The sequence below is a fragment of the Acidobacteriota bacterium genome (genome assembly GCA_029861955.1).
Taxonomy (GTDB): domain Bacteria; phylum Acidobacteriota; class Polarisedimenticolia; order Polarisedimenticolales; family Polarisedimenticolaceae; genus JAOTYK01.
Window position 1 is genome coordinate 1 of record JAOTYK010000029.1, and the last position, 40498, is coordinate 40498.

Annotated in this window: 27 protein-coding genes and 1 tRNA gene; 8 read left to right on the forward strand and 20 right to left on the reverse strand. The window is 62.9% G+C overall.

The annotated features are described in order from the left end of the window. The 4 genes from OES25_13385 to OES25_13400 form a co-directional block, all read right to left on the reverse strand. A partial coding sequence (locus OES25_13385; protein MDH3628633.1) for a collagen-like protein occupies positions 1-574 on the reverse strand: 574 nt, incomplete at its 3' end. An 18-nt stretch (positions 575-592) separates the two neighbouring features. Continuing rightward, entirely contained in the window at positions 593-4837 is a 4245-nt protein-coding gene (locus tag OES25_13390; protein ID MDH3628634.1) for an aryl-sulfate sulfotransferase, read from the reverse strand. Positions 4838-5211: 374 nt separating this feature from the next. Then, positions 5212-7560 carry a cytochrome c family protein gene (locus tag OES25_13395; GenBank protein MDH3628635.1) on the reverse strand — a complete coding sequence of 783 codons (2349 nt, stop codon included), beginning with the start codon at positions 7558-7560 and terminating at the stop codon, positions 5212-5214. Positions 7561-7743: 183 nt separating this feature from the next. Continuing rightward, a complete protein-coding gene (locus OES25_13400; GenBank protein MDH3628636.1) occupies positions 7744-8241 on the reverse strand; it encodes a hypothetical protein in 498 nt (165 codons plus the stop codon). Between the two features lie 128 nt (positions 8242-8369). Here OES25_13400 and OES25_13405 point away from each other — a divergent pair. Further along, positions 8370-8446, forward strand: a tRNA-Asp gene (locus OES25_13405). A gap of 23 nt (positions 8447-8469) precedes the next feature. Here OES25_13405 and OES25_13410 read toward each other — a convergent pair. From OES25_13410 to OES25_13420, 3 genes are read right to left on the reverse strand one after another with little or no spacing between them, the layout of a single operon-like run. Beyond that, positions 8470-9033 (reverse strand): hypothetical protein, encoded by a 564-nt coding sequence (locus OES25_13410; GenBank protein MDH3628637.1) that lies wholly within the window; start codon positions 9031-9033, stop codon positions 8470-8472. Positions 9034-9048: 15 nt separating this feature from the next. Next, complete coding sequence (locus OES25_13415; protein MDH3628638.1) at positions 9049-9669, reverse strand: class I SAM-dependent methyltransferase; 621 nt, start codon at positions 9667-9669, stop codon at positions 9049-9051. After that, the gene (locus tag OES25_13420; GenBank protein ID MDH3628639.1) at positions 9666-10799 is read right to left on the reverse strand and encodes a glycosyltransferase family 2 protein; all 1134 of its coding nucleotides are present in this window, start codon (positions 10797-10799) and stop codon (positions 9666-9668) included. The genes OES25_13415 and OES25_13420 overlap by 4 nt, the downstream gene beginning before the upstream one ends. A 240-nt stretch (positions 10800-11039) precedes the next feature. Between OES25_13420 and OES25_13425 the strand changes: the two genes are divergently transcribed. From OES25_13425 to OES25_13435, 3 genes are read left to right on the forward strand one after another with little or no spacing between them, the layout of a single operon-like run. After that, a complete protein-coding gene (locus OES25_13425) occupies positions 11040-11405 on the forward strand; it encodes a hypothetical protein (GenBank protein ID MDH3628640.1) in 366 nt (121 codons plus the stop codon). Positions 11406-11408: 3 nt separating this feature from the next. Then, positions 11409-12389 (forward strand): hypothetical protein, encoded by a 981-nt coding sequence (locus tag OES25_13430; GenBank protein MDH3628641.1) that lies wholly within the window; start codon positions 11409-11411, stop codon positions 12387-12389. Between the two features lie 10 nt (positions 12390-12399). After that, on the forward strand, positions 12400-13077 hold the full coding sequence (locus tag OES25_13435) for a TetR family transcriptional regulator (protein MDH3628642.1): 678 nt from the start codon (positions 12400-12402) through the stop codon (positions 13075-13077). Here OES25_13435 and OES25_13440 read toward each other — a convergent pair. Next, positions 13074-13547 carry a PaaI family thioesterase gene (locus OES25_13440; protein ID MDH3628643.1) on the reverse strand — a complete coding sequence of 158 codons (474 nt, stop codon included), beginning with the start codon at positions 13545-13547 and terminating at the stop codon, positions 13074-13076. The two genes, OES25_13435 and OES25_13440, sit on opposite strands and share 4 nt — an antisense overlap. Positions 13548-13600: 53 nt before the next feature. On the opposite strand from OES25_13440, the gene OES25_13445 reads away from it, so the two are divergent. Together OES25_13445 and OES25_13450 are read left to right on the forward strand one after the other, a co-directional pair. Next, positions 13601-14200: a glutathione S-transferase family protein gene (locus OES25_13445; protein MDH3628644.1), complete on the forward strand. Its 600-nt coding sequence runs from the start codon at positions 13601-13603 to the stop codon at positions 14198-14200. Then, positions 14201-14887, forward strand: coding sequence for an alpha/beta hydrolase (locus OES25_13450; protein MDH3628645.1), 687 nt, complete (start codon positions 14201-14203; stop codon positions 14885-14887). It begins immediately after the preceding gene. Between the two features lie 8 nt (positions 14888-14895). On the opposite strand, the gene OES25_13455 is transcribed toward OES25_13450, so the two are convergent. From OES25_13455 to OES25_13480, 6 genes are read right to left on the reverse strand one after another with little or no spacing between them, the layout of a single operon-like run. After that, on the reverse strand, positions 14896-15609 hold the full coding sequence (locus OES25_13455) for an ABC transporter permease subunit (GenBank protein ID MDH3628646.1): 714 nt from the start codon (positions 15607-15609) through the stop codon (positions 14896-14898). Continuing rightward, a complete protein-coding gene (locus OES25_13460; GenBank protein MDH3628647.1) occupies positions 15606-20321 on the reverse strand; it encodes an efflux RND transporter permease subunit in 4716 nt (1571 codons plus the stop codon). The genes OES25_13455 and OES25_13460 overlap by 4 nt, the downstream gene beginning before the upstream one ends. A 17-nt stretch (positions 20322-20338) precedes the next feature. Further along, positions 20339-23401 carry an efflux RND transporter permease subunit gene (locus tag OES25_13465; protein ID MDH3628648.1) on the reverse strand — a complete coding sequence of 1021 codons (3063 nt, stop codon included), beginning with the start codon at positions 23399-23401 and terminating at the stop codon, positions 20339-20341. A gap of 3 nt (positions 23402-23404) precedes the next feature. Beyond that, positions 23405-24493 carry an efflux RND transporter periplasmic adaptor subunit gene (locus tag OES25_13470; protein MDH3628649.1) on the reverse strand — a complete coding sequence of 363 codons (1089 nt, stop codon included), beginning with the start codon at positions 24491-24493 and terminating at the stop codon, positions 23405-23407. Continuing rightward, a complete protein-coding gene (locus tag OES25_13475; GenBank protein MDH3628650.1) occupies positions 24490-27915 on the reverse strand; it encodes a hypothetical protein in 3426 nt (1141 codons plus the stop codon). Before OES25_13475 ends, OES25_13470 begins: the two co-directional genes overlap by 4 nt. Further along, entirely contained in the window at positions 27912-28874 is a 963-nt protein-coding gene (locus tag OES25_13480) for an ATP-binding cassette domain-containing protein (GenBank protein ID MDH3628651.1), read from the reverse strand. Before OES25_13480 ends, OES25_13475 begins: the two co-directional genes overlap by 4 nt. 228 nt (positions 28875-29102) lie before the next feature. Here OES25_13480 and ispH point away from each other — a divergent pair, with 228 nt between their 5' ends. After that, entirely contained in the window at positions 29103-30128 is a 1026-nt protein-coding gene (ispH, locus tag OES25_13485) for a 4-hydroxy-3-methylbut-2-enyl diphosphate reductase (protein MDH3628652.1), read from the forward strand. Here ispH and OES25_13490 read toward each other — a convergent pair. Then, the gene (locus tag OES25_13490; protein MDH3628653.1) at positions 30117-33047 is read right to left on the reverse strand and encodes a DEAD/DEAH box helicase; all 2931 of its coding nucleotides are present in this window, start codon (positions 33045-33047) and stop codon (positions 30117-30119) included. The two genes, ispH and OES25_13490, sit on opposite strands and share 12 nt — an antisense overlap. Before the next feature lie 52 nt (positions 33048-33099). Next, on the reverse strand, positions 33100-34803 hold the full coding sequence (locus OES25_13495) for a response regulator (protein MDH3628654.1): 1704 nt from the start codon (positions 34801-34803) through the stop codon (positions 33100-33102). A 108-nt stretch (positions 34804-34911) separates the two neighbouring features. Between OES25_13495 and OES25_13500 the strand changes: the two genes are divergently transcribed. Further along, positions 34912-35910, forward strand: coding sequence for a glycosyltransferase (locus tag OES25_13500; protein ID MDH3628655.1), 999 nt, complete (start codon positions 34912-34914; stop codon positions 35908-35910). Here OES25_13500 and OES25_13505 read toward each other — a convergent pair. Genes OES25_13505 through OES25_13520 form a run of 4 tightly spaced genes read right to left on the reverse strand, consistent with a single transcriptional unit; the run spans position 35894 to position 40472 of the window. After that, on the reverse strand, positions 35894-36370 hold the full coding sequence (locus tag OES25_13505; protein MDH3628656.1) for a GatB/YqeY domain-containing protein: 477 nt from the start codon (positions 36368-36370) through the stop codon (positions 35894-35896). The genes OES25_13500 and OES25_13505 overlap by 17 nt on opposite strands. A gap of 26 nt (positions 36371-36396) precedes the next feature. Beyond that, entirely contained in the window at positions 36397-37860 is a 1464-nt protein-coding gene (locus OES25_13510; GenBank protein ID MDH3628657.1) for a TrkH family potassium uptake protein, read from the reverse strand. Continuing rightward, on the reverse strand, positions 37857-39188 hold the full coding sequence (gene trkA / locus OES25_13515) for a Trk system potassium transporter TrkA (protein MDH3628658.1): 1332 nt from the start codon (positions 39186-39188) through the stop codon (positions 37857-37859). Before trkA ends, OES25_13510 begins: the two co-directional genes overlap by 4 nt. Positions 39189-39224: 36 nt before the next feature. Further along, the gene (locus tag OES25_13520; GenBank protein ID MDH3628659.1) at positions 39225-40472 is read right to left on the reverse strand and encodes an Nramp family divalent metal transporter; all 1248 of its coding nucleotides are present in this window, start codon (positions 40470-40472) and stop codon (positions 39225-39227) included. Positions 40473-40498: the final 26 nt, after the last annotated feature.

Consider the following 40498-nt stretch of genomic DNA (forward strand, 5'->3'; position numbering starts at 1 on the left):
CGATCGCGCCAGCAGCACCCGCGGCGCCGTCGTTTCCGTCAGCACCGGTCGGGCCAGTTGGACCGATCGCGCCGGCAGCACCAGCAGCTCCGTCGTTTCCATCAGCACCGGTCGGGCCAGTTGGACCGATCGCGCCGGCAGCACCAGCAGCACCGTCGTTTCCGTCAGCACCGGTCGGCCCGGTAGCGCCAGTGGCCCCCCCTGCCCCTGACGCCGATTCGAAGGTGAACGCGGTGCTCCCTACTTGCGTTCGCGGCGCGAGCGTTTCGCTATCGACTGTAATTTCGAGGAAACGAACGGACCCCTGGAAGTGCATGGCGGTGAATCCGGTAGACACCTCGTACACGCCCTCGCTCACGTCTACCATCAAGGGCCCGACGCTCGCGATCAACAAACCGCCGGTCTGGGCGTCGTAGAGGTCGATGGTCATGCTGACCTGGCCGTCGATCGGGGCACCCGCAGCATCCGTCAAGAAGCCCTGCAGCTTGAAGACATCAGGTACAGCCGCGCCAAGAGGACTCGCGAAAACCAATAACGCGATGACAATCATGGCTAAAATACGTCTCATCATCATTCCCTCGATCTCACGGGCTTACTCGATCACGCGATAGAACAGAATGTTCGGCGGACCTGCGTTCTCGTCGGTATCACTACAGAGGCTTGTCGTCCGATAAAGGTTCCCTGGATCGACCAGGGCGTTGGGCACGGTGTTCCGGTAGATCTCGAAAAGGGCGGAGTGCCCGGTCCACATCAGTTCGACGTCATACTCACCGCTGCCAACGTTGAAGGTCTTGTCCACCATCAAGAGCTGCTCGACTGTCGTCGGCCCCTTGAATGACCAGAAACCCAGACTGGCCGTCATCCCGTTGGGACAGACACCCGATGTTCCGGAAACCGGAGCGGACGTCACGCTCATGAGGTAACTGGCTGAAGTCATCCGATCGGCGACGCCCGCCACCATTATCCGTTTGAGCGTGGTGGGACCCGCCGTCGCGTCGCAAACGTCCCCACGGCCGTCGCCGTCGGTGTCCAACTGATCGAAGTTCGCGCTCGTGGGACAGTTGTCGAATTCCCCGACCGAGGGCGGATTGAATCCCGAGCCGACGCAGATCAGGTCCCCGTCGACATCATTGTCGGGATCGCTCGGACACGTGTCGCAACTATCACCCGCACCGTCCCCGTCACCGTCACCCTGGCCCGCGTTGTTAACGGTGGGACAGTTGTCGCAAGCGTCGCCCACACCGTCCGCATCCCCGTCACCCTGGCCCACGTTGGGCACGGTGAGGCAGTTGTCGCAGCCGTCGGGCACGCCATCGCTGTCACCATCGACGTTGTCATCAAAACCAGGACACGCGTCGCAGGCATTACCCGCACCGTCACCGTCGTCGTCCTTCTGGTTGTTGTTCGGAACGAATGGGCAGTTATCGACGTCGCCGCAGTGGTTGTCCCCATCGATGTTGTTGTCCGGGTCATTCGGGCAGGCGTCGCAAACATCACCCACACCGTCCCCGTCCCCGTCCTGCTGGTCGAAGTTGGCCACGGCGGGGCAGTTGTCCATGCCATCACAGATACCATCCCCGTCCGCATCACCGACCGGGCACTTGGTAATGGTGTAGGAATCGTCCACATTGCCGCTGCTGTTCACGAACTTCGCCTCCAGGCGGGAGCCGGTGACGTCCAGAACAACGGAGCCCAGTTCGTTGAGCGAGGTGAACATCAACGGGTGATTCAGCGGCCCGCCCGAGATCTTGCCCGAGCTACCCGCAACGGTGTGCACCATGCCATCGCCCGAGCCCGTATACGGGACGGTGCCGCGCGGGCTTTTCAGATAGGGCCCACCCGAGGCGTCCAGGATCACCCCGTCGCCCGGCACTAGCGTCGGCGTCGCATAAAACCCGTCGATCAAATGCGACCGCTCATAACTGTGCGAGTGTCCCGAAAACGTCAAATCCACGCCGTAGTCGTCCAGGATTGGAACCACATTTTCACGCATCTGCTGGAGGGAGGTTTCGGTATCCGAATCATGCGAGCCCTTGCTGTACGGGGGGTGGTGCCAGTAGGCGATGATCCAATCCTGACTCGTCGATGCCAGATCGGCCTCGAGCCAGGTCAACATCGGGCTCCCCACCGATCGATCACTGCTGAACGAGTCCAGCACCACGAAGTGGATGTTGCCGTAGTCGTAGGAGTAGTAGGCCTCGGTCCCCGAGGCGACCCCACCGGCCTCCGCGTTGTCCGGCAGCGTGAAGTTGTCGAAGTAGGGCCACGTCTGTGCGACGGGATCGAACACGTCGTGATTGCCTATCGCGGGCCAGAGCACCGACTTGCGAAGCATCTCGGGAAAGATGTCGAACAGTTTCGTCTGGTACTCGGCGTCCGTGCCGTCGTTGTACGCGTTGTCCCCGAGCATCAGCCAGAGATCCGTGTGCGTCGAACCTGTCCAGGTTTCGTACGCGTCGCGCACCGCCATCGCGTTGGCGTCACCCGTCCCCGAGTCCCCCAGGACCCAGACCCGCGTCGGCTTGGCCGTGCCTGTTGCCGGAGGGGTGACGAAGAAGTGATCCAGGTCGTCGCCGGCCAGCACCGCGGTGGTTGTGCCGATCGAGTAGTAGTACGTCGTATCCGCATTCAGCCCGCTGAGCGTCAGTTCGTGCTCGGTGTCGAGATTGAAGTCCTCTTCCAGGGACGTCAGGTTGCCCTGCTGGGTCCCGTAGAACACCCGACTGTCCGTGGGCAGGCCGGTCCTCCAGCGAACCACGACTTCGCCCGGCGTGCCCTGCTGAAGGTACGGGCCTCGAACGACGGCCAACTCCTTATTGATCGTCAACTGCGGCGAGAGCACCAGATCGGAGGAGCCACCTGAGACATCCCAGCCGGCGATCGCCAGTGTGTTAATCCCGTTTTGAAGTTGGGGAATCGCGGCTGTCAGATTCGTCCACTCATAGGTCGGATCCTGGGCGTTGCTAGACTCATGGCTCGTAGGCGCCGTATTCCAATCCAGCGGTACGACCGGCATACTCAAGGAGCGGAAAACCTCGACACCATTGATCCACGCGGCGTACCCGTCGTCATAATCGCATCCCAGGTGCAGGCTGGATACCAGGTTCGTGTCCACGACGTCGAACGTCGTGCGTGTGAAAACGGACCCGGTTCCGGGGGGCACCACCGTATCCAGCAGGTTCGTCGCCCCGGGTGGGGTCGTCTCGAAGCCGACGCCGTATGTGCCGACGGTCCATCCGAAGTCGTTGAACCCGGGTGCGACCCAGGACATGCCGATGCCCGGATCGGCCGTGTTGGCCAGATAGGTCATCCACGAACCGGCGTCGACGACAACGTCCTCCCCGCTCGCGAAGACCGGGTACAGGCCCGCGATCCTCTCGCCTCGATACGTCGAGATCCTTCCGCCAGTTGGATCGTGGGCCCACAGCTCGAAGACCTTGACCGGTGTCACGTCATCGGTGACCTCGATGATCCGGGTATGCCGTTCACCCAGACCTAGACCCATGGAGGCCGCGCCGTCCACGAAGGTGACCCCGCCGAAGACCAGTAGGCGATTGCCTGTCGTTTCCTGCCAATCGGCGTCGGAGATGAACGATGAAAACAGTCGTTCAGGACTGTTCTCGCCATACTCCCAAACTTGACTCACCTGCATGTTCTGCGTGTCGATGCTGTATTCGACGCCGCGGCTAAACGAATCTTCGTCGGTATCCGGGGTCGTCCCGTCGAATGGGCTCGCCCGGAAGTTGCCGTTGTCGAACAATAGGAGCGTATCGGATCCCGTCCACATCGGAGCGTGTTGATGGTACTGCCAGCGAAAACCCGGCCCCGTCGGCTGTAGCAGGTACGGTTGAAACGCGGGGGACCAGTTTTCGGGAGGCCCGAGGATCCACTCCAGGGCACCCGTTCTTCGCGAGAACTTGATGACGGCGTCCTGGTGTCGCATCGACACGATGATCGAATCGTCATCCGCTCTGTAGTTGACGGCGTTTGCGTGGGTCCAGTCTAAGCCGCCCCCGGTCTGGTCGAGCGATAAGTATCCGATCCGCGTGGCGTCGAGCATGTCCACGAGGGGCCATTCTTTCCGCAACGTTCCGTCGGGCAAGAACTCCACGACCGAGTCGTCCCGCAGTGTCGCGGGTGCCGTCGGAGCGAGGGGGTCTGTTTCACTCGTCGGGAAGTCAGAAACGTTCACCAGCTGTCGGTCCAGGCTGAGGTAAGTCCCGTGGGGGGTTCGGAGAAGATCGTGATGGAGACCGATGCCGGGAATGGCGAGTGCTTGGTAGTTCTGATTTGCCAGCAGGTCCATCTCGATCACGGAATCGAGGCCGCTGCGGTAGAGGATGTTCCCATTCGGTAGTTGCCGACCGGCAGAGATGCAAATCGTCGTGTACCAGACGACCGCACCCGCGCTGTTGACGATCGCTGTGTAATTGGGCCGGGGGTCAAGTTTTTCCCGACGCATGCAATCGATCAACGTGTACCCCGGTTCCATGTTGAGTGGATCGCTAACGACGGTCGTAAGCGTGGGGAAGTCGGCGGGGAGCAACGCGGTCGTGGCGAAGACGGTTCCGACATGGCCACCGGGAATGAGGTCGACATCCACCGTATAGGTTCGGTCCGCCTGCAGGCCGAGAACCGGCAGGTAGTGCTGCGTCACGGGATTCGGAAACTGGACGGTTCGGATCTCGGCGCCGTGGGTGATCGTCAACTGTGCCCCCACGGCCACGTCGGTCTCAAGTTCGACGACTCCCGCAAGCGGTGTCTGTTGATTTGGGTCCATGGTCAAGGTCGGTCCGGAGACGACCTGAACCGCATGAGCCGTGATAGAGCTCAGCACGATGGCGGCGAGAGTCAGCGTAATCCGAGACGCGCACCGGGACTTCCATCCCAGACGCAAACATCTCGCCAGCCCCCCCAAGCAAATCACAGCGATTCCTCACCATTATTAAGTCAGCAGTTCTGTCAGTCACTCGTGCCGCAGCAGCGACCCCAGAAGTCAGGGGCACACCTCGTTCGGAACTGGTTGTATACCGCTATTAAGGACACGGAGCGTGCATTTAGAAAAAAAGGCGGAATACTTACATTATTGGAGTTCCCGGAGTGTGGCCTAGCATTGGCCCAGGGAGAGCAAAGGGAGGCCTGTCGGAGGCCCGCCTCGCGAGCCTCTCCTGAAACGCGATCTTCAGATGCCGGTGAGGAAGGTCAAGAACCTTATTCGCAGAGTACCCCCCCGAGATCCTGCGCTCGGTCGCACACTGCGGTGCCGACATCTTCCGGTCGCTCAAGCATCACACCGTTGGTTCCGTAAGAGCCTTCCGTGGTTCCGTTGTTGCCAACAACCATGAAGAAGAAACTGCCAACCCCGGGATCGAACGACGCACTGCCACTCACGCCAACCGCACACGCCGCCCCGCTGTAGCCGTAGCTTGAGACGGCGGACAACGGCCCATAGTAGATCGTGTGGTCCGTCGCATCGCACGCCGGTGTGTAGCTGATGTCGACCGCCGTCAGGTTGCGGGTCGCCTGCAGCTGATTGCTCGCCTTCGACGCCTCACCGGGCGTACCCAGCACGGTCGACACGGAAACGTCCGTCATCGCCATCTCGAAGGGCGGCGCCATTCCGGTGTTCAGCCAGGCGTCCAGCATGTTCACGCCCTCGTTACCCAGGAATGGATCCAGCCCGTCGTTGCCCAGCCAGAGGAACTGGATGTACTCCCAGCTTGTCTGCTGGTAATACAGTCGCACCTCGGCACGGGTCGCCCCGGACGGGATAGTGAACGCGGACACGTCGTAGTGCAGGTACGTGCCGCCCGGCGCAGGATTCCCGTACTGGGTGTCAGGCACCGGTAGCGCGTTGCGCGTTAGCGCCTCATCCCGATCGAAGCCGTACGGCGGGATCCGCGTGTCGCTCTTCAATACGTTGTTGAGGGCGAAATGGAAGCTCTTGAAGATGCTGTCCGCGGGTGTGAGAGCCAGTTCCCCTAGTGTGTGCTCGGCAACATCGGTCAACGGGTCGTAGGTCAAGGCCATCCCGGTGTCGTAACCCAGGGAAACAAGCTCCGCCGCCCACTGTTGGTCGATACCGGGTTGGGCCTCGAACACCCGAGTGTCCGTGTCCAGCAGACTCTCGACGGCATGCGGTGTTCCACCCAGATCGTCTACGTTGCGGCCGATGGGACCGTACGCACCGTTTTCGGAGATCAACAGATCACCGGAGTCGAACCAGCGGACGTTCAACCACATGCGACGCCCCTCGGGGTAGCCGCTGATCAGCTTGTGGCCCGTCAGGTTGGTCGTCGTCACGACGACATCGTCTCCGCTCTGCGCCGCCGTCAACGAACCGGCGCTCCGCAGGTGCCCCTCGGCCCGCAACATGCCGGCGTTCATCGCAGCGATCTGGTCACTGTCAAGCGTCCCGAAGAGCAGCAGCCCCTCAGCCGCCTGATAGAGGATCGTCTCGGGCACCCAGTAGGCGCCGCCGGTCAGATCGTGACGGGGTAGGTCGTACCGCACGGGAGCCTGATTCTTGTCACAGCCCTTGCCGGTGGAAGGCGCCATGTGACAACTCTGGCAACTGTAGACCCGCTGCATGCCGTCCACGTAGTCCGGCCGATTGGGGTTGTTGGTCTCTGCCATCGCCCGTTGCCAGGCTACTTCAAGCGAGCCACCCACGTGCTTTAACTCGCTGGGCAGCGACGCGAACTGAGAGACGGGCATCGTGTCCAGCGCGCTGGCCACCCACTCGCTGTAGGTGCGCTCGACGACGCCGTAGGCATGCGGGTCATGATTGAAGGCGGCCTTGTCCGCGATCGGTCCGCCCAACACACCGCTGAACCCGCTGCTCAACGGAACCTGCGCCCCGTTGTTGTGGGCCAGGTCGCCGACGGCGGGGTTGCTGACATCGTGACAGGTTCCGCACATCCGGCCCTCGCGCATGAACGTCGACTGCAGGAACGCATGGTTGGCCACGGCATTGTCGTAGGGACCCACACGAGTTCCCCCACTGTTGATCACGTACTGACCGGAACCGTAGTAGCCGTCTCCGCTGATCGGATCAAACGCCTCGAACGGCGCGGTCTGTTCCTCGGTAGTTCCGGGGATATTCGTCGGCATGTCGGGGTCGACCATCAGATGGCAGTGCTCGCATTCGACGCCGCGTTCATCTTCCCCGGTCAGCGCGCTGCCGTTGGTCGGAGTGGAACGACCGGCAAACCAGCCGCCGGGTGTATGACAACGCAGGCAGAGATCGCCGACGCCCCCTCGATCCGCCACCGTCCCGTTGGGCAGGAAGTCCTGCTCTGCGATGGCTACGGTCGCCCAGTAGAGAGGGTCCCGGGCCGCGTGAGACATCATGCTGCCGTGCCAGCCGAAGCTTGGCTCGAGGTCGGGATTGCCGGTCCCGGAATGACAGCTGTCGCAGTTGGTGCCAAAACCCGCGACCTCGCCGGGCTGGGTGCCGGGCTGCTGGATCTCGTTGGGAATCGTGTCCGAGGCCGAACTGACGGATGCGACCCACCCCAGGGTCAGCCAGGTAATTGCAATCCAAGTTGTACGTGCCATGACGCCCCCTTGCGAGACGCACGACGAGTCTATGCGCCCCCGCTGACGAGAAGGCGTGCAAGTTCGGTGCCGCAGGCGTCGGAAAAACGCGACGGAAAGTCCCCTATTCCGCCGCGTCAAATCCGAACGTCAGAGATGGTTGGGGCAACTAACCCCTTCGGTGGGTCGGTTGCCCCACAACGCCTACTGCAGCTCGCCCAGAAGCATCCAGCCGACCGAGTTATAGAGCGGGTTCACCGCGGGGCCGGTTAACGTCAGCGCGGTGTTCTGCGGGCAGACCCAACCGAGGTCGAACGCGTTCCCGGTTGCGAAGCCGAACGTCGAGCCCGCGACCTCTCTCGGAATCAGAAGCGTGCCGCCGCAGTTCAGATTGAATCCTACGGGTTGCCCCTGGAAGCTGGCATTGCTGTAGCCGACCATGGTCACCGAACGGATGACCAGGGTCCTTCCGGGCGGGACGGTGTAGATGCTTCCACCGGGAGGTGTGGTCCCTCCTTTTCGCCCCGCGATGTTGACGATGTCGGCGGCGGGTAGCGCCGCACGAGTGGTCAGGGTCGACGTCGGCTCGGGCCGGATTTCCGGCGATTGGGCGCCTACGATGCCCACGATCACCATCAGGGCCAGGGCCCCCACGAGGCCCACGGCGATCGACGCCGGGCGGATACGGAATGACTGTTTCATGCTTGACTCCTTTTGCTGGGTTGGTTTCTCATCAATTGCCAAAAAGCCCCTGAATTCGACCCGGATCGCGTTTGACGAGTCCGGGCGAAGGATGTACATTACCGCCGCTCGGGTATCAGACCAGTTGCGGAGCCGTGGTGTAGTTGGTTAACACACCGGACTGTCACTCCGGAGATCGCGAGTTCGAGTCTCGTCGGCTCCGCCACTCACCCTCTCACGGGCGCCTAGTCAGGCGCCGGGCCACAGCCAGCCGAACACACCGGCCGTGAGACAGGCGTAGACCAGCCCGTCGATCGAGTGCTTGATCGTGGTGGAAATCTTCTGCCCCTTCCAGATCGCGTTGACCGGCTGGGAGCCTGCATAGCCCAGGAAGGCCACCGTGCCGACGATGCGGAAGACCTCCAGGTAGTGACCGCCGGCCGAGACGACGTGCCCCCCGATGTACGCGGCGAAGATCCCCACCCACAGACTGAACAGGACCCACTGGACCATGGATTTGCCCATCTTCCACGGGCCGTTGGGGAAGATGGTCAGAAAGCCCACCGGGCCTTCGTCGTACTTCTTCTTCATCTCGTCGCTGCCCATCGCCTTCATGTCATCGCAGTGGGGCACCATGTACTCCCCCGCCGGGACCTTGGCCTGCTGCATCACCGCACGGATGCCATCCTCACCGGGTAGCTTCGAGTAATCGTTGCGATGCCACGGGATCAGCATATGGATGACGGAACTGGCGATGAAGACGGCGACGGCCGACACGAGGATCGGGAGCCAGAGCGATGCTATTGAGACCATGGGTGCCCTCCTGATTTATCCGGCCATCCTACCCTGGACCCGTCGCAAACTTGCCAGGAAGTGCAGGCTGCGGTCGAAGATCGCCCCAAATGGCCAGGGATAGAGACCGAGGGTCTGATTCCAGGTGATCTCTTCCAGGCCGAGCTCCCGAAACGCCGTCTGCCACTGACGATGACTCCAGTAGTTGTGGGGGGTGGCGACACCGAAGCGTCGATTGCCGACGTTGTCCATGAAGCGCAGCGTCGCCTCCGCCAGGAAACCGTTCCGTCGATGATCCTTGATGACGACGTGGGTCCGTGCGACACGCGTCGCCTCACGCAACAGCTGCAGCGGATCGTCGCTGTGATGCAGGACATCGACCAGCATCACACAGTCGCAGGATCCATCGCCGAGCGGGAGGACCCGTCCATCGAATTCGGTCACGGGAATCCGGACCCGGTCTCTGACCTGCACGTCGATCCCGACAATCGTGAGGTCCGGGCGTCGCGATAGCAACGACTCCGCCAGGGTCCCGTCACCGCATCCCACATCCAACACCCGAGCGTCGGCGGGGAGAAGGTCGCTCAGGTGTGCCGACAGAATCCGCACACGTCGATCGAGACCGTGAGACTGGTGGAGACGCTCGGCGAGGCTCAACGACGACCCATGCCCAGGATGCTCACGAAGAACCCGGAGAGGAACGTCTGCACCCCCAGCGCCACCAGGGTGACGCCCGGGATCAGCCAGCGCAGCGTCCGGTCGTAGTTGAGTGGGCCATAGTCCAGAGCACGCCAGATGTTGGCGGTATGAACGATCAGGCCGAGACCGATGACAAGCGCCACGGTGCTGATGACGAGACCCAGTTCGAAATTGACCCAACTAAACAAGCGGGTCAACCTCGGGTCTTCCGGCATCAACCCCTCGGTCATCGCAAACGTCTTCGCGATGATCGCAAACAGTATCGATTGGTAGCCCAGCGATACCGCCAGGCTGGCCACCAGGAGCGTGTGGGGCCCGAAGTTCACACCCGCGATCGGTTCTCTGGGAAGGGCCATGCCGTATCCCAGTATTCCGGCCAGCAACAGCAGCGCGCCCGGCACAAGGAACAACCAACGGGGGCTGTACATGAAGAAGAAGCGGACCGTACGCCAACCATCGCGGAATGTCCGCAGGTGGGGCCCGTGGGCCTTACGCCCATCGGGGTGCAACGTGATCGGCACCTCGGCGATCCTGGCGCCGTACAGTCGCGCCTTGATGATCATCTCCGTGGCGAACTCCATCCCCGTGCAGCGCTGATCCAGTTCGTCGTAAAGCTTCTTCGTGAACCCACGCATGCCGCAGTAGATGTCGGTGACCGGTGCGCGGAACATCCAGCGGGCCATCGCCGACAGCATGGGATTCCCCAGCCAGCGATGAAGGAACGGCATCGCCGTCGGGCGAATGGTGCCACCGCCCTTCGGCAGACGGCAGCCCTGCACCAGATCGAAGCCCTCGCGAAGCAACCGCAGAAACGCCGGAATCTCCAGGAAGTCGTAACTGTCGTCGGCGTCGCCCATCATGACGAAGCGCCCGCGGGCTGCGGCGATACCACCCATCAGCGCGGCGCCGTATCCACGACGCGGGACGACCACGACACGGGCGCCCAGACCGGTCGCGATCTCGCCGGAGGCGTCCACACTGCCGTTGTCGGCGATAATGATCTCGCCCTGGATGCCGTGCTCCTCGAAGATCCGCTGGGTCTTGCGGATGCAGATTTCAAGGGTGTCGGCCTCGTCGAGACACGGCATGACGACGGACAGTTCGATGGTTGCGTTCTCAGGTTCCAACTGGAGCCCCCGGGGTGATCGAACATTACCTCAGGGGATGGCGAACCTGAACAACATTCGACCGGCCGCCCGGGCTCTCCAGCGTCCGCTTTTCGAAAAAAGCCTGGCATAATCAACTATTGAACATGTTCAAAAAAGATCTTGACGAACAGGACTACTCGTCCGTATCTTTCTTTTGAACACGTTCAAAAGGAGACTCCCATGAACCTGACCGCCTTTTGCTACCTCGCCTACCTGATCATCAGTGTCGCCATGACCATCTGGGTCGCCCACACGCTCTCGAAGAACGGCCTCCTGTTCCTGGTGCACATCTTCGGTGGGGATCGAGATCTGGCCCGCTCGGTCAATCACCTGCTGGTCGTTGGTTTCTACCTGATCAACCTCGGCTACATCTCCCTGGCCCTGAAGTTGGGCTACGAGGTTCTCAGCCTGACCGGCGCGATTGAAGCCGTCTCCTGGAAGGTCGGATGTGCACTGGTCGTTCTTGGCGGGATGCACTTTCTCAATCTCTACATCTTCGGTCGTCTTCGTCAGGGGACTCCCCTCCGCGAAGCACGACGGGCCTGAGTCGTGACCTCTGTCGATCGGCCTCATGGGAACTGGCCACTCCTATCCGAACTCCTGATCGCCGCGGTCCTTGCCGCGGCGACAGGCGGCACGATTTTCGTCATCGGTGTTTTCGTTCTTGAGTCGTACGGGTGGGGAGTCTTTGTCGCCATTCCGGTAGCGATGGGGTTTGTCGCCGCCCTCGCCATCAACTGGAGGAGGCGCTATCGCATTCTCGCCTCTCTCACCGCGATGCTGGCCGGGATCGTCATCGCGGGAGTCTCCTTACTTGCCTTCGCACTGGAAGGCGCAATCTGCCTCCTGATGGCGCTCCCATTGGCCGTTCCGGGAGGATTCCTCGGCGTATGGCTAGGTGACATGGTCGCCGACCGACGGAGGGGAATCCGGAACGGTATGACGATCGGAGTCCTGATACTTCCGGTCATCCTGGGTGCCTCGGGCCCTCTTACCCCCTACCCCCTGCGCCCTGTCGTCACCTCCGTCACCATCGACGCACCGGTCGACGTGGTCTGGAACAACGTCATCGGCTTCTCGGATCTGCCACAATCCGACGATGCCCTGTACCGATTCGGCGTCGCCCAACCGGTGCGCGCCCATCTGGATGGCGAAGGCGTCGGGGCCATCCGCTATTGCGAGTTCTCCACGGGCCCGTTCGTGGAACCGATCACCCACTGGGAGCCGGGCGTGAAGCTGGCGTTCGACGTCACGGAGCAACCCGAGCCGATGCACGAGTGGAGCCCCTATGAGCGGGTCCACGCACCGCACCTCACCGACGGATGGATCAGTCGCAACGGAGAGTTCCTGCTGATTCCCCTACCCGACGGGCGGACAAGACTCCAGGGCACGACCTGGTACGAGATGCACATGGCACCTCAGTTCTACTGGGGCCTCTGGTCCGACAACTTCATCCACGGAATCCATCGCACCGTGCTCGATCACGTTCGCCTGCTTTCGGAACAGGAGTTCCGGGGAGAATCGGATTAGTATGGTCGACGTGAGCACACGCCCTACAACGCCCCGAACACGCAAGGCCGAAGAGACCCGTGCCCGGATCCTCGAATGCGCCCTGGCGATGTTCCGGAAGCACGGCTATGACAAGACCACGATGCGGGCGATCGCGGAAGATGCCGGAGTCTCTCTGGGGAACGCGTACTACTACTTCGAGTCGAAGGATCACCTGATCCACGCCTACTACGAACGCAGCCATCACGACCTCTTACAGGCCGCTCGACCCCTTCTTGAATCCGAACGGGACCTGAAGAAGCGACTCCGGGGCGTGCTGTGCGCAAAGATCGAAACCAGCGCCCCCTACCATCGTTTCGCCGGGCAACTCTTCAAGACCGCCGCGGACCCGGAGAGTCCTCTTAGCCCATTCAGCGCGCACTCGTTACCGGTACGTCAGGAGGTAACGGATCTATTCGCGGAGGTCGTTTCCGGATCCAGCACGAAGATCACCGGCAAGCTAAAGGAAGAGCTTCCGGAACTCCTCTGGACCTATCAGATGGGCATCATCCTCTACTGGATCCATGACGACTCGAAGGGCTGCCAGCGGACCTACAAGTTGATCGACCACACGGTCGATCTGGTTGTCAAACTCGTGAAGCTGAGTCGTCTGCCTCCGATGCGGCCGCTTGTGAATCGAACCTTCAAGCTGCTCGCAGACCTACGTTAGGTCGGCGACTTCCACTCATCCGCCACACGGATGGCGACCACCTCCGCCGTCGCACAGGTATCGTTACCGGACAGCAGCTTGCAGTGAACCGTGGTCTTCCGCCCCGACGACCCCGTCGCGTGGGCGATGAGCCGCACGTCTTGATCGATGGGCATCGGTCGCTCGTAGCGAACGGCGATCGTTCCCGTCACGTACCAGATCAGCGGATCGGAGGCGAAGGGACGCTCGTCCCGCACATAGGCGTCGGCGATGGCGGTGAAGATCGAGTGACAGTCCATGATGGTCGCCACGATCCCACCGTTCAGCCAGGCCTCGGGCCCGGCGTTGTGATGCGGTGACGGACGAAACGTCGACACGTACCCGTCGTCGGAGGGAAAGCTCTTCAGCTGGAGGCCCTTCTCGTTGGCCGGGCCGCATCCGAAGCAATGATTGCCCGGGTAGAGATCCTGCATCGGCTTGTCGGTCTTCATCGGCTTCGCTCCATCTTGTGACGACGCTACAATAGCCCACTCAGGAGGAACCGATGAAGCTGTACAACTCCACCGAATCCGGCAACTGCTACAAGGTCCGTCTCTTGCTGGCCCATCTTGGCCTGCCCTACGAGATTCACGAGATCGACCCTATCGCCAAGGGCCCACGACCGGAAGCGTTCCGCGACAAGACGGACTTCGGCCGGGTACCGCTCCTGATCCTGGACGACGGCCGACCGATTGCCGAGTCCAACGCCATCCTCTGGTATCTGGCGGATGGAACGCCCTACCTACCCGACGACAACTACGACCGCACCCGTGTTCATCAATGGTTGTTCTTCGAGCAAAATCTCCACGAATGCAACATCGCCGTCGTACGACGGTTCGTGAAGATGGAGCCCGAGGCGATGCCGCCGACCGAGGTCATGGACAACCGGCGGGCCGGTGGGCATCGGGCGTTGGCCGTCATGGATCAGCGACTGTCGGGATCTCGGTTCGTGGCCGGCGACGACTTCGGTATCGCCGACATCAGTCTGTTCGGCTACACGCATGTTGCGGGCGAGGGTGGCTTCGATCTGGAAACCTATCGCAACGTCCGCCGCTGGATCGACGACGTGCGCAAGCAGGACGGCCATGTCCCGATGGTCGGCTAGATGAGCGACCTCACGGTCGTGTTGCTTCCGGGGCTGGACGGAACCGGCAACCTGTTCCGGCGGCTCGTGGATCAGACCCCGCCGGGGTTCCGCACGCAGGTCGTTTCGTATCCGACGGATCAGGTTCTCGGCTACGACGCGTTGGAAGCGATGATCCGGGCGCAAATTCCAATGGACAGGCCGTACATCGTATTGGGCGAGTCGTTCTCGGGGCCGCTGTCGGTCGCTCTGGCGGCCAACCCGATCGGTGACCTGGTCGGGGTCGTCATGGCGGCGACCTTCGTAACCCCGCCGGCGCTGCCGGTCTTGCGGCACATCTCACGAGGTTGGGTGATCCGGATCCCGGTGCCTCTGTGGGTCATGCGTTTGGCGATGGGAACGGATGACGAAGAACTGGTCAAGGGGGTGCTTGCGGCGCGAGGCGCGGCCTATTCCGAGGTGTTTGCGCATCGCATCCGATCGACACTCGCCGTCGATGTCCGGAAACAACTGGCGGCGATCACGAAACCCATCCTCTACCTTCAGGCGACCCAGGACCGCGTGGTCCCCGCCCGATGTCTCCGGGATATACTCGAGGTCCGGGACGATGTGCACGTCGAGCAATTGGAGTCGACGCATTACATCCTGCAGCTCCATCCTGTCGAGGCGTGGGCTGCGATTGAGCGTTTCGTAGCTTCAGCCGAATAGCCTGCCGGCTAGCCCAGAAGCTTCTCGCGGTTCTCCGCACGACGGAATCCCAGTGCGATGATTCCTGCCGTCACCAGGACGAAGCCGATGCGGTTCTGTAGCGTCTTGCCCAGTAGCTCCAGACCGCTCTCCAGATCGGTGGCCGCCGCGTTCCAGAACGGCGACAGGACCACATTGGTGGACTGGAAGAAGAGTGCGATGAACGCCGCGATCACGATCACCACCAACCCCGCAGAAGCCTCGCCCTTGAACAGCGCCGCCAACGACATCGACAGTGCCAGAAAGAAGATCGCCCCCTGCATCGCGCCGTACATCGCCGACCACGGGACGTCGGTACAGAAGATCCAGGTCAAAGCGACCAGGACCGCTTCAGATGCCAGCAGCATCATGAAGGCGGCGGCCAGTTTGGCGATCCAGATTCGCTGAGCGCCACCGGGAACGGTGTAGGCGATCTCCAGCGTGCGACGATCGATCTCGCCGGCGACGATGCGGACACCGAACACGACGGCCAGCACTGTCAGCGGAGACCCGATCAGGATGTTCTGGGCATCCGGCTGCGTATACGAGCTGTCCCGCCAACGGATGACAAGTCGAAGCATCTGAAAACCGATCCACAACGCAGGCAGAAGCGGTGCAATCCAGAATCGACGACCACCCAGCTGTCGGGCCGCGTGGTGGGTCAGCGACGCGAAGTCCTTCACCTGTTGGACGAATCTTCTCATGTCGTCGCCCGATCACCGACAAGCCACAGGTAGCCGTCTTCCAGGCCGGGATCGACCGGTTCCGCATCGGCGGCGGGCTGACCCTCGGCGAGAATCCTGGTGCGATAGGCGCCGCTGGCCTCCGGGACCTGGTCCACCACAAGCGCGCCGGCCGGCAGTTTCTCCTCGTCGCCCGGTTGTAGCGTTGCCATCCAGACCCGATTACGCGCCGCATCGGACAGTCGCTCCGGGGGCCCATCGAAGACGATGCGACCACGCGTAAAGACGATGACCCGACCGCATGCCACTTCCACATCCTCGACGACATGTGTCGAGAACAGGACGACCCGACCCTCCGCCAGACGCGCAAGCAGATTGCGGAAACGGATGCGCTCGCGCGGATCCAGGCCGACGGTAGGCTCGTCCACGATGATCACCGGGGGCAACCTGAGAAGCGTTCGAGCGACGGCGACACGTTGCTTCATCCCACCGGAGAAGCCGCCGATCTTCTCGTCGGCGCGCTCGCCCAGACCGACCTCGGTGAGAAGCCGTTCGATCCGCTCGGTCCGTCGTTCCGCCGGAAGCTCGTAGAGCAGTGCGAAGTACTCGAGGTACTCCCGGGCGGTCATGTCTTCGGGCAGGCCAAAGTCCTGGGGTAGATAACCGATCCAGCGGGCGAGAAACCGCCGCAAACGCAACAGTCGAACGCCCCCCAGGTAGACGGTCCCCGACGAGGGCTCCAGGATCCCCGAGAGCATCCGCAAGAGCGTCGTCTTGCCGGCCCCGTTGGGTCCCAGGACACCGATCATCCCCTGCTGGGCCTCGAACTTCACCGAGCGAATGGCGTGGACCTGTTCGGACGGTAGGTCGAAACCAAACGTCACGCGACAGATCGAGCGCCACAGACCACGAACGCCGGCCATGAAGACGTCCACCGGGCGCAACGCGATGTCACCACGATGGAGCAGGACCGCCGTCCGACGACCGAACTGACAGATCGCCAGAACGATCGCCTCGAACACCCAGACACCCGTCGCCATCTGCCCATCGAAATCGGCCACGAACGGATTCCACGTGAACTTCAACAGCAAGTAGATCATCACGGCCCACGGCAAGGACGTGGCGACCCAACCCTCGATCCCACCGGGATCGACACGACCCGATTGATCCAGCTTGCCCCGTGCGCGTCGGAGTTGCCGAACCGCACCGGCCAGCACGAACGAGGCGATCAGCAGATAGATCATCCGCCAGAAGACGCTCTGCAGGGTCACACCCAGGTAGAGGGCACCGGCGGCGATCAACACTCGGGGAACGATCGAACTGAGGATCAGTCGTGGGTCGAAGGGCTGCACGCCCAACGCGCGAACCCGCTCGACAAATCGCTGCGGGGCACGCCATGCACGACCGATCGGCCCCGGCTGGCCATAAATCTTGTTCAGGTAACGGGTCTCCAGCTTCGGGGGACCGTCCTCGGACCTGGGCTTCGGCACGTCCTGGCGACGGAACGCCAACACGGCGACGGCGAGGAGCGCGCCTGCGACGAGTATCGTCGTGAGAAGTCGCATCCACACCGAGGTGATCCAGCCACCGGCAAACAACGGCGTCACGACGGCGGCCGTCGCCAGCAGCCAACCCATGGCGATCCACGGACCGAGCCGACCGAAGATCCGATCCAGACGATTGAGAAAGACGAAACCGACGGGGATGACCAGGAGTGTCAGGACCGTCGACGCCGTTAGGCCACCCATGATCACCGTGGCGAACGGAGGCCAGATCTCGTTCTCTTCCCCGGTGACGATCGCAAGCGGCCAGAGCCCGAGAATCGTCGTCGCCGCGGTCATCAGCACGGGTCGCGTTCGCTCGCGTACCGCACGGAGGGCAGCGGCACCCGCCGGTCGACCGGCGAAGCGTGTGGCCTGTTGCATCCGGTCGACCAGCAGAATCGCGGGGTTGACCGTGATACCGATCAGGGCGACGACGCCAAACAACGCCATCTGATCCACGGGAACCTGCGAGAAGGTCAGCGTCCAGGTCGCGCCCAGCACGGTCAAGGGAATCGACAACAGCACCAGGAGCGGGAGTGTCAGAGACTCGAAGGTGATCGCCAGTACCGCGTAAAGCAGCAACAGAATCGGGATCATCAACTCGTTGAACCAGTCCAGCCCCTCCTCGTCCTGTGGCGCCTCGATCGTATAGCCCACCGGGCGATGGGTCTGATGGATCACGTCGCGGATCGCGTCTTCCAGCGCGGTGCGTTCGGCGCCCGCTTCGGGAGCGGACGACGCCAGCGTATAGAGCACCTCGACCTCGCGTCGCCCGTCGCGATGACTGATGGTGGGAGGACGTCCCATCTGGCGGACGTCGGCGAACGCGGATAGCGGTAACGCGCCGAACGGCGTCGTCACCCGCATGGTCCGCAGGTCGTTGGTCGCCTTGTTCCGCGCCTCCTTCCGGCGAACGGTCAGCGGGATCTCTCGGCCGTCGCGCAGGGTGAAGCCGGTCCGCATCTCGGTCCCCTCCCGTCCCACGACGTTGAGGACCGGAAGCACCTGATCCGCCGTCAGGCCGAAGGCCTGCAAACGGGTCGCGTCGGGAAGCACATGCATCTCGTCCTGACCATCGCGGGTCGCGATGGTCACGCTTCCGATGTCCGGGATCTCTTCGAGTTGGTCCTTGATCGTCTCGGTCAGGGTTCGCAGACGACGGACGTCGGGACCGGAGACCACGACCCGGGAGGCGCCGCCACCGAGAAACGATGGACGTCCGCCCCCACCGCCGCCGCCCTGCGAGGCGCTGAGCTCGACGTTTGGATATCGGTTGGCGGCATCGCGAAGTCGTTCACGCACTCGCGCAGCGGTCAACTCGTCGGGACGCTCTTCTCGTTCAGGGATCGTCACCGTGATCGAGCCACCCTCCTCCTGGACGAAGGACTCGACCCGCTCGATGCCCTCCAGGTCCATGACCGACGACTCGAGGGCGGCAAAGATGTCCGTCGCCGCGTCGAGAGAGCCACCCCCCTCGATCGTGACGGGAAGACGGATCTGTGTCTGCTCCTGCGCCTCCTGCGAACTGCCACCGATGTTCAGACCCACGAGCTGGATGAAACTGATGACCACCGCCACCAGAACGATCGCCACCCAGCTACCGGGGCGACGCAGGGCCGTCATCAACGCGCCGTTGGCCAGGCCACGCGCCCGGTCGGGATGGACCAGGCCACCGAATCGCTCTCGACGCGCGCGAATCTCCTTGAGACGTTGCATCGCGGCCGGCGCCGCCAACTTGCCCGCCAGCATCGGCACAAGACCTATGGCGACGATGACCGATGCCAACAACGGCACCAGGATCGCAATCACGAGGACGGTCAGGAACGACCGCAACGACGCGTCGTCGAAGTCGACGAAGACGATCGGCAGGAATACAACGGCGTTGGTCGCGGTGGCGGCGAGGATCGCCCGCACGGTTCGCCGCACGCCGTTCTCGGCGGCCTTCTCGCCCGACGCACCGTGTTCCAGCTGCCGCTGGACGGCCTCGTAGACGACGATGCTGTTATCGACCAGCATGCCAATGCCAACGGCGAGACCCAGGAGCGTAACCACGTTAAGCGTCTGGCCGGCCGTATACAGGAGCGCCAGAGCGGTCAGCAGACTGCACGGAACGGCGATCGCCACCACGCCCACGGCACGCCAGTGCCGGAGGAACAGATAAAGTGTCACCAGAGAGATGATGAATCCGGAGAAAGCCAGCTTCTTCAGTCGATCCAGTTGATCCTCGATCAACTCCCCACCATCGAACAGGACGCGGAAGCCGATTCCAAACTCGGAGAACTGACCGGTGAGAGAGTCGAGACGACCCCGCAGGTCGTCGGCCAGTTGCACGAGGTTGGCGCCCTCTTCCTGATAGAGGATCAGGCCGATGGCCGGCTGACCGTCTACGCGAAACAGATTCTGCTCTCGCCCCGTGCCGAGTTCGACGTCGGCGACGTGACGAAGCAGGACCGCCCGATCGGGTCGGATGCGAATCGAGGCAAGCGACACCTCGCCCTTGGGGCGACCGTCGATGAGAACTGCAGTCCGACCCGCCTCGTCCTCCACGCCCCCCAGGTAGTCCAACCCGCGTACGGACTTGGCCAACGCCTGGGTCACCTCGCCGGTGTTGATGCCCTCGGCCGCGCAGAGATCGGGATCGATGCTGACCGTCAGCTCCCGCGGCGAACCACCGAACGCCTGGACCTGCGCGACGCCGCCGACCGCCGCCAGACGCGGGACGATGCGATCCTCGACGAAGTCGAGCAAGGCGTTGACGTCGCTCATCCCCGTGACCTGCAGGTACATCGCGAAACGACTGTTGCTGAGCTGTGTGAACGGATCCAACTGCACGTTGATGAAAGTACCCTGGGGCTGCTCGCGCTGTAGATCGGCGGCAAGCCGGGAGAGCTCGAGTTCGCGCACGTCGATATCAACGCCGGGCTCGAACTTCACGACGAACGACCCGCCGGAACCGCGGATCTCTCCCGAGGTCTCCATCACCCGCGAAAGTTCAGCAACCTTCGCCTCGAGCGGCAACAGGATCTCCCGCTCGACGACCTCGGGCTCGCTCCCCGGACGATTGAATCGAACGTTGAGTTGGTTTCCCTCGGTCTGGGGAAACAACTCGACGGGCATCCGTTGCCAACCGACTAGCCCTAGCAACAGGATGGCAAGGAAGAACATCGCCGTGGCGACGGGGCGTCGCACGGGAATGGCAAACGGACTCACGAACGGGCCCGCTTTGGTCGCAGACGTTCAAGCAGCAGGTAGACACACGGGATGACCGTCAGCGAGCACACCGTCGACAGGATGATGCCACCGATGATCGTCAGTGCCAGCGGCTGACGCAGCTGCGCCCCCTCGCCGCCACCCCAGGCCAGCGGCGACATGGCGAGGACGGTGGTGAAAGTGGTCATCAGGATCGGTCGCAGACGAATCGCGGCGGCCCGGGCCAGTGCCGCGGTGCATTCCATTCCGTCCAGCATCAGCCGTCGTGCGCTATCCACAAGCAGGATGGCATCGTTGACCGCAACCCCCGCCAGGACGATAAGGCCCAATACTTCCATCACACCTAGCGGGCGACCCATCGGTACCAGCACCAGCGCAACACCGATCAGCGAGAGCGGAATCGATATCGCCACCGTCAACGGGTGGATCAGCGACTCGAACGTCCCCGCCAGCACCATGAAGACAAGGAGCAAGGCCAGGATCCCGGCAAGTTTCAACTCGTCGAAGGTCCGCGTGCGCTCCTCTTCCTCGCCGACCAGTCGGACGCTCAACCCGGGAGCGACGTTCGCGGCGTCGATCGCCTCCTGGGCGGCCTGGATCGCCTGCGGATAGTCGGCGCTGTCGACGATACGGGCGGTCACCTGAGCCACGCGACGTTGATCGCGACGGAAGATCTCGCGGGCTCCACTCTCGGGTCGCAGCCTCGCCACGTCACCGACGACGAGACGCGCACCGGAACTTGTGGTCAACGGAACCTGCAACAGATCATCCCGTCGAACGGATGGCATCCGCAAGACGACATCTCGCTCTTCATCCCCGGTCGAGACGACGGTCACCGAGCGCCCATCCAGCGACGCTTCCAGTGCGATGGAGACAAGATCGAGATCGACCCCGAGGCCATCGGCAAGCGTTCGATCGAGCTCGACGCGAAGCTCCGGTGGCCCACCCTCGAACGATGAGCGGACGTTCCACAATGCTGGGGCAGCGGCCAGATTCGAGCGAAGACTCTCGGCCGTATCTCGCAGGTCCGGTAGCGACTGTCCGGAGATCTCGACGGCAACCGGCGGGCCGGAGGTGCCGAGGGAGCGAGCCAGCGCGGAGACGCCGACCTCCCAGTTGACCTCAATATTTCCAAGCTGTGTCACCGCCGGTGCCGCTCGTGCGACGACGTCGCCACCGCTGGCACCTCCCGCGCGAAGACGGACCAGGATGCGAGCGGTGTTCTCCTCGGTCTGCTCCTCGCGGATCAGCCGGTCATCCTCCGGGAGTCGTCCGATCTCCGACTGGATCGCGATGAGATCATCCCCGGCGGCTTCGCGGAGAAGCTCTTCCATGGCCACGACCGTGCGGGTGGTGGACTCGACTCGTTGTCCGGGAGGCCCAACAAGACGCACGGAAAACTGACGTGGGTCGGAGGGCGGCAACAGCTCTGTCCCGAGCGAGACGAGACCCATGACACCGAGACCTGCCCCGACGAGCGCGACAAACACCACCAGCAGCGGTCGTTTCAGGAGTCCGCCGACGAATGCTTCTAGACGAGGCGCGCCGACCTCAATCGATCGGGGAGTCTTGGCGGGAAGGAGCCACCGTGCAAGCGCCGGAATCAGCAGGGCCGCCACGAACAGCGAGACCGCCAGCGAGACGACGACGGTGAATGAGAGACCGGACACCAGCCGCGCGGCCAACCCCTGGACGAAGATGATCGGCACGAAGACCGCGCAGGTGGTCAACGTACTGGCGACGATCGCGCCGATGACCTGGCCGGTCCCACGGGCTGCGGCATCCTCGCGACTGTCCCCTGCAGACAACCGGCGGAAGATGCTCTCGACGACAACGATGGCGTTGTCCACCAGCATCCCGGCGCCGAGCGCCAGTCCCCCGAGGGTCATGACGTTCAAACTCTGTCCGCTGAAGTGCATGAAGAACAGCGTGGTCAACAGGGAAACCGGCACGGCCAGCGCGACGATGGCCGTCGGCCCCGGCGCTCGCAGGAACAGGATCAGGATCAGGATCGCCAGAGCCACACCGATCAGCGCGGCGCTCTGAACATCGCGGATCGAATCTTCAACGAGAGCCGCGTCGTCGGAGACGACGGACACACTGACACCCGGCAGGTCGCTATTGATCGCCTCCATGGCCGAGCGGACGGTCTTCGAGACGGCGACCGTATTGGATCCCGCCTCCTTGTAGATCGAGAGACCGACGCCCTCCTGGCCATCGACACGGACCAGATGCGTGATCTCCTCGTCGAAGATGGCCACATCGGCGACGTCACGGACGCGAATTGGGATCTGGCGACCGGAGGAGTCGGAGCCGAACCTGAGAACGACCTCCCCGACATCGCCTGCGTCGCGATAACGGGAGACCCCGCGAACCAGGAAGACCCGATTGCCATCCTCCAGCGTGCCGGCATTGAGATCGACGTTGGCGGCACGAAGACGACTCTCAAGCTCGCCGAGTGTGACGCCGACCGATTCCATGCGATAGCGATCGACGGAGACCCGGATCTCTTCTTCGCGTCCACCGGTCACGCGTGCCTCGGCCACACCCTCGAGTCGCTCCAGGGCGATCGACACCTGACGATCGGCGGTCCGTCGCAAGGACGCGAGGCTGGGTCCGCCCTCGTCGGCGACAAGACCCAGTGTGATCACCGGCGCCTGCCGTGGATCGAAGCGACGAACGAGGACCTCGCCGACATCGGGGTCCGAACGGATGGGACCGGTCGCCTTCTCGACCTCGACGAGGGCGTAGTCCATGTCGGCGTCCCAGTCGAAGATGACGGTGGCGATGATTCGACCCGTGCGGGCGACCTGCTTGATCTCGCGGATTCCGCTTACGGCGAAGAGCCGTTGCTCTATCTGCTCGCCGTACAGTCGCTCCATCTCCGCCGGTGGGCGGTCGCCCGAGCGGACCGAGACGACGAGAGTCGGACTCTCCATGTCAGGCAGAAGATCGAGTGGGAGTTCCCGCCAGGCGGTCCAACCGAGGATGACGAACGCCGCCGCAACCACGGTGACCGCCACCGGACGGCGCGCGGCTAGACGGGCAAGGGCTTCCATGGACTATCCGCCGTTCACACGGACGGACATGTTGTCGTTTAGCGTCTCGATCCCCTGGACGACGATCCGCTCTTCGGGCTCCAGCCCCTCGATGATCTCGACGATCTCATCGTCGCCGAGTCCCAGGACCACCTCGCGTTGTCGTACCTTCTGGCCCTCGACGACGAACACAACCTTGCGACTGTTGCGCTCGGCGACGGCCCGGCGCGGGACCACCGGGACTTCGGGACGGCTCTCCACGACGATCGTCACCTCAACGAACATCCCCGGTCGAAGTTTGGCCGCACCGTTCCTGACGGCGACCTCGGCGCGGAGCGTGCGTGTCGATGGATCCAGACTCGGGGCGAGACGAAGCACGCGTCCTTCGAACCGTGAGTCGTCCCAGGCGTGATGCCGAACACGGGCGATCTGACCGACCTTGATCCGGGCAACATCGGAGCCCACCAGGTCGACCTCGGCGATCAATGTGTCGGTCGGGGCGATCTGGGCGACCTGAAATCCCTGCATGACCAACTGGCCATCCGCCAGTGGCTGCTCGGACTCGTCCCGTGCCAGGCGCAGGATCACCCCATCGATCGGCGTGATCAATCGCGAGCGGGTTTCCTTCAGAACGCCGCGCTCGACTTCGATCTTCGCATCGGCGAGAGAGCTCTCGACTTGACGAAATTCCTGCTCGGCCAGCAGCCCCTCGTCGTATAGAGCCTTCTTGGAATCGTAATCCGCCTTGACGGTTGCGTAGCGCTGTTCCGCCGCCTCGAGGCCGGCGGCAAGACGAACCTCTTCGCCGGTGATCTCGCCGACGATGTCACCGGCCTTCACGCGGTCGCCCTCGGCGAATCGTCTTCCCCGCGCATTGCGGGCGATCTTCAGCGCGCCACCACTGTCGGCGTTGAGCGCCACGGCCTCGGGGGTTCTCAGCGATCCGGTCGCGACGATGCGATCTTCGACATCGCCGGTCTCGACGGCACGGGCCGTCACCGGGACACGAAATTCGATCGTCTCCTCCGGCGCCCGATTCACGCAGCCCACGGATGCGGCCAACGTGAAGACGAGCACCCATGACAGACTTCGCCCGACGAACCGATAGCTCATTCTTCCGCCTCTTCCCGTTTGTTGCGCTTGACCGGGATCCAACGTATCGCATCGGCAACGACGTAGCGACCCTCTGTCGCTTCGTTGCCGACACGGACCACGGTCTCGCCGGCGGCGATCTCGTATTCACCCAGGATGTTCCAGCCGGGATCGGCACCATCGGCATCCAGCGTGGCATTGTTGACGCCGGACGAATCCTCGACCGCGAGTTGCCAGGTTCCCCGCTTGAAGAAGTTTCCTCGGCCGCCGCCGCCGGATCCTCGACGCCGGAACGATGGGACGTAGTAGGACAACTCCCAGAGACCGGAGCTGGGGATCTCTGCAGTAAACTCGGCCGTGCGAGAGCCGTCGCCGGCCTTGATGGTGGCGACGGTATGTCGATAGCGACCGTAGGCCAACGCCGTCTCGCGACGGGACCAGCGGGACGGCGTCCTGCCGGAGGTGACCGGCAGTCCCCCGTCGGTGTCCTCGTCGGTCACGCCACGACCGGCGAGACGCATTCCGGTCTCGCCGGAGTCGGCCACCGAGAATCCTTCATCCAGGTCATCGACGATGATGCTGCCGTCGTCTGTCGGCTGCCATTCAATGATCCGGCTGCCGATGAACGGTTCGGCATCGACGATCAACTCCTCGTCAACCGACGGAAGATTGATCGAGAAGCCGTCACGGTTCAGCGATAAGTAGGGTGAGAGAAACGCAAAGCGTGGCGGTTGAGACGTGACGATCCCGATCTCGACCGTGCCGTTGGCCGGAATCTCGATGGGATCGCTGCTTTGACGTCGTCGCCCCTGACCGCGGCCACCGCCTTCCGACGGAACCACGTATTGGAGTTTCACCATGCCCCCGACCGCCTCACCGTTGTGAACCTTGACGAGCAGCTGATAGTTCGGTGTGCCGTCTTCGTCGTCGGTGATCCGCTCGAGAGAGGGATTGACGGCGATGAAGCCCGGTAGCGCAGTGTCGTGGAGCCAACGATCCATCCAGCCCTGCAGATCGACGCCAATCTCCTCGCCGACCGCGGCGACATCCTGTTCGTCGAAGCTGCCACCAACGCCACGATCTCTCAGGCTAGCGACCATGGCACCGGCCTTCTCGCTACCCAGCCCGTCCATCAACGACTGCGCCATTGCGCCGCCCTTGAGGGTCAGGACGTTCAGCGATTCCTTCGGGGTCTCCCACGGATTCAGTTCGGCGAGGCTGGTCTCGAGCGCGGTACTCCAGACGTCGCTACGCGATGTCACCTGATCGATGACGATGTCCGAGACCGTTCGACCGCGGCGCCCCTCCCCGCCCATCTGCTGCAGGCTGCCCATGATCTGATTCATCTCCGTCTGGGAGGTCATGATCCGCGCGGAGAAGTAAGAACGATTCTCCGAAACCAACTGGTTGGTGAGATCCTCGTAGACGAAGTCCAACGGGATCGCGAGGTCGCCGGAGGCTCGCGTCTGATAGCCGAAGTAGCTGCGGGCCAACGCAAGGAACGGGTTGCCGCCGGTAAAGTCGTTTGTGAAGAAGCGAGTCAACGTATCCCGCTTCGCGCCGGGAACTCCCTCTTCGTGATCCTTGTATCGGTCGGGATCCTTGAAGCGTCGATCGAAACGCGCCGTAGAGAAACCGGATTCCCGAGTCAGGATCATGGCAGGTTGCGTCAACGTCGTATCGAGACGCCAACCGCCGCCATACCCGCGAAGATGACTCGGAACCTCGACCATCGTCAACGAGTCGTACGGATACTCGAGGCCCAGCTCGGCCGTCTGCTGCAGACGCTTGCTGATCCACTCCCCGAGCAAGTCGCCGGCGTCGGCGAACACATCGATGTTCGTTGTGTGACGTGGATGGACCAGGATCTCCATCATCACGCCGTCAATCTCTGCCGAATGACTTGTGTAGTTCGATGCCACCAGTGCCACTTCGGGAACCGGTGCGACGGTCGTGAAGCGGAACGTATCGTCGCCGGCTTCCTGCCGTCGAGACGGACCGGCGACGAGCCAACCGGAGGGTGTCTTGACGGTCAGGTCGACCGTAAAGAAGTCCACCGGTCGACCGCGGCCCCCACGACCGACATCGGTGCCGGTTTGCGGCAGCCAACGGCTGCCTGGCATCAATGCCACGACGCCGCGCTCGGTCAGCGAATTCAAGAAGCCCAGGGCAAACAAGTTGCCTTCCTTCATCGTGATGCCAAGAGGCCGAACGTCGGCATCGATGTAACCGAACCACGGGTCTAGTTTTCCACCGGCCATCAGGTTGATGGTGCGCGAGGCCCCGGGACCGAGCGGACGATCCAGGTCGATCTCCAGGAGCGCTTCCGCGGCGCGATAGGTCAGGGTCGCTCCGTCGTCGGTGGACACCCCATTGACTGTCAGGCCGGGGTTGAGCGTAAAGAGAAGGGTCGAGAGTGTCTCCCCTTCTGGCGCCTGCACGTTGAGAGCCAGGTCGAGGCTCAGCGATTTCTTTGCGGAAATATCGACCGTGCCGACGATACTTTGAAGATCCGCGGCCGGCTCTTCGGCTCGCGCGTCGTGAACGGCAAACCAACGATCCTGGTCGCTCAGTGCGGCCTTTCCTTCATAGACCAGGAACGCCAGCACGGCGGCGCCCACAACGAAACAGGCCGTGGCCATCGAGGCCAGCTTGCCCTTGTTCGCGTCATCCTTCCGCGGATGGATCACGGCACAGAGCAGCAGGAAACCGAAGGCGAACAACATGTAACCGGCTCGCTGAGAAAACGATCGCAGGTCGATGGACGACGGCGCGAAATCCGTCATCGGCGGCAACATGAATACGCCGGTGATATCGAACGCCGGCAGCATCCAGACCGGTGTCAGACCCAGATTGACGACGGCCAACCCGATCACCACGCCGGTCACCACGATGCCGGCCAGCCACCGATGCCGGAGCACCAGCGTCAGGAAGAACGTCAGGCCCAGGATCATCCCGTAGGCCGGCGGCGCCATGAATAAGAGCCAGCTGATCAACGAGGTGGGCAACGGCAAGGTCTGAAAGCCCAGGAAGCCGATCAGGCTCAACAGGATCAGGGAGACCAGCGCGGGGAACCAACATGCGAGCAGGATGCCGACAAACCGCCCCGTGATGAGTTCGAGATTAGTGACGGGCAGCGCGTCGAAGACCTCGACGATATTCTCCCGTTTATCCCGGGCGCGAATCTCGAAGCCCAGGAAGACGATCCCCAACAAGAAGACGACCAGGTACCACATGCCGATGAAGCTCATCAGGAAGCGGGGATTGACCATCGCCGCCGAACCGGATAACGACGAGAAGAACAGGTGCAACACGTTGTACTGAAGATAAAACAGCGCCGCCGCGAGGAACGCGATGACCTGAAAGACCCAGAAGCGGGCCAGCCGACGTGTCAAACGCATCTCGGCTTTTGCGATGTCCCAGACAGTTCCTGGCCGGATCATGACGTCTCCTCTTCGGTCCGTGCGACCTCGGCTCGGCCGCGGGAGGCCATGAATCCCAGGTAGCCTTCTTCAAGAGTGGGCTCTGACACCGGCTTCGCTCCCGGGGGGATCGAGCCGTCGGCGGCCACCGCTCGGATGTGACTCCCCTCGCCGTCTGCAGTTCGTGAGACGATCTCGACGCCCTCGCTTACGAGCCGGGCTTCCTGAGCACGATCGGCAACCATCTCGAAGACATGTTGGCCGGCATGCTGCAGAAGACCCTGTGGCGATCCACGGAAGACGATCTTGCCGGTATCGATCAACGCCAGGTCGCGACAACTCGAACCCAGGTCCGCAACGATGTGGGTGGAGAGAATGATGGTGCGGTCTCGGGCCAGGTCTGCCATCAGACGTCGGAAGCGCAGTCGCTCTTGCGGGTCCAGGCCCACGGTCGGTTCGTCGACGATGATCACCGGTGGATCGTGTACCAACGCCTGCGCCACGCCGAGACGACGGAGCATGCCGCCGGACAGCTTCTTCACCTTGCGATGCGTCACCTCCTGGAGACCGACCTGCTCGATGACCGCTTCCACACGTTGCTTTCGTGCGGCCTTGTCTCGGATCCCCGACAGACCGGCGAGCGTGTCGACGACCTCCCGGACCTTCTGCAAACGCCACGCACCGAACTCCTGCGGGAGGTAGCCCAGGGCGGTACGCACCGCCTGACGGTCCTTCACGGTGTCGTGCCCGAGGACCGAGGCCTCGCCGCCGGTCGGCGTGAGCAGCGTGCACATGATGCGCATCAGCGTACTCTTGCCGGCGCCGTTGGGTCCAAGTAAGCCAAACAGACCGACGCCGATCTCGAGATTGACGTCGTCCAGGGCCAGCTTGCCACCGGGGTAGACGTGTTTTACGCCTCGAACGCTGACGGTCGTTTGACCGGAACTGGCGTTGGCCGCCATCGCTTCGATTGTCGCCATCGAACGACTCCTCCCGTGCCTCTCAGGACCCACCGCCAGTGGGGGCCTCTGATGGGGCTATCCTGATCGCACTATACTGTTGGACACCGTCTCTCCGACCGTTTCCCGCTGTGCGGGCCTCCTTGGCGGTCGAGCGGTTGTGAGCCCCTCGTGGATGGTGCCCCTGCCTCCACACCCAGTATTACGGTGGGGAGCGGATCGGGTTACGGGCATCGCTATAATGGCCGGATGGTTGAGACGCTCTATCTGGCCAAACCCCGGGGATTCTGCGCCGGGGTGGTGATGGCGATCAAGGCGGTCGAGGAGACCGCCGGGGCCATGGAGCAGACCGACGGCTCCCGGCTGACGGTCTATCACGCCATCGTCCACAACAACGACGTGGTCCATCGCCTGCAGGACGAGCACAAGGTCCACTTCGTCGAAGAACTCAAGGAATTGGAACCGCTGCGCCGGCACGGCGCGGAACGGGGCGAGACCCTGGCCGACACGGTGGTCTTCTCGGCCCACGGCGTCAGCCCGGCCGTCCGTGACGAGGCCGACCGGCTGGGCCTTCACACCCTCGACGCCACCTGCCCGTTGGTGACCAAGGTCCATAGCGAGGCCAAGAAGTATGCCGCCAAGGGGTTCCACATCCTCTTGATCGGCGACTCCACGACTCATCAGGAAGTCGTCGGGACTTTCGGCGAAGCCCCCGAATCGACGACCGTCGTCAGCGTCGTCGGCAACCGCAAACACGACACGCGGCTGGCCGACCCGCGCACCGTGGAGGTGCCCGATCCCGATCGGGTAGTCGTTCTGACACAGACCACCCTTAGCGTCGACGACACCGGCAAGACGATCGACATCCTGCGAACCCGCTTTCCGGATCTGGTCGTCCCCTCCCGAGACGATCTTTGCTACGCGACGAAGAACCGCCAGGACGCCGTGCGACAGATCGCAGGTGACGTCGACCTGTTTCTGGTGGTCACCAGCGACTACAGCAGCAACGGCATGCGTCTCCTGGAGTTGGCCGAGGAGCTGACCCCTCGCGCCTATCGGATCGAGCGCGTCGAGGATCTTGACGAAACCTGGTTCGAGGGAGTCCGCAACGTCGGCGTCACATCGGCGGCTTCAACTCCCGAAGACCTGGTCCAGGAGATCGTCCGCTACTTCAACGAACGAAACGCGGCGCTGAAGGTGATCGAAGACGGCGAGTGGGAAGACATCACATTTCGACAGCCGCGACGTCAGCCCCCCAGCGAGCTACGAGAGTAACTCCAGAAGTTCGTCGCGGGTCAGTGCGCCACCCGCACTCGCATCCCCCAGCGCCGTCTCGGCCAGTTCCCGCTTGGCATCCTGGAGTGCGAGGATCTTCTCCTCGACCGTCGCCTCCGCAACCAACCGATAGACCATGACCGGGTTCTCCTGACCGATCCGATGGGCTCGATCGGCCGCCTGATCCTCGACGGCCGGGTTCCACCATGGGTCCAGCAGGAAAATGTGGTCGGCGCGGGTCAGGTTGATGCCGGTTCCACCGGCCCGAAGCGAGACCAGCAAGACCGGCGGGCCCTCCTCCGCCTGGAAACGATCGACGACCTCGCCACGATTGGTCGTGCTGCCGTCGAGACGCAGGAACGGTATCCGGGCCTGATTCAGCACCGGCTCGGTCCGGTCCAGGAGCGATGTCCACTGGGAAAAGACCAACGCCTTGTGTCCGTCGGCGACGATGCTGTCCAGGGTCTCCCGCAACAGTGTCAGCTTGGACGAATGTTCGACCTCTTGCCCCGGCACCAGTCCGCCGTGACAACACGCCTGACGAAGACGCAACAACGCCTCCAGGACGGCCATGACGTTGCCACCTTCGGCCAGCTTCTCCAGAACGTCCTTTCGGCTTGCCAGACGCAGGCTGTCGTAGAGCTCGCGTTCCGACGTATCCAACTGACATCGAAGGACGACGTCGGTTCGTGGCGGCAGCTCCGGTGCCACGTCCCGCTTCAGGCGGCGGAGAACGAATGGGCGCACCCGCCGCCGCAGCGCACTGGCGGCCCCATCATCACCACTCTGAATCGGTTGGACGTACCGCTTGCTGAACGCCTGCCTGTCGCCGAGAAGGCCGGGGTTCAGGAACTGGAGTTGGCTCCACAGTTCCTCCAGACGATTCTCGATCGGGGTGCCGGTCATCGTGATCCGGTGGGCCGCGTTCAGACGATACGCGGCGCGGGCCACCTGACTGTCAGGGTTCTTGATCGCCTGCGCTTCGTCAAGAACGACGGTGTCCCAGTCCACGCCCGCCAGAATCTCGGCGTCGATACGGAGGATGGCGTAGGTCGTCAGCGTGACATCGGCATCGGGATCCAGCGAGCGGCTTGCCCCGTGGTAGACGGCGAACGAGAGCCCCGGACGAAACCGGGTCAGCTCCTGCTGCCAGTTGTGAAGCACCGAGGTCGGCGCCACCACGAGGGATCGACCATGCAACGCACACAGGGCCTGGACGGTCTTCCCCAATCCCATGTCGTCCGCCAGAAGAGCGCCGAGACCGGCACGCTGCATGAGTGAGAGCCAGCCCACGCCCTCCCGTTGGTAGTCCCGAAGGGTTGCCTGTAAATCATCCGGAAGTGGAGCTTCGGGTAGCGACGCGCGGTCCGCCAGCAGTCCTCGTAGGCCCTGAAGGTCCGGTGGCGGTGACTCATCGAGCTCGTCACACAGCTCGGCCAGATCGAACTGACTACTGGAAGGCAACCGACCGTCGGCGTTCCGCGCGTTGAGCAGGTCTGCAAGCAGGCGCCCGTGACGCTCCAGCCAGTCGGTGGGCAGCGGCGCAAAGCCGCCGTCGAGCAATGGCACCAACGACTCCCCGCTGGTCCATGCCCGCAAGACATCGGCAGGTCTTGCCTGGCCACCTGTGCGAGAACCATCCTCGTTCGCCCACTCGGTCGCGAACGTCGCGTCGAATTCCGCCGGATCCAATGTGACGTCGGGGACCAGGGTCGGCGTCAGCCGGAAGCGTTTGATGGCTTCGCCGTGAACCTCACCGGGCCAGTCGGCAAGCCGCTTGCGGAACTGGATCGCCTCGCCTGCCGACAACTCGACACGCTCCCCGACGCGGAGACCCAGCGTCGACTGGGCCGCAGTCGCGATCTGCTTCTCTCGCTCGCGATCGCGAAGTGGGAGCGTTCCGGAGATCGGGACGAGCCGGTCGCGTTCGATCCGGGCCCGCGGAGGTTGCCCATAGACAACCTGAGCCAGAACCGAGATCGAGCGATCGCGACCGTCGATCTCCACGACCACTCGCGGACGCTCAACGTAGGTGTCCGGCAGCCGATCTGTCTCGCGGACGACAGTAAGAGTTCGTTCGAGATGGGGCAGCGTCATGGTGACAAGTTCCGCCGCGTCGTCCCCGGAGACGTGGACACCCGCCGTCAGATCCCGCAATTCTCGACCGGTGATACCCAGTTCTTTCCGTGGATGGAGCGTTTCGTCGCATCGAACGATGCCGTTGCTGAAGGACTCGTCGATGGCATCGGCATCCCGCAGCACCAGATCGAAGCCGTCCCCGCCGTCGCTCACGTAGACCTGTTTTCCGATCGACTGCTGGTCGATCGTCACCGGGCTGCCGTCCAGTCGGACGTCCTGGCAAAACCTGAGTCGCTTGAACAGTTGAGGGATGAGGTTCGGCGACAGGAGACCGTGACGATGGGTCCCCAGTGTCAACTCCACCGCGAGATCCGCCTGCGACGAGACGATTCGTGGACCATCGACGCGACCGGCCGCAAGGGCCGCCAGAGTCCAGTCCAGTCGCTGCTCCCCGTCATCCCGAACGATGGCGCGTTCAAGCGCCAGGCCGTACCGATCCCGCGTCAATCGGTACCCCACTCGGCCGGCACTGAATCGAGGCTTCGGCAGATCCTCGCCTTCGGTCAGGGCCGCGCTCCAGGCGATCACCGCCGCCGCGACATGCTCGCATGCGGGAGCCTCGCGGGTACACGGACAGTCCCACTCGGCGTCGTCGGGATAGAGCGTCACGGTACGACTGATCATCCCTCGCTTGATCGAAACGAGGAACGTCGCCTCGTCGCCGTCGTCTCGCTCGCCGGTGACCGCGCCGGCACGGCTCAATTCGACGCCGCGGGACCAGACGGCCACGGCACAGGACTCGCGGGCAGCCTTGCGTAGATTTTCGAGTCGATCGCTCATCGCCGGATCCAGGCTAGAGCAGTCCTACCCTGGCTTGCAAGGCAGCGCGAAATCAGGAGGCGGCCTTGGCCCCCTCGGCCCCGGACTCGTCTATGAGGCGCATCCCTTCCATCAGAAGGAACATCGCATCGGCGGTGACGGTCGTATTCTTGGGCTTCACGCCGTGCTCGATGACAAACTCGCCGTCGTCCCAACGGATCATCTCGTAGAACGCGTCCTCGCCCTTGAGCTTCTTGGTCTCCGCGTGCTTGACCTCGCCGTTGTCGAACCACAGGGTCCCGTGATCGCCGTCGTAGGTAAGAGTCACGCAGGCTGTCTTCATTCCCATCGTCAGCGTCTGGACAATATCCGGGAGTCCCAGGTTGACCAGGTCGCCGGTGATCCCGCGTCGCACAAGAGTCTTGTCATCACGACGACGAATCGCCTCGCGCGCCAGTACGTTCTCGATACGAAGAATGATCTCTTCCAGATCCGCCTGTTTGCTGACGTATTCATCGACGCCTTCGCGCAACGCGCGCATGCGGACGATTCGATCGTCCGTCCTCGCGAGCATCGCGAACGGGACCCTACGCAGCGCCTTGTCCGACCTCATCTCCTCCAGGAACGTGAAAGCGTCCGAGCTCCGGGGATCGACGTCGGCGACGACCAGATCCGGCGGCGATTCGAGGATCGTCTTCAACGCGTGCTCGAAACTTTCCGCCTCTTCGATCTTCAGCCCTTCGTTGAGGAGACGCATCTTGAGTAGCTTGCGAAACTCCGGCTGCTCGTCGACGATCAGGACGGTCGGCTCTACCTTATCGGGTCGTATGGCCAGTCGCTTGTCCAGGACTTTCTGGAACGCCTCAAGGACCTCGGGATCGAACTGGCGGCCGGCCTCCCGGATCAACTCTGCGAGAGCGTCCTCGGAGGTCTTGGCCTGACGATGCGTGCGTTCCGATGTCAGCGCGACGTAGGTGTCAACGATCGAGACGATACGGGCACCCATCGGAATCTCACGGGCCTTGAGACCGTCGGGGTACCCCTTGCCGTCGTAGCGTTCGTGATGACCGCGGATCACCGGCATGACCTTCCACGGGAACTGAATGTGCTCGAACAATCGACAGGATGCGGTTACATGCTCGCGCATGCGCTCGGCTTGTTCCTCGTTGAACTCGCCCTCGGCCGACAGCACGTCGGACTCGACACCGATCTTGCCGACGTCATGCAACAGTGTCGCCAGCACGACTTCCTTGAGTGAATCGTCGTCGGAACCGAGCTCCTCGGCTGTCGCCTTGGCGAGCTGCATTGACCGATGGGCCGACGCGCCGAAAAAACGATCCTCCAGTTCGAGTAGACCGACCATCACGTCGATCACCTGAAGTAAAGAGTCCGTCCCGCGATGCTGAGTGGACAGGCTTGAGCCTTCCCGCCCGTTGTCGCTCCCGAACAACTCAAAGACCTGCTGCGAGTTAATAATGAAGTCATCCGATCCGAACTGGAGCTGCTCCGGCGTGTTACGGATCATATCGTAGCTGGTCAGGGTCAGGACCCGGCACTCGGGGCGGACCGCATGAATCCGATCACTGAGTTCGGCGGCCGTCATATCGGGCAGGTGCGACTCGATCATCACGGCGTCAAAGGTCACGGCCTTGATCACACGTTCGGCTTCCGCACCGCTGACGGCGCGGGTCACGGTGAACCCGCTTTGACGCAGTTCGCCGGCCAGCGATTCGCGCAGCGCGACGTTGGACACGACGACAAGAAAATTCCGTTTCATGATGACCCTTCCTTTAGGGGTATCGAAGGCTTACGATCACGTCATTCAAATATGGGTTCCCACGAGACGAAGTCAAAACATGCCGGAATGGCTTTAAATAGGAGGCCTTTGGTCTCTGTCCTGCTACCGGTGCGGGACGCCGAGTCGACGATCTCTGCCTGCGTTCGCAGCATGCAGCGCCAACGACTGGAGTCGTTCGAGTGCGTCCTGGTGGACGACGGATCGACCGACCGGTCGGTCGCCGTCTATCGAGCAGCCGCCGGAGACGACCCGCGATTCCGTATCGTTGGCGGAACCGGGGAGGGAATCGTGCCTGCGCTCAACCTGGGGCTGGAGCATTGCCGAGGGACGTTCGTCGCACGAATGGACGGCGACGATGTCATGCATCGTGATCGTCTGGCCGCGCAACACGTCGCCGCCGAGCGGTCCGACCGTCCACTTCTTCTCGGTTGCCACACTCGGCTCTTTCCGCGCGACGACAACCTGGGTAGCGGTATCCGACAGTACGAGAAATGGCTCAACAGCCTGCTCGACGGGACGGATGTTCAGCGCGACCGTTTCGTCGAGTGTCCCCTGCCCCATCCCACGTGGTTCGTACGGCGGTCTCGAATGATGGAGATCGGATATCAGGATGTGGACTGGCCCGAGGACTACGACTTCCTGCTCAGACATCTTGCCGCAGGAGGTGAGATCGGCACGGTCCCGCGACGCCTTCTCGCATGGCGTCATGGCCCGACTCGGCTATCGCAGAGATCCCCGCGCTACGGGCCCAAGGCGTTCACACGATGTAAGGCCCATCACCTCGCGCGGGGTTATCTGCGTGATCATCCTACGTTCGACCTGTGGGGCTACGGTGCCACCGGTCGATCGTTGTGTCGCGAGCTTGCCGGTCATGGTCGACAACCACGCTGGATCGTGGAGACCCACCCCGGCCGGGTCGGGCAGACCATCGCCGGCGCGCGGGTCGTGTCTCCGGGCGAAGTGGACGCGACCCAACTGGAGCGATTGCTCGTCTCGGTCGCCGGGGCGGAACCCCGCGAACAGATCCGCCGCTGGCTTACCGATCACGGACACGTAGAGGGTCAGACGTTTATTTGTCTGGCGTAGACGCGATCAGTTCTCGAACGATGGCGTTGACCTGCTTGCCGTCGGCCTGTCCCTGGACCTTCGGCATGACGATCTTCATCACCTGACCCATCTGTTGCGGCCCGGTGGCACCCACCTCGGCCACGGCCTCCGTGACGATCATCCGTAACGTGTCCGCATCGAGTTGCTCGGGGAGGTAGCTGTTGACGATATCGAGTTCACGCTGCTCCTTATCGACAAGCTCGTCCCGGCCCGCCGCCTTGTAACTCTCGATAGAGTCCCGTCGCTGCTTGGCATATGCCGAAACGGCTTTGGTCGCCTCCTCGTCGTCGATCTTGTAGTCGACGCCGTGCTCGCTGCGTAGCGCGACCTCCCGCTCCTGCAATTTCGACTTGAGCATCCGTAAGGTCGTCACGACTTCTTTCTTCCCGTCACGCAAGGACTGGATAACGTCTTTCTCGATCTGACTCTTGATACTCATTGTCATCCTCGTTTCGGCAGCACGAATCAGGCTTTTCGACGTCCCCGGCGCAGAAACAACAGTACCAGAAGCGTGTAGAGCTCGAGGCGACCGACCAGCATCAGCCCGAGCAAGATCAACTTGGCCGTTGCCGGCAAACCCCCGTAATTCAACGTCGGCCCAACGTCGCCGAACCCCGGGCCGACGTTGGCAATACAGGCCGCAGACGCCGAGAACGCGGTCGTGGGATCGATCCCCAGCATCGTAAGCAAGAGGCCCCCGGCGGCGAACAATGCCACGAACAGGAGTAGAAACGTCGTCACGGAGTTGACAACGTCGTCAGGCACGGCCGTCGGACCGATCCTCACCGGGAGCACTGCGTGGGGCTGCACCTTGCGCTTGAGATCGATCACAAGCTTTTTCACCGTGATCATGATTCGTACGACCTTGATCGATCCCCCGGTGGACCCCGCACAGCCACCGATGAACATCAACAAGAACAGGAGAGCGCGTGAAAACGCCGGCCAGAGTTCGAAGTCGGCGGTCGCAAATCCGGTGGTGGTCGTAATCGCCACCGCCTGAAACGCCGCATCGCGGAACGCATCAAGGAGACTCATCTCCTGCTGCGCACGAAGCATGAGATCGGCACAGATCAGCGATGTCGCCAGGGCCATGATCGAGACGTAGTAGCGAAACTCACGATCTTGAAGCAGCGGGCCTGGTTTGCCGCGAAGCAGGTGAAAGTGCAGAGCGAAGTTTGCTCCGGCCAAGATCATGAAGACAATAATGATCCACTCGATCAGTGGACTGGCAAACCCGGAGACACTGGAGTTGAGGGTCGAGAACCCACCGGTCGCCATGGTGGCGAACGCGTGATTGACCGCGTCGAAGAGACCCATGCCGGCAAGCACCAGCGCGGTCACCTCGATGAGGGTCAAGAGCGCGTAGATGCCCCACAACGCCTTGGCCGTCTGGGCGATTCGCGGAGTGAGTTTCTCCTTGATCGGTCCGGGGGCCTCGGCACCGAGCAACTCCAGACCGCCGACCGCCAACTTCGGCAACACCGCGATCCCCAGGACGATGATGCCCATCCCGCCAAGCCACTGGGTCAGCGATCGCCAGAGTAGGATTGCCGGGCCCCGGGCTTCGATGTCGGTCAGAATCGATGCGCCGGTGGTCGTAAAGCCCGACACACTCTCGAAGATCGCGTTGACCCAGAACCCCGACCCCTCGAGAACGATCCACGGAAGAGCACCGGCCAGGGACGCGGTCCCCCATGCGGCGGCAACCAGAACAAACGCTTCTGAACGACCGAACTTGTCGTTGGCCAGGCCGTCGCTGAAACGGGTCTGAAGGATCAAACCGGCAATGCCGGATACTCCGGCGCTAATCAGGAACGCGGTGTGTTCGCCGCTCTTGTAGTAGAGGGCAACGACGGCGGGAACCAGCAGGGCCGCCGTGAGGGCCAGCAACAGACGCCCCAGCAAGAAAAAGACGCCACGCCAGTTCATCGGCCGCGGAACATCCGTTCTAGATCCGGGAGTGCTTTCGAGAGTGTGAACACGAGCGTCCTGTCCCCCTCCCTGAACGTGAAGTCGCCACCCGGGACGAACATCTGCTCGCCTCGCAGGACCGTCCCGATGATCGCATTGCGGGGGAACTTCAACGCGCTAAGCGGTGCCTTCAGCGCACGGGCTCCCGGAGGCACCTCGAACTCGACGATCTCGGCATCCCCACCCTCGACCAGGTCCATGCTGACGATCTCACTTCGGTGCACCATGCGCAGGATCGTCCCGGCCGTCATCATCCGTGGCGAGAGAGGGATATCGATCCGCACCGCCAGCATCAGATTGAGGAACTCGGGACGATTGTAGAGCGCCACGACGGAACGGGCACCGGATTCGCGGGCCAGCAGCGACGCCAGAAGATTGACCTCGTCCGACTGGGTGGCCGACACGAAGTAGTCGGCGTCCTCGATGCCGGCCTCATTGAGGATGCCCGAATCGGTCGCGTCTCCCCGGATGACCAGAGCCTCGGGAATCTCTGCGGCGATGTCGGCGGCTCGTTTCTCGCCACGTTGGATGATCGCGACCTCGATTTTTGCGTGAATGAGTTGTTTCGCAAGTGTTGCGCCGACCTGACCGGCCCCGGCGATGACGACTCTTCGCGTGGGTCGCGATTCGACACCAATCGATTCCAGATAACTTGAGATCGCCTCGGCAGGACCGACCGAATAGAGAAGATCACCGGGTCGCAGAAGCGTGTCGCCTCGCGGGATGACGGTTCCGGTCGCCCGATGGATCCCGGTCAGGATCCAGTTGTCGGGACCCTGTAGCTCCTTGATCGGTTTTCCGTAGATCTTCGCGCTGATCGACGGGCGAGCCTGCAGCAGAACCAACTTGCCTTCGCCGAAGAAGCGTGCCTTGCCGGTGCCTGGGACCTGCGTCAGACAGAAGATCTCCTCGGCTACCAACTGTTCGGGGTAGAGCAGGCGCAACTCATCGTCCGCCCGCACGAGTGGGTTCTTCCCCAATGCCGGGTTGCCGACACGCACGACGGCTGTTCTTGCACCCATCCTCCTGGCGGTGAGGGCTGCCAATAGATTGGACGAGTCGCTGTTGGAGACTGCGAAGAACAGATCGGCGTCGCCGACCTGGTGCTTCTTCAGAACGCTCGGATTGCAGCCGTCCCCCTTGACGGCGAGCACGTCCATGCTCTTCTGCATCAGGGCGACCTTCTCCGCATCGCGTTCGATGACGACGAGGTCGTGGCCTTCTCTCGAGAGCGAGGCGGCGATGTGGGTTCCGACCTCGCCGGCACCCAGAATGATGATTCTCACTGCAGAACTCTCCCCGCTTCGGGCGGCAGCATCCTATCACCGGGCCAGGGACGCCAGCGCCTTCGCGATGGAAAACCAGCCCAGTGCGCCAAATAGAACGAGCGCCAGAGTCAGTAGGGCCGACGATAGCCAGCCACTGCGCATCTCCGCACCGACCCACTCGATCTTGCGATTCATGTAGAGCAGCGTCCCTGCAAGAAACGGCATGAAGACGGCTCCGAGGATCGAGTAGAGCAGGATGATCTGCACGGGTCGCTCGAACCACAACAGCAGCATCGGTGGCAGGCAGAGCCAGAGCAGGAAGCCTCGATAGGGTCGCGATCGCGTATCGACGATCGTGCCATCGCCCTTTCGCTGGGCCACGAAGTCCGCGAACAGATAAGGCACTCCCTGCCAGACGCCGACCATCGAGGTGGCGACTGCCGCCCAGAATCCAAGGCGAAACGCCCACTCGCCGATGGGTCCTGCGACCGCGCCGAGCATGGTCCCCATCCGGATGACGCCACTGCTTCCCTCGACGACAACGCCCTCGGCATGAAGCACGACCGCGGCAAGCACCATTACGGCAAGTCCGAACAGACCGGTCAGACCGTAGGCCACCGCCAGGTCGACCCGCGCGACGCGGTACCACTCACGCCCGCGCCAACCCTTCTCGCGAATCCAGTACCCGTAGGAGAGCATCGTGACCGTGCCACCGACTCCACCGACCACACCCAGTAGTAGCCGTGCACTCCCCGTCGGGATTCCCGCCTCGCCGATGATCTGTTGCAGTGTCAGCAGCGGAGGCTGGACGACCGCCGCGCACCCGATCAGGGCGACAAACATCGCAGCGATGAGGATCTTGACGAAGCGCTCGAACGGCCCGTACCCACCGACCAACACGAGAGCGGCAAATACGATCGAATGCAGGGCACCCCATGAGCGGACCGACAGCGCGGGAGCGATCGCGTGGGCTGCCAGCCCGCACGCCGACATCAACGCACCACCGACGAAGAAGCCCCACAGAATCAGGTAGGCCAGAAAGACGATCTGCACCGGGCGACCCAGCCGGGTCGCCCACCCTTCGAGAAGGGTGGTGCCGGTAGACAGTTGCCACCGTGCGATTCCCTCATTCAGAACGAACTTGAAGACGGCGCCGATGATCGCTGCCCAGGCGACGGCGATCCCGAACCGAGACCCCGCCACCGCGGCGGCGACGACATCCCCCGCTCCGACACCGGTGGCGGCAACGGCCAGTCCGGGGCCGAGCACCCGAAGCCATCCGCGGAGGTCCCGCTCAGGCATCCTGCGACGGTTTTACGAGACGGATG

Coding starts and splice junctions, on each gene's coding strand:
- OES25_13395 (MDH3628635.1), bottom strand. CDS start 7,560: ATGGCACGTACAACTTGGATTGCAATTACCTGGCTGACCCTGGGGTGG.
- OES25_13400 (MDH3628636.1), bottom strand. CDS start 8,241: ATGAAACAGTCATTCCGTATCCGCCCGGCGTCGATCGCCGTGGGCCTC.
- OES25_13410 (MDH3628637.1), bottom strand. CDS start 9,033: ATGGTCTCAATAGCATCGCTCTGGCTCCCGATCCTCGTGTCGGCCGTC.
- OES25_13420 (MDH3628639.1), bottom strand. CDS start 10,799: ATGCCGTGTCTCGACGAGGCCGACACCCTTGAAATCTGCATCCGCAAG.
- OES25_13425 (MDH3628640.1), top strand. CDS start 11,040: ATGAACCTGACCGCCTTTTGCTACCTCGCCTACCTGATCATCAGTGTC.
- OES25_13440 (MDH3628643.1), bottom strand. CDS start 13,547: ATGAAGACCGACAAGCCGATGCAGGATCTCTACCCGGGCAATCATTGC.
- OES25_13445 (MDH3628644.1), top strand. CDS start 13,601: ATGAAGCTGTACAACTCCACCGAATCCGGCAACTGCTACAAGGTCCGT.
- OES25_13450 (MDH3628645.1), top strand. CDS start 14,201: ATGAGCGACCTCACGGTCGTGTTGCTTCCGGGGCTGGACGGAACCGGC.
- OES25_13455 (MDH3628646.1), bottom strand. CDS start 15,609: ATGAGAAGATTCGTCCAACAGGTGAAGGACTTCGCGTCGCTGACCCAC.
- OES25_13465 (MDH3628648.1), bottom strand. CDS start 23,401: ATGGAAGCCCTTGCCCGTCTAGCCGCGCGCCGTCCGGTGGCGGTCACC.
- OES25_13470 (MDH3628649.1), bottom strand. CDS start 24,493: ATGAGCTATCGGTTCGTCGGGCGAAGTCTGTCATGGGTGCTCGTCTTC.
- OES25_13475 (MDH3628650.1), bottom strand. CDS start 27,915: ATGATCCGGCCAGGAACTGTCTGGGACATCGCAAAAGCCGAGATGCGT.
- OES25_13480 (MDH3628651.1), bottom strand. CDS start 28,874: ATGGCGACAATCGAAGCGATGGCGGCCAACGCCAGTTCCGGTCAAACG.
- ispH (MDH3628652.1), top strand. CDS start 29,103: ATGGTTGAGACGCTCTATCTGGCCAAACCCCGGGGATTCTGCGCCGGG.
- OES25_13490 (MDH3628653.1), bottom strand. CDS start 33,047: ATGAGCGATCGACTCGAAAATCTACGCAAGGCTGCCCGCGAGTCCTGT.
- OES25_13495 (MDH3628654.1), bottom strand. CDS start 34,803: ATGAAACGGAATTTTCTTGTCGTCGTGTCCAACGTCGCGCTGCGCGAA.
- OES25_13505 (MDH3628656.1), bottom strand. CDS start 36,370: ATGAGTATCAAGAGTCAGATCGAGAAAGACGTTATCCAGTCCTTGCGT.
- OES25_13510 (MDH3628657.1), bottom strand. CDS start 37,860: ATGAACTGGCGTGGCGTCTTTTTCTTGCTGGGGCGTCTGTTGCTGGCC.
- OES25_13520 (MDH3628659.1), bottom strand. CDS start 40,472: ATGCCTGAGCGGGACCTCCGCGGATGGCTTCGGGTGCTCGGCCCCGGA.